General features: G+C 53.1%; 37 protein-coding genes (1 of these 37 running past the window's edge). 5 read left to right on the forward strand and 32 right to left on the reverse strand.

From position 1 onward, the window contains the following. Both KF749_12810 and KF749_12815 read right to left on the reverse strand, forming a co-directional pair. Positions 1-212, reverse strand: a 212-nt coding sequence (locus KF749_12810; GenBank protein ID MBX2992030.1) for a response regulator, incomplete at its 3' end; no start/stop codon positions are given. A 14-nt stretch (positions 213-226) separates the two neighbouring features. After that, complete coding sequence (locus KF749_12815; protein ID MBX2992031.1) at positions 227-712, reverse strand: DinB family protein; 486 nt, start codon at positions 710-712, stop codon at positions 227-229. A 297-nt stretch (positions 713-1,009) separates the two neighbouring features. Between KF749_12815 and KF749_12820 the strand changes: the two genes are divergently transcribed. Next, entirely contained in the window at positions 1,010-2,050 is a 1,041-nt protein-coding gene (locus tag KF749_12820) for a GNAT family N-acetyltransferase (GenBank protein MBX2992032.1), read from the forward strand. A gap of 15 nt (positions 2,051-2,065) precedes the next feature. Here KF749_12820 and KF749_12825 read toward each other — a convergent pair whose 3' ends face one another. Beyond that, positions 2,066-3,082, reverse strand: coding sequence for an SGNH/GDSL hydrolase family protein (locus KF749_12825; GenBank protein MBX2992033.1), 1,017 nt, complete (start codon positions 3,080-3,082; stop codon positions 2,066-2,068). A 189-nt stretch (positions 3,083-3,271) separates the two neighbouring features. Here KF749_12825 and KF749_12830 point away from each other — a divergent pair, with 189 nt between their 5' ends. From KF749_12830 to KF749_12845, 4 genes are all read left to right on the forward strand, one after another. Beyond that, positions 3,272-6,532: a PD40 domain-containing protein gene (locus KF749_12830; GenBank protein MBX2992034.1), complete on the forward strand. Its 3,261-nt coding sequence runs from the start codon at positions 3,272-3,274 to the stop codon at positions 6,530-6,532. Between the two features lie 47 nt (positions 6,533-6,579). Next, positions 6,580-6,984 (forward strand): hypothetical protein, encoded by a 405-nt coding sequence (locus KF749_12835; GenBank protein ID MBX2992035.1) that lies wholly within the window; start codon positions 6,580-6,582, stop codon positions 6,982-6,984. A gap of 174 nt (positions 6,985-7,158) precedes the next feature. Next, positions 7,159-7,353 carry a hypothetical protein gene (locus KF749_12840; GenBank protein ID MBX2992036.1) on the forward strand — a complete coding sequence of 65 codons (195 nt, stop codon included), beginning with the start codon at positions 7,159-7,161 and terminating at the stop codon, positions 7,351-7,353. Between the two features lie 898 nt (positions 7,354-8,251). After that, positions 8,252-8,476, forward strand: a complete 225-nt coding sequence (locus KF749_12845) for a hypothetical protein (protein ID MBX2992037.1) — start codon at positions 8,252-8,254, stop codon at positions 8,474-8,476. Between the two features lie 43 nt (positions 8,477-8,519). Here the strand turns inward: KF749_12845 and KF749_12850 are convergent, their stop codons facing one another. The 29 genes from KF749_12850 to KF749_12990 form a co-directional block, all read right to left on the reverse strand. Next, positions 8,520-9,746 (reverse strand): T9SS type A sorting domain-containing protein, encoded by a 1,227-nt coding sequence (locus KF749_12850; GenBank protein ID MBX2992038.1) that lies wholly within the window; start codon positions 9,744-9,746, stop codon positions 8,520-8,522. A 381-nt stretch (positions 9,747-10,127) separates the two neighbouring features. Further along, complete coding sequence (locus tag KF749_12855) at positions 10,128-11,345, reverse strand: T9SS type A sorting domain-containing protein (protein ID MBX2992039.1); 1,218 nt, start codon at positions 11,343-11,345, stop codon at positions 10,128-10,130. A gap of 163 nt (positions 11,346-11,508) precedes the next feature. After that, a complete protein-coding gene (locus KF749_12860) occupies positions 11,509-11,985 on the reverse strand; it encodes a T9SS type A sorting domain-containing protein (protein ID MBX2992040.1) in 477 nt (158 codons plus the stop codon). A gap of 3,155 nt (positions 11,986-15,140) precedes the next feature. Continuing rightward, positions 15,141-15,821 carry a response regulator transcription factor gene (locus KF749_12865; GenBank protein ID MBX2992041.1) on the reverse strand — a complete coding sequence of 227 codons (681 nt, stop codon included), beginning with the start codon at positions 15,819-15,821 and terminating at the stop codon, positions 15,141-15,143. A 132-nt stretch (positions 15,822-15,953) separates the two neighbouring features. Then, a complete protein-coding gene (locus KF749_12870; protein MBX2992042.1) occupies positions 15,954-18,998 on the reverse strand; it encodes a hypothetical protein in 3,045 nt (1,014 codons plus the stop codon). Between the two features lie 82 nt (positions 18,999-19,080). Further along, complete coding sequence (locus tag KF749_12875; protein MBX2992043.1) at positions 19,081-21,186, reverse strand: T9SS type A sorting domain-containing protein; 2,106 nt, start codon at positions 21,184-21,186, stop codon at positions 19,081-19,083. A 292-nt stretch (positions 21,187-21,478) separates the two neighbouring features. Then, positions 21,479-22,420, reverse strand: coding sequence for a T9SS type A sorting domain-containing protein (locus tag KF749_12880; GenBank protein ID MBX2992044.1), 942 nt, complete (start codon positions 22,418-22,420; stop codon positions 21,479-21,481). A gap of 1,362 nt (positions 22,421-23,782) precedes the next feature. Beyond that, on the reverse strand, positions 23,783-24,454 hold the full coding sequence (locus KF749_12885; protein MBX2992045.1) for a response regulator transcription factor: 672 nt from the start codon (positions 24,452-24,454) through the stop codon (positions 23,783-23,785). 64 nt (positions 24,455-24,518) lie between these two features. Continuing rightward, entirely contained in the window at positions 24,519-27,686 is a 3,168-nt protein-coding gene (locus KF749_12890) for a hypothetical protein (protein ID MBX2992046.1), read from the reverse strand. Between the two features lie 571 nt (positions 27,687-28,257). Next, the gene (locus KF749_12895) at positions 28,258-28,887 is read right to left on the reverse strand and encodes a T9SS type A sorting domain-containing protein (GenBank protein ID MBX2992047.1); all 630 of its coding nucleotides are present in this window, start codon (positions 28,885-28,887) and stop codon (positions 28,258-28,260) included. A 1,528-nt stretch (positions 28,888-30,415) separates the two neighbouring features. Further along, positions 30,416-31,897, reverse strand: coding sequence for a T9SS type A sorting domain-containing protein (locus tag KF749_12900; protein MBX2992048.1), 1,482 nt, complete (start codon positions 31,895-31,897; stop codon positions 30,416-30,418). 240 nt (positions 31,898-32,137) lie between these two features. Next, complete coding sequence (locus KF749_12905; GenBank protein ID MBX2992049.1) at positions 32,138-32,794, reverse strand: response regulator transcription factor; 657 nt, start codon at positions 32,792-32,794, stop codon at positions 32,138-32,140. 43 nt (positions 32,795-32,837) lie between these two features. Beyond that, positions 32,838-35,816: an ATP-binding protein gene (locus KF749_12910; GenBank protein MBX2992050.1), complete on the reverse strand. Its 2,979-nt coding sequence runs from the start codon at positions 35,814-35,816 to the stop codon at positions 32,838-32,840. 177 nt (positions 35,817-35,993) lie between these two features. Continuing rightward, on the reverse strand, positions 35,994-36,353 hold the full coding sequence (locus tag KF749_12915; protein MBX2992051.1) for a T9SS type A sorting domain-containing protein: 360 nt from the start codon (positions 36,351-36,353) through the stop codon (positions 35,994-35,996). A gap of 239 nt (positions 36,354-36,592) precedes the next feature. Then, positions 36,593-38,176 carry a hypothetical protein gene (locus KF749_12920; GenBank protein MBX2992052.1) on the reverse strand — a complete coding sequence of 528 codons (1,584 nt, stop codon included), beginning with the start codon at positions 38,174-38,176 and terminating at the stop codon, positions 36,593-36,595. 76 nt (positions 38,177-38,252) lie between these two features. Further along, positions 38,253-38,939, reverse strand: coding sequence for a T9SS type A sorting domain-containing protein (locus KF749_12925; GenBank protein ID MBX2992053.1), 687 nt, complete (start codon positions 38,937-38,939; stop codon positions 38,253-38,255). Positions 38,940-38,977: 38 nt separating this feature from the next. Then, on the reverse strand, positions 38,978-41,662 hold the full coding sequence (locus tag KF749_12930; protein ID MBX2992054.1) for a hypothetical protein: 2,685 nt from the start codon (positions 41,660-41,662) through the stop codon (positions 38,978-38,980). Between the two features lie 286 nt (positions 41,663-41,948). Next, positions 41,949-43,136: a T9SS type A sorting domain-containing protein gene (locus KF749_12935; protein MBX2992055.1), complete on the reverse strand. Its 1,188-nt coding sequence runs from the start codon at positions 43,134-43,136 to the stop codon at positions 41,949-41,951. Positions 43,137-43,408: 272 nt separating this feature from the next. Then, complete coding sequence (locus KF749_12940) at positions 43,409-43,855, reverse strand: hypothetical protein (GenBank protein MBX2992056.1); 447 nt, start codon at positions 43,853-43,855, stop codon at positions 43,409-43,411. A gap of 52 nt (positions 43,856-43,907) precedes the next feature. Then, positions 43,908-45,317 carry a M20/M25/M40 family metallo-hydrolase gene (locus tag KF749_12945; protein MBX2992057.1) on the reverse strand — a complete coding sequence of 470 codons (1,410 nt, stop codon included), beginning with the start codon at positions 45,315-45,317 and terminating at the stop codon, positions 43,908-43,910. 92 nt (positions 45,318-45,409) lie between these two features. Beyond that, positions 45,410-46,426, reverse strand: coding sequence for an NAD-dependent epimerase/dehydratase family protein (locus tag KF749_12950; protein ID MBX2992058.1), 1,017 nt, complete (start codon positions 46,424-46,426; stop codon positions 45,410-45,412). 115 nt (positions 46,427-46,541) lie between these two features. Continuing rightward, complete coding sequence (locus KF749_12955) at positions 46,542-46,952, reverse strand: response regulator (protein ID MBX2992059.1); 411 nt, start codon at positions 46,950-46,952, stop codon at positions 46,542-46,544. Positions 46,953-47,026: 74 nt separating this feature from the next. Then, positions 47,027-47,302, reverse strand: a complete 276-nt coding sequence (locus KF749_12960) for a hypothetical protein (protein MBX2992060.1) — start codon at positions 47,300-47,302, stop codon at positions 47,027-47,029. Between the two features lie 153 nt (positions 47,303-47,455). Next, entirely contained in the window at positions 47,456-48,022 is a 567-nt protein-coding gene (locus tag KF749_12965; GenBank protein ID MBX2992061.1) for a hypothetical protein, read from the reverse strand. A 226-nt stretch (positions 48,023-48,248) separates the two neighbouring features. Next, positions 48,249-50,822 (reverse strand): DUF3160 domain-containing protein, encoded by a 2,574-nt coding sequence (locus KF749_12970; GenBank protein ID MBX2992062.1) that lies wholly within the window; start codon positions 50,820-50,822, stop codon positions 48,249-48,251. Between the two features lie 237 nt (positions 50,823-51,059). Beyond that, positions 51,060-51,401: a heavy-metal-associated domain-containing protein gene (locus KF749_12975; protein MBX2992063.1), complete on the reverse strand. Its 342-nt coding sequence runs from the start codon at positions 51,399-51,401 to the stop codon at positions 51,060-51,062. Between the two features lie 75 nt (positions 51,402-51,476). After that, on the reverse strand, positions 51,477-54,824 hold the full coding sequence (locus KF749_12980) for an efflux RND transporter permease subunit (protein MBX2992064.1): 3,348 nt from the start codon (positions 54,822-54,824) through the stop codon (positions 51,477-51,479). Positions 54,825-54,827: 3 nt separating this feature from the next. Further along, on the reverse strand, positions 54,828-56,525 hold the full coding sequence (locus KF749_12985) for an efflux RND transporter periplasmic adaptor subunit (GenBank protein MBX2992065.1): 1,698 nt from the start codon (positions 56,523-56,525) through the stop codon (positions 54,828-54,830). Next, positions 56,522-57,671 carry the 3' portion of a TolC family protein gene (locus KF749_12990; protein ID MBX2992066.1) on the reverse strand. 98 nt of this gene lie beyond the right edge of the window, so the window shows 1,150 of its 1,248 coding nt (coding positions 99-1,248); its start codon lies off the right edge, out of view; its stop codon occupies positions 56,522-56,524. Before KF749_12990 ends, KF749_12985 begins: the two co-directional genes overlap by 4 nt.

Genomic DNA, 57,671 nt, shown 5'->3' on the forward strand with positions numbered 1-57,671 from the left:
TTTTCATGAAGGAGTTTGAGAAGATTGATACCGCTGACTTCCGGCAGATTCCAATCCAAAAGCACAACATCCGGCTTCTCTTTTTCAATCAACGCCCAGCCGGCCCGGCCGTCGGTCGCCGTCAGAACCCGATGACCCTCAAGCTTCAGCATCATCGTCGTCAATTCAAGGTATGCAAGATCGTCGTCAATCAGCAGAATTGTCGCTGCCATATTCCCCTCGTTCCTCAACCCGCGTAGAGCGTTTTTGTATTTACATCAACCCCGAGTACTTTCAACGAAAGGTGGAGTTCCATGAAATGGTGAATATGATGTTCCAGTGCAAATGCACAAAAGCGCCAGTAGTACACACGGCCCAATTGCGGCGTATCAAGCATGTCGCTTTGAAACTGTTCCTCGCTCAGAGAATCAACAGCCCCTTTGAATGCCCCGATCGCCTCACGCAGTGTTGATACGGCGGCTTCAACACCGAGAATGTCCTGGCGCCTGTTGTTCACAAGGATCTCCCTCATCGACTTGTAGGGCAACTCGTCCCTCCGAATCACTATCGCCAGAAATGAGAGCGAAAGTGGAATGTGAGCCAATAACTGGCCAACTGAAAACGACTTGGCCGTCAGTTGGAAGTCGAGCTTGTCGGCCGGAACACGAAGGAAAGTCGGTTCGGCTGGACGAACAACTTCGTCGAACCAGGAGAGATATTGAACTTTTGTCATTCAGGAACAATAAAAAATCGCCGCAACTGCTCGTTGATTCACATAGAGAGTAAGAAACTGAAGAGTGAAAAGCAAACAAGGCAGGCGGCACAAATGGCGGTACTATATCGGCAAACCATACATGCTTGAGCGGCAATTCATGATTCCATGCTCGCATGAACGGACATACTCCATTGTTGGTTGTCACTCTTTGGAAAAGAATTTTGCGTATTTTGGTGCACAACCGCGAGCATCTCAACCAATTGCATTTCAAGTTCACTATGCGGAAGGCTGCTGCGAACACCGACTGACGTATTCGTGAAACATCATCTTCATATTCTTGACCCCACCTCCTCCACTGAATGGATGTCGTTTGTGAATCGGCATCCCGATGCCCGTATTTTCCATCATCCGGCATGGATGAGACTCATCCGTGATTCGTACGGCTATCCGATGTTCGCCGTATGTCTGACACTCGGTGGAGAGATTGTGGCCGGAATCCCGTTTGCGGATGTTCACAGCTCGTTCACAGGAAAACGTTGGATTTCTCTCCCGTTTTCAGACCATTGTCCGCCATTGCTTCCCCCGAATGATCCTTGCGCCTTGTCCCGACTCATCGAATTTCTGAAGCAACGATCGGGAAGCAAATCACACAGAATCGAGATCCACTCCAATGTGGCTGCTTCCGGACAGATATTTCGCGTGGGTGAATTCGTCCAACATATCCTCCAGCTGAACAGACCCGCGGACGAGTTGTTCACGAAATTCGAAAAGAGAACAACCCAACGCTCAATCCGGATTGCGGAAAAATCACGTATAGTGGTGAGGGAATGCAAGACCTCCGAAGACTTCGAAGCCTTTTATGCATTGCACTGGAAGACGCGTCGACGACTTGGAGTTCCGGTGCAACCAAAATCGCTATTCATCGGATTATGGCATCACGTCTTGCAGCCGGGACTCGGGTATTGCCTCGTTGCGCACAAGAACGAAAGGCCCGTTGCCGGCGGCGTATTTCTGAAGTTCAACAATACGATTGCATTCAAATACAGCGCATCCGATGATGCGTACAAAGCGTCATGCCCGTCGCACGCATTTCTCTGGGAAGGAATCAAACGGGGCATCGCGGACGGCTGTACGACTCTTGACTTCGGAAGAACAGACAAAGGCAATTGCGGGCTGCGACGGTTCAAGAACAATTGGGGGGCAACCGAGGAAGAGCTCATCTACACGGCCATTACCGACCGTCCACCGACACACCGCTCTCCGATGTTGGACAAGATACTGAGACAAGTTATTCGGCATTCACCTCAAATAGTTTGCCGGGCGGCGGGAGAGGTCCTCTACAAGCATTTTGCATAACGCCTGCTCACCAAATCAATCCTCAAGAGGAAAGGTCTGGATGAGAAAGTCATACACTCGTTCTGCAACAATGTGATGTCCCGCTTCACTGAAGTGTTCGTCGATTCTGAAGAAATGCTCCTCGCGTAGAAAAGCGGTAGCATCAGTCCAGGAGATTCCCGCTTCATCGCATACCTGTTTGATGAAGGCGGTTTTCTCAAGTCTGTTCTCGCTCAACTCGTATTTGTTTGTGAAGATCACCAACGCAAATTTCCCGCCGTGTTCTTCCACCGACCTTCTCATCTCAAGAATCAGCCTGCGAGTTATCTCAAAACTATACTCATCCGACCCCGTAGCGGCGTGCTTTGACTCATCGCCCAGATTCACCGCTGCATATGATTCAATGACATTCTTGATGTAAAAAACCAGATACGACGATTCATACAGCCAACGCTTGAAGGAGAGCAGTTGCTGCTTCATCCATGATGTCTTGTTCTCGGGAAAAATGAGCGTCCCGGCGCTGTCGAGAGAGGCGAAGTCAGGCCGAAGATTATCTTCGAAATCGTTCCCTGTATAGAAGAACAATACAACATAATCAGGCCTCAGCTCCGCGCGGTATTTCCTGAACGCCAGCAGTTCCTGTGCAGTTGAATATCCCTGCGATGAGAGCGCGACAAGATCAACGCGTGAAGCAGTGGCATCGGCAATCCTCTTCCGGACGAGCGGAACGAACATCTTCTCGTATGATACCTCGAGATTCTCCACGAAGGAATCGCCGAGAAACAGAATCCGTTGTGCAACATTGTTGCGCGGACGAACTTCATCATCCCGAAACCCCATCGAGTTGTACTGAAAGGGGACGTAGATACTATCTTCGTTTCGGATATACACGCCGCTGCCCCCCGGCTTTCCGCGCCAGCCAAGTTCTTTGTCATAAACGGCAAGACGCTTCGTTTCCTGTGGCACAAACAATCTGACAATAGTCTCTGCAAAGAGAAGCGAAACCAGAATGGAAGTGAAGAAGAGTATGAAGGATTTCTTGCTGGATGACATGCTTCCCTCGTTTCGAATGAGATATTAAATACGAATGTGCTCAAACAAATCTACGGAAAGATTCCCGAAAAATCGTGACGACCCATAAGGTCGGTATCACGCTCGGAATCCTCACCTCTCCCCTTGCCTCCTCGCTTTTTCATTACTATCATGTTCTACATCCAAACAACAACAATCAAGGAGTTTTCATTGAAACCGACCCTCATACATCCACTCATCGTACTCCTTTTCGTCACGACACTTTGTTTTGCACAGGAGAAAAAAGACACCGCTGCAGTTCCGTCGCAGGACAAGAAACCTGAGAAATGGGACGTCGCCGCATCGCACGGCCCGACGAAAGATATCGAGTTTGAAACCCATGAAGGAACATGGATTTCCGTTGACGTAAGTCCGGACGGGAAGAAAATTGTGTTCGACTTGCTCGGCGACATTTACATCATGCCCACTGAAGGCGGCGAGGCAACGCTGCTGAGCGGTGGAACGCCATACGAAGTACTGCCGAGATTCTCTCCCGACGGGAAGATGATCTCGTTCACCAGCGACCGGGAAGGCTGCGACAACATTTGGGTGATGAATGTAGATGGATCGAACAGGCGTTCCGTCACGAAAGAAAAAGACCGCCAAACCAATGGCGCCGTCTGGACGCCCGACGGACAGTATCTGATTGCCCGCAAGCACTACCGCAATACACGCTCACTTGGAGCGGGCGAGATGTGGATGTATCACGTCAGCGGCGGCGACGGCGTTCAGCTTACGAAGCGACGCAACTGGCAGCAGAATGCCAGCGACCCTGCCATCTCCCCCGACGGACGTTACGTGTACTACGACGAAGATGTCAGTCCGGGCAACGCCTTCGACTACAACCGCGATCCGTACGGCGTCATTTACGTGATCAATCGTCTCGACCGTGAAACCGGAAAGACAATCCGGTTTGTCGGCGGCAACGGTGGTTCCGTGCGACCAGAGCCTTCACGCGATGGAAAATACCTTGCGTTTGTCCGACGGGTTCGCCTGAATTCCGTTCTCTACATCCGCAACATAGAAACGGGAGAAGAATGGCCGGTGTGGGATCAGCTTTCACGTGACCAGCAGGAAGCGTGGGCAATCTTCGGCGTGTACCCGAACTTCTCATGGACGCCGGACAACAAGTTCATTGTCATTTCCGCAAAAGGAAAAATCTGGAAGGTGAATGTCGCGACGAAGCAAGCGGCTCAAATCCCCTTCAAAGCAAAAATCAAACAGACGATCACTGATGCACTTCGCTTTAAGCAACAAGTTGCCCCGGATAAGTTTGATGTGAAGATGTTGCGCTGGGTGCAGACATCGCCCGATGGAAAGTCGGTTGTGTTTCAAGCCCTCGGGTATCTCTACATCAAACAACTTCCGAGCGGTGAGCCGAAACGACTCACGACGGATAATCACTTTGAGTTCTATCCTTCATGGTCGCCGGACGGCAAATGGATCGTGTACACGACCTGGCTCGACAAAGACAAAGGTGCCGTGTACAAGGTGAAATCAAGCAGCGGCGCGGGAATAAGACTGACAACAGTGAAGGGCACTTACACCGAGCCGTCATTTTCGCGGGATGGAAAACGGATCGTGTTTATGAAAAACGGCGGCGATTGGCTACGCGGGCGAACGTTCACGAAAGATCCGGGCGTGTACTGGATTTCGGCTGAAGGCGGAACGCCGACACTCATCACTGAAGAAGGCTCGAGCCCGATGTTCAACAAGAAAGGCGAACGCATCTATCTTACTTCGAATGAAGGCGAAAAGGTTGCCCTCATCAGCATAAACCTGACAGGCGGTGATCGGCGGGTTCATCTTACCTCAGACAATGCACAACAGATTGTCCCATCACCGGATGAGAATTGGGTGGCATTTACCGAACGCTACAACTCATACATTGCTACCCTACCTCTTACAGGACAAGCCATTCAGATCGGGCCAAGCACAAGTGATTTTCCTGTGAAGCGAGTGACGCGGGATGCCGGAATGTATTTGCATTGGTCGCCGGACAGCAAAACCGTTTACTGGTCTCTCGGCCCCGAACTCTCCTCACGCTCTCTTGCCAACACATTCAAATTTGTTGAAGGCGCGCCGGACAGCATTCAGGAAAAGCCCGATACGGTCGGGATGCACATCGGCTTCAAAGCGAATTTTGATAAGCCTGCAGGAAGCGTTGCGTTGACGGGCGCAACCGTCATCACGATGAAGGGCGATGAAGTCCTGCAAAACGCAACGATTCTTGTCGAGCAGAACCGCATCAAAGCTATCAGCTCGACCGGATCTGTAAAGATCCCTGTCGGCGCGAGAACCGTTGACGTCTCCGGCAAGTTCATTATGCCGGGAATGATTGATGTTCACGCACACGGACCGGTTGGCAGCATCGGCATCACGCCGCAGCAGAACTGGGCGTTCTACGCCAGCGCGGCGTTCGGCGTTACGACAGAGCATGATCCTTCCACCGATACAGAAGAGTTTTTCGCGGCCTCGGAGCTAGTCAAAGCGGGAACGATTGTCGGGCCGAGAATGTACTCTACGGGAACGATTCTCTACGGCGCGGAAGGAAGCTACAAGGCGATCGTCAACAATCTTGAAGATGCAAAATCGCATCTACGCAGACTGAAAGCAGTTGGCGCGTTCAGCGTAAAAAGCTACAACCAGCCCCGCCGCGATCAGCGGCAGCAGATTATTCAAGCCGGGCGGGAGTTGGAGATGATGGTCGTTCCCGAAGGGGGCTCGACATTCTTCTGGAACATGACGCAAATTCTTGACGGACATACTGGCATCGAACACTCTCTCCCCATCTCCCCTCTCTACAAAGATGTCATCACTGTGTTCTCGAAGAGTCAAACATACTACACGCCGACCCTCATCGTCACGTACGGCGGAATTATGGGTGAGAATTACTGGTACTCCAACACGAAAGTGTGGGAGAACCAGAGGCTGCTCACGTACGTACCCCGCGCCCTTGTTGACGCACGCTCCCGCCGCCGAATGAAAGTGGAAGAGGAAGATTGGGGACATATCGAGAATGCGAAAGGAGCAAAGGCCTTGCTCGACGCAGGAACAAAAGTCTGCCTCGGCGCGCACGGACAGTTGCAGGGACTCGGCCCGCACTGGGAACTCTGGATGTTCGTGCAAGGCGGCATGACGCCGATGGAGGCGATTCGCTCCGCAACATTGTCCGGAGCAGAATATCTGGGACTCGACGCCGATATCGGTTCGCTCGAAGTAGGCAAGCTCGCCGACCTGATTGTGATGGACAAGAATCCGTTGGAGAACATACGCAACAGCGAATCAATCAAGTACGTGATGCTGAACGGCCGATTGTATGATGCGGCAACGATGAATGAAGTCGGCGGCAAGCAGCGCAAGCGTGAGACGTTTTATTGGGAAGGCGGGATGGATCCGGGGGCGGAGACAGTGGAAATGGAATTGGATTGACTTTCGCCACGTAGATTTCGTGTCTTGTTTTTGCTTATCTTAGATCCATGAAGACTCCAAGGGTATATACTGACACGTCGGTAGTCGGCGGATGCTTCGATCCTGAGTTCTCGCGTTGGTCGAATGGCCTCATTATTGATTTTCGGTTGGGAGTCTTCAGGCTAGTCCTGTCGGAGATTATCGAAGCCGAGATTGAGCCAGCACCTGATGAAGTCGTTCAAAAGTATGCAGAACTGAAATCGTACGACCCTGAATTCGTTCAAATCACCGACGAAGCAATAGCCCTGTCGAAGGCATATCTTCTGCACAAAATCTTGGACGAGCGCTATTCGAGAGACTTGCTGCACATCGCCGTCGCGACAGTCGCTGAAGGTAGATGTGGTAACAAGTTGGAACTTCAAACATATTGTTCACTACGACAAGATACGACTGTTCAATGCAGTGAATATTGAGATGGGGTACAAACCATTACAAATCCTCTCACCTCGGGAGCTAACAACTCATGAATAAAAAGATAAAGGCAATAGAAATGGTTCGTCAAATTAGAGACGAGCATGAAAAACTGCTGACAGGCAAATCTCCGGATGAGGTCAGGAAATTCTATCACGAGAGGGCAACCAAACTCAATGCACGCATCAAGCAATTACACGCTCAGGGAAGCTCACAACATCGTTAGTGTGACAGTTCTTTGCGACATGCGGCGACGGTACAACGTCGAAACGATAGATGAGATTTGTGGACGAGAGCGGAAGCGCGTGCCGTTCTATTGGGAAAGCGGGATGGATCCGGGGGCAAGCACGGTGGAAATGGAGATAGACTAGGAGAACAATTGAAACACCAGACATTCTAGACCTAGCGATCGAGTGCGAATATTGGTACTAAGCGATAATCCTTTAAATCCACCGTATTGGCAGTATTTCATAGCAATTGAAGAAGACTTGGCTCGGACCAGCCGCTATGTCGAATTCTCGGAAGACAATTACAATGTCTACTCAATTGAATTCTCGAGGCTATTGCTTTCAAGTTCGTCCGAGGTCGACGTCGTCGCCAAAGAGTTTTGCAGACAGCTGTCACCCACCTCAAGCTGTGGCAACATAGGAGAATACAAAGCAGTCATAATGCGTCGATACCCAAAATTCGCTGAGGTAGAATTACATATCCCGAGATTCAATTTGAGTCGAAGGCCATGGGATAACTGGAATCATAATAGCAAACTATCCTGGTGGGAGGCTTATAACAATGTCAAGCACGAGCGTTCCGTGCATTACAAACAAGCAACGCTTTCCACGGCGTTAGACTCGGTCGCAGCACTCTTTTCATTGCTTCTCTACTACTATCGAGAATTGGAGGGAGGTGACTCAAGACTATTTTTGAATCCGATTCCAAGACTTTTTTTGTCAAAGAGGCTTCTTAGCCCAGATGTCCACACTCATGTGTGGGCTTACGATTTACCTGATAAGTACTTGCCGATGCCTGATGCCACAACCGAACAGAAAACTAAAATTCCCGACCCAATCCAAAGCCCTCAAAGCCCCAGTGAAGAACACCCAAACCCGAACCGAAAGATGTGAGGAATACAGCCTGAGCCCTCAAACCTCAAAAACAATAGCTATTTTCTGTCTCCTTTGCATTTTCGCCGCAGGCTGTGGCCAGAAAGATGTAGTAATTATCAAAGCAGAGAACAGAACACTGCACATCTCCAACACCTCCAACGAAACAGTGTACTACATCCTCTATCCCGCTCGCGTGATGCAGTACATCACGCTTCACCCAACCTGCACCGAACAGAACGCCATCAAACCCGGCGAAACGAAGTCGATTCCGTACGAGACAATTCTTCAAACAGGAGAAACCGACGAGGCGGTCATTTATTGGTGGCGGTGCGAGGAAGGCAAGACGGAAGCATCCAAGAGCGACGCGCAGGCGATTCGCGTGAGCTTGTAATAACAAAGGCCGGACTCATCATCCGGCCTTCTGCTGAAATCTGTTACTTTGCCAAAAGTATCTTACGAGTCTGAGCGAATCCTCCTGCCCGCAACCTGTAGAGGTATATACCGCTTGCCAACCCTGTTGCATCCCACGTTACCTGATGGCTTCCCGGCGCTTTCACCTCATTCACCAGTGTTGCGACTTCGCGGCCAAGCAGGTCGTACACTCGGAGGGACGCACGGCCGTGCGTCCCTCCAGGAATCGCGTAACGAATCGTTGTCGTCGGATTGAACGGATTGGGATAATTCTGCAACAATGCAAACTCATGCGGCGTTTGCTCTTGCACCGTGGTCGGCGGGCTGTTGTTCTTGAACATCACCTTTGTGACGAGGTTTTGCGCGTTGTCCAAGGCCACAATAGCGATGGGTTCCTTTTCCACGTTGTTCCAAAAATTGTACGTGATGAGGGTATCAATTCCAAGGCCGCGAAAGCCGGCCTGGATTGCAACATCGGTAATGTCCAACCAACCCAGTGGCGGGACTTTGGCATCCAGGCGGTTTTCCCGCTGCCAGGTACGTTTTTCCCGCAGCACGTTGTAGGTGCCGCCCGGTATGCTCACGGTGCCCCAGCCGTCCACCACATCAAGACGAATAATTGTTATCCGATAGCGGAGGGAATCTACCGTAACAGGTAAGGCAGCTATTAATGCAGGCGGAAAGGCAGAGGGCGGCAATGTCTTAATTGTCTCTGACCATATTTGGTTGATGTCGAAAAAATTCAGCGGCGCACGGCGTTCCTCCATCGTGGGAATGTAATTGAACAATGAATTGCCAATGACGTCATAATAAATGCCATAATCAGCTTGTAGTTCGAACCTATTGCTTGTCACGTTGTAATACTCCTCCCAATTGGGTGAGGTGACTGCGAATAATTCGGCTCCGGGCACTTGTACGCTGCCTTGGCTGGCCGGGCGATAAACAATGTTTCGGGTTGCGTCAACCTGCAAACCGCTGAAGTTCCAGGTCTGGTTGCCGCCCGGCGGTGTGTACGGCACTATGCCGGCAGGGAAGTTGTCAATTGCCATTTTCAGTGTATCGCCTGCCACAGGGAAGCTGGCGTTCGTAATGGTGATTTGGGCGAAAGCCGTCGAGCAGAGCGCGAGCGCAAAGACGATGGCTGTTGTGACTCCGGGAAATGCTGCAAAGAGCTTAGGCGCATGGTTCACAATGCTCTTCGTGGTTGTTGCTCGCACAAGCGAGAACTTCTCCCATTGTATCCGTTGCATGGTGTGCCTCCTGTGAGAGGTAAGTAGTTTGGTTGGTTGAATCCGATTCAACGTTCAGAATCTATGAAACCATTCGCCGAAAGCCATCTGTTTCGCCGACCGACAAAGAACGACCGGGTGTTTCGACAAGGTATCCTACGCGAACCTGAGAAGCAATACTCTTGGGACAAGTGGAAAAGAAATATCTGTGCTAAGGATCAGACCCGAGAAACACGCAACAAATATCTTTGCTTGTATCGAGTCCATTTCTCATTCGCAAGCTGGGTGGGCGATCACATCCCGCTGGTGCAGACGTTTGTCCGGGCTAGACAAACAAAAAATCCCGTCTCAACTCTTGCTAAGACGGGATTCATATTTAATCCGGCAGCGACATGCATACTGTTACCGCAGCAGAAGAAGCCGGCGAGTTTCGGTGAATTCGCCCGCTTGCAACCGGTAGAAGTAGACGCCGCCGGCCAACCCGGTGGCATCAAACCGGATCGACTTGGGTCCGGACTCCTGCACCTCATGAACCAGCGTTCGTACTTCCCTTCCAAGATTGTCGAATACTTGAAGAGAAACGGGAAGGGAGGATGGCAAGTTGTATCGTATCGTGGTCGTCGGGTTGAACGGATTCGGATAATTCTGATACAACGCAAACTCCGTCGGGAGAAATGGCGCGTTTCCGGCAATGCCCGTAATAGGCGTGTTGGAGACTGTGGCCAAGCCTCCGCTCGTTGCCACGACGCTTGTAAATACGGTATCAACAATCTGCCGTGCACCGACGAGTGTTGTCTCGAATTCCATTGTCGCATACGCCGACCGGATATCTGCGGTGGTCAGGGTATTGAGGTACGCGTCAGTGAGCCATGTAGTGCCGCCATTTGTGGTATTGCGAACGACGCCGTTGTTCCCCAATGCCACGCCGAAAAGTCCGTCCCGGAAATGGATGTCGTTGAGTTGCTGAGTTGTATTGCTTGTCAACGTAGTCCAGTTTGCGCCATAGTTTGACGAGTAGTAGATGGCCCCGCCTGTTCCCACCGCATACATCACGCCGCCTATGCCCATCCGTTGATCAAACGTAATTCTGTTGATGGTAACCCCGGGAGAGCCTCCCGATGCCGCCCCCCACGTGTCTCCGCCATTGTCAGTCCGCCTGAATGTCCCCCCTGCCCCGGCGGCTATCACGATTGTACCGACGGAGTACACGGCACGAAGGTCGTTGGTTGTGCCGCTTGTCTGCGGCAACCACGTTTGTCCTTTGTTTGTCGTTTTGACGATGACGCCACCGTCTCCCACAGCCCAAGCTTCGTTCTCGTCAAACATATTGAACGAAATACCGTTGAGGTTTGCTGTTGTGGCGCTTGACCCGGCCGACCACGTTATGCCTAGATCTGTTGATCGGAGAATTGTTCCGGCATTGCCGACCACTATAACAAGTTGTGAAGTATCGTTCGAAATGTACCGATAGGGTGCAAACTGTGCATCGTTAAGGCGTTGCGTGACACCGCTGCTGCGTTGCTGCCACGTGAACGGCGGCCGGCCTTCGGCTGTGAGGATTCTACCATTATCGCTCACCGAAACAATATGATGACCTGCTGCCGCGCCTGCTTTTTGCATACTCAATAACCTTCGAGGCCGCCCCGAAACACTGTTCGAATCCTCGCCCGGGTCCGGTGTAATGAAGCACCCAAAGACCATCGAACAGAGAGGAACAAGGAAAATCATGAGCCTTGTAGTGAGCTTGTTCATCGGCTTTCCTTTCAGAGTGTATTGGTCGATATCATCTCAATAAGAGGAGCTTCTTTGTTACTGTGAAACTACCCGAAGTCAACCGGTACAGATAGACACCACTGGCAAGCCCGGACGCATCGAATGCCACTTCGTAATGTCCCGGCTGCTTCACTTCGTTCACCAGCGTTGCCACCTCTCGGCCAAGGAGATCGTACACGCGTAGGGACGTATGGCCATACGTTCCGGCAGGAATCTTGAATTGAATGGTTGTTGTTGGATTAAACGGGTTCGGATAATTCTGCGCGAGATGAAACTCTGTCGGAACCGCACGTCGATCAACCGGTTCATTCACATCGGTGAGAATCGTTGTTCCTGTTTCGAATTCCGTCAATGATGCCGCGGGCCCGTTCTGGTTTGCAGCGGGATCGAGGAACCCCGTAGCAGCAATCACGGCAATTTCCCCCGCCTGTCCCGATAGGTCAATCGGGAATGAGCCGATGAGCTGGTTGTTGTCCGTTCTTCTCATCTCAAAGACATAACTCCCCGGCGCCAGGCCGACGCTCGAGTCGGAGACGTCGCTGTAGCGGAGGTTCTGCACCAGCGTTCCACCTCCCTGAAGAGAGATATTGAGGGCAGGCGCATCGGTGATGGCATGAAGGAAGATGACGCGCGCAAGATGATCGCCGCCCGCCTCGATGGGAAGCGGCAAAGCAAGAATGCGGAATTCGGTCGATCGTGCGTCCGGGTTCGGCGCAAAATCAAATGGATCATCCACGCCGAGGAGAGCAATCAGGCCGGGACTTGCTGCGCTCAGATACAAGCTATCTGTCACCAAGATCGGATTAAACTCCTGCCCTTCACGATACACCTCGGCTCTCATGTACTCCAGAAACGGGAGGCTGTCCACCGCTACGGATTGACCGATGCCGAGACTGTCGAAGAGAACCCGCTCTTCGGTGCCTTGCGGAGAGGTAACAAGAGGGCTGCACCTTGGCAGATGGGCCACCATGCGTACCCCTCTTCCTGCATTACCGCCTCCGGATGACCTGACGCCACTCGATGAGGCGACAACCGTAAGCCGCGGCTGCCATATGTAGCGCCAGCGGGCAATACCGTTCGCCGGAGGGACATTATGCCCCGCCCGTGTGAAGTTGCCTCCAACATACACGTTCTCGGCAGCTTCATAACATGAGGCTAATGAGAGCAGTGCATAGACAGGGCCATCGGTACCATTCAGGTTCACATCCGGGATATCCGGCCTTCCGTTCCAATACTGACGAAGATGTTGTCCCGGGAACTGATCCGTAACGAACAATCCAACGCGATTGATGAGCCGGGTGTTGCCGTTTTCATATCTTCCGAAAGTGAAGTTTCCGCCGACGAAGGCTCCGTTGTAGTGTGTGTGGTAGATTCGTGCAATTGCATGAACCGGTCCGGTGGTGCCCCCCTGAAGGATGTTCCACTGGTTGCTCGGATCATTCCAAAAGGAAAGGTAGGGAGTGTTGACCGTTGAGCCGTCCTCGTTCGTCGAGACGGTGAAATCGCCCCCCACCCAGACCCGCGGGAAGTGCCCCCCGATATGGTACGCGAGCGCCCGCACGGTGCCATTTACTCCTTGCCCGACAGCCGCTCCCCACGAGTTTGCCTGGATATTCCAGCGGGCAATGTTGCGAGTGGGGGTTTGCGCTCCGGATTCAGAGACTACGCCATCGAAGGAACCGCCGAGATACATATCGTACTGCGGGGTGTAGAAATATCCGTGCCTCGCGATTACGCGGACCTCCTTGTTTCCTCCATATACACCTTGGCCAACAAGACGCATATCCCAGTTCCCCACGGAACGGTAGAATTCAACCAGAGAGTTGGCTCGTATCCTTGTCTGACCAAAGGCCGCTGTATCGAATGCACCTCCGACGAAGAGTTGCGGTATTCCTCCCAGGACCGAATACAGTTCAAGAGCATACACCGTCCCAACGACGCCCCCATCAAACGGTTCCCATTCTTCGGTCGTGTGATCCCACTTCGCGATACTCATTGCCGGGACGGTTGTTCCATTGGCGTTGTACGCAACAGTGAAGTTCCCCCCGACAAACACACTCCCCCTGTCGGCTGCGATGGCGTACACCGGCCCGTTGACGCCTCCTCCGAGAGAAGCCCAGTTGACTCCATCGTAGAAGGCAATGTTGTTTGCCGGTATTCCGGCGACAGCATTGAACGTTCCCCCCATATACAAATACTCCCTGCGGTCGGCAAGCGGCCGCTCTGCGGTTGCGGCAAGCGCCAACACCGTTCCTGCCACCCCCGAGAAGTTGAGCAGGGGCGTCCACCCTGTACCGTGTATCCATTGGGCATTATTGATGATGTCATGTGTTGTGTTGGAGGAGGGATCGAAAATCCTGTTATACAATCCGCCGACGTACAAACCTTCAGCGGTTCGTCCTGTTCTTCCCGCCAAAGTTCTCACAATCTCCCCCGAGAACCTCCCGATCTTTTCCCATTGTCCCGGCTGAATCCGGCGCGCAACAACGTTCCCCGGAGGGTTGTTATCGCGGTAATAGGCACAAACGATGTCGCTTCCATCAATCGTCATTTGATAGAAGTCTGTTGTTCCGGGTCCCAAGGGAAGCCCGGCGGATTCATTGAACCATTGAGTGCCATTCCAACGGACAAGCGGCCCGTTGGCGGTTGTATTATCATTGTTGCGGGCGGTCGTAAAGACGCCTCCCACGAGTAACTCATTTGCTGCATTCATTGCAAGGCTCGTGACATACGGGCCGAATATGAACGGGGCATTGGAGACTCCCTGCCCGAGCGGCTGCCACTGAGTGCCGGTCCACAATGCAATGTGGTTGACGGTTACTTGTCCGCCGCCGGTGTCTATTGCGGTGAGAAAATTCCCTCCGACATAAACACCATGAACAGAAGCCGTCATTACGCCGACATAGTTGAAGGCGCCGGAAACTCCTTGCCCGACAGGTTGCCACGTGTTGTTTGTGGTGCTCCAGAACCCGATTCGCGGCAAGGTAACTTGCCCGCCGCCCGGGTTCGTTGCAATCATTGTTCCACCGCCGACATATACATCACCGTTGAACGCGGCAATACAGTTGATTATAGCGGCGATATCGATCCCCCCGCCGAGGGCTTCCCATGCATTCGTTTGTATATTCCAACGTGCAATGCGACTAACGGGGATAGGAGGTCCACCCGGAGTATTGTACACGGTCAGGAAGGTTCCGGCGACATACACATTGCCCAAACCATCAACCTCGATGGCGAACGGATCAACGTTCGACGTTCCGTTCTCGAACCGGTCACCGAGTGTGACCCAGTTTCCACCGTTCCAACGAACAACGCGCATCACACGACGCCCGTCAAAGTTCACTCTTCCCGCGACATAGATTCCGCCGTTCGGGGCGACGGTGGAAACCGTTGCGCCTAAATCAAGGGGTCCGCTCTGTTGAACCCCGATTGCCCTCCAATCCGAGGCCGCCGGCGCGGGCGGGGGCCACTGAGCATACGTGTACGAAGCGAGTAAAAAAGTAAGCGCGAATGTGTACTTCATAAATCCTCCTGCACGATGTGTAGTTGCATGGCGAAAAGATAGGAAGAGAGATGAGCCATCTCAACACAAGAAGATGTGATTCCGCCTTGTGAAGGGATGATTCCCGTTTTTGCTGCAGATTAGATTTTGGCAGGAGGGGAGATTATGCCTTGCGCCAGCCCTTTTGCAACCGCCTCGCCGCGGCTGTGCGCTTGCAGCTTTTCGTAGATCTTGCGTATGCGCGACACGACTCCATCAACCGAAAGGAAAAGTTGTTGCGCAATCGTCGCATAGGATTTCCCTTCGGCGAGGAGGATTAACACCTCGCGCTCTCTGTCGGTGAGTGTATGTTGGGGGGATTGGTGAACCGCGGGCGGTTTCTGAAACGTTGCAATGACTTTGCGGGCAATGTTGGGAGACATCGGCGAACCGCCTGCTGCCGCGTCCTTGATGGCTTTGACGAGTTCCGGCGGGCTGACTTCTTTCAGCAAATACCCTGTGGCGCCATTACACAGAGCATCGAAGATTTTCTGATCGTCTTCATAAACGGTGCAGATGATCACGGCTGCATCGGAGTTCGCTTCCTTCAGCTTCAGAACTCCTTCGATCCCCGATATGCCGGGCAAGCCGATATCCATCAGCACGACTTCGGAATCGGTGAAGGCATCGTGGGCGAACGCTTCTTCGCAGCTTTCAAATGCGCCGATGATTCTGATACCGCTGTCCGCACGAAGCGTTGCAGTCCACCCCTCGCGGACGAAGCGATTGTCTTCGACGATCGACACCCAAATCGGGTTCTGTGTAGTAGTTGGTGATTTCATGGCCCCTTCGATAGTAAAAACATTCCGGCTCGATTACATCACATGAATGTGTGTTTCTTGTGTCGCGTTCCGGGAGAGTTTGAATACGTACTTGTTGAGACCTCATCCCCCGGCCCCTTCTGGGATACCACACTAAACATCAAACGAAATCCTCCAATCCGTTCCTGTTCCGGGTGAAGTCGTGAGATTCATGACTGCCCCGAGAACCTCTCCCCGCGAACGGATGTTCTTCAGCCCGTGCCCATCTTTCGCTGACGAAGCATCGAATCCAACTCCGTTGTCTGAGATCGAAAGAGAAACGCGTCCGCCCTTCACTTCTAACCGGATTCGCGCCTCGCTGCATTGGGAATGCTTCACGGCATTCGTGACGATTTCCTTAAAGAGAAGCCAGAAATGCCTCCTGCGTTGCGGGTCAATCACTACTTCGATCTCGGAAGAGGGCATTTCAATATTGTGAGCGATGCCTTTACTCTCGAACAACTCCGATGCATGCCGTTGCAACTTTGAAATGACGGTGTTCCAACTGTCATTTGCCGGATCAATGGACCAGATGATGTCACTCATCGCTTCACGGGCATGAGCAGAGCTTTCGGAGATGAGTGAAAGGAACTTGCCGGCGTTCTCCTTCTCTTCACCTTGTTCCATCGCTTGCGCGAAGAACGAAATACTGCTCAACGTGCTTCCCACTTCATCGTGAAGGTCGCGGGCAATTTGGACCCGTGTCTTTTGTTTTTCCAACTCGGCACGCAGCTCCGCCTCCCGCATGGCTGCTTCATGCCGCTCACGCGCTTTGATCTTGTTTATCTCATACCTTCTGAATCCGACTCCACTCAACGCCAGCACGATTCCGTAGAGGCAATACGCCCACCACGTTTGCCACGGCGGCGGTGCGATCGTGAATGCAAAAGATGTTCCCTCCTCGTTCCACACACCGTCGTTGTTGGAGCCTTTCACGCGGAACACATAGTCTCCCGGAGAGAGGTTTGCATAGCTGACGTACCGTCGTGTTCCCGACTCCACCCAATCTCTTTCAAGACCTTCAAGCCGGTAGGCATACCGGTTCTTCCCCGGCTCAACGAAGTCGAGCGCGGCGAACTCAAATGCCAGGAAGTCCTCATCGTACGAAAGTGCGAGAGATGGATGAAGGATGTTCCTTTCGTTATCGAGCACCCGCACGCTCGTCAGCACAACCGGCGGGACATGCGTATTGACGGCGATGTGCTCCGGTCTGAAGATGTTCAGTCCGTTCACTCCTCCGACGTAGAACATGCCGCTGCGTCCTTTGTGTACGGCGCCCCGGCGAAATTCCAACGACTGGATTCCATCACCCTCATCATAAGCAATACACGAGCCGCTTTTCGGATTGAAGCGCGCAAGCCCGTATCCCGTTGTCAGCCACAGTTCACCGGTTTTGTCGTCAAGCAGTATTCCGTAGATATGGTTGTTCGGCAGCCCGTTGCTTGTCGAGTAATATGTGATGGAATCGCCGACGGGGTCGTACCGGTTCAGTCCGTCGCCCCACGTCCCGAACCACATTGTGCCATCGGGTTCTTCAGCGATTGCCACCACGATGTTTCCGCTGATTGCCTTGCCCCCGGCGCGCGGACTCGCCCGGTTCAACACCACTGACTCGTTGGTTGCGGGATTGAAACGGATAACGCCGGCACCCCATGTTCCAAGCCAGAAATATCCTCGCCGGTCTTCATGGATCGCCCATATGTAGCTGGCAGGCAATGGCGGGTCCGTTGTCATAGAGTGATGCCGGTAGGTGTTGGCTTTTGCGTCGAACCGGCTGACTCCACCGCCACTCTGACCAATCCAGAGATAGCCATGGGAGTCAACGAAGAGACTTGTGATGAACCTGTTCGTAACGTCCTGCGGGCCCGGCGGAAGACCGAGGTTCTTTACGACGCCTTTCGTATCAAGCCGATGCAGCCCGGATTCAAGATGGCCGAACCAGATGTTTCCTTCTCCATCTTCACACACCGAATACAAAGCGCCTTTGCGCAAGGGGCGCGGAACGTGATCGAGCCGGGAGCCATCGCGATTCACATGGTGCATGCCGCTTTGCGTTGCTATCCAAAGGTTGCCGCGCGAATCTTCATGGATGGCGTTCACGGTTGCGGCGTTCATGGAGAGGTGATGGAACTTCTTGCGATGCGGATCGACCTTGGAAAGTCCTGTCGCAACGGTGCCTAACCAGAGAATGCCCGTTCGATCTCGATGAAGAGATAGAACAGTATGCGATGAAAGAGCATTGGGGTCTTGTGGGTCCGGAACAAACCGCGCTTGCTCACCCGTCCGGGTATTCAGCCGTACGAGGCCGTCGCCGTCCGTCGCAACCCAGAGGTTGCCCGACATATCCCCGGACAGGGCAGATACGGGATTCCTGAGGTGAGGGATCCGGACACGCGTGAAGTCGTCGGTCGTTGAACTGTATTGGCAAATGCCCGCGTCCGTTCCGAACCACACACTCCCATCGTGCATTTCGTAGATGGCGAAAATGTACTCGCCTGACAGCGAGTGCGTGTTCTCCGGTTCCGGTTTATAGACGCGGCTGCTTCCGGATTCTCTGTCGAAACGCGCGAGACCGCGGCGCGTTCCAACCCAGAATCGGCCGTCGGAGTCTTCATAGATCCTGTGGACATTGCTGCTCGGCAGACCATCGGCGGCTGTGTACCGGGTAAACGTTTCCGTTGAGCGGTTGAACTTGTTGAGACCTCCATTCCACGAGGCCGCCCACACGTCATTTCTTCGATCAACATACACCCATACGACTTCATTGCCGAGCAGACTCGTCGAATCACCGGGCATACTCGTGTAGCGTACGAATCTGTCCGCGGCCCGCACATAGCGGTTCAGCCCGCGCCCTGATGTTCCAACCCACACATCGCCGCTCGAATCTTCGCAGACCGACCAGATAAAATCTCCCGAAAGTGATGTCGAGTCGGATGGGTTGTGCGCATACCGTTTGAAGGTGTAGCCGTCGTAGCGAAGAAGGCCGGTTGCCGTGCCCAGCCAGAGAAACCCCTGCTTGTCCTGAAGGATGGAGTAGATTGTTCCGCGGGACAGACCGTCGGCGGTGGAAAGCTGTTGGAATATGATGTTCTCCTGCTGCGCCGCAACAACGCTCGCGCCAAAAAGAGCAACAACTATCAAGGAACGGTTGGGACGCATAACGGTGAAATGTAGAAGAGATTGAGGAGAATCTCAACAGAAAGTCCCGCCCTTTTCGACCCGGGACTTTCCAAGATGATGGTCAGCGAAGCAGGAGCATCCTGCGAGTCTGTGCATGATCTCCGGCCTGGATGCGGTAGAGATACACACCCGACGAGACCATCCTGTTGTTCCAGTCCCTCCCGTCCCACACAACCGAATGTCTCCCCGAGACCTGGACCTCATCCACCAGAGCGCGTATCTCCTGTCCGAGCAGCGTGTAGATCTTCAACGTTACTCTCGCACTGGTTGGCAGGTCGTACTCAATGGTGGTGGCGGGGTTGAACGGATTGGGGTAATTCTGGTTCAGTCGAGGGTGATGCGGGATATGCGGCACACGCCCCTCTTCAACCCAAACCAACCCGCCTGTTGTCGTGCGAAGTATCGTCCTCTGGCCGACTATGATGCCATTGCTTCCACCGGAAAAATGCACGTCTTCCAGATCGTATGTGCTGAGCGGCGGGTGTTGAATCCACGTGTTGCCGAGATTTGTCGTGTACAAAATCACTCCGCTGAGGCCTACTGCCGTCGCGCTTGAATCATCCGAGAAAGCAACCGAGTTGAGCTGACGTGTGGTTCCACTATTCAACGCTTCCCAACTCAGACCGGCGTTGCTTGTACGGAGAATTCTGCCGCCAACCCCCACCGCCAATCCGGCTCCGGTACTGTTGAACGCAAGTCCCACAAGTGCTTGCGTGATGCCGGAAGGGATTGGGTCCAAAGTGTTGCCGCCGTCTGTCGTTCGGTAGATGAGGCCGGAGCCGGTTGCGCCGCCTACTATGACTCCTGTGCTGCTGTTGAAGAAGTGGACATTGAGAAGTTGGGGTGCCTGACCGGTGTGTAACGTGACCCACTCGGCGCCGCCATTTGTCGTGCGCTGCACGGTTCGGTTGTTACCTACGATCCATCCAAGGTTATCATCGAGAAAGAAGACAGCATTGTTGAAGGAAACCGCACCATTTTGAGGGAACCACGTTGTTCCACCGTCGGTGGTCCGTGTGATAACGCTGGGAGAGCCCACTGCTGTACCGATATCAGGGCTGGAGAAGTACACGTCCCAGAGGCCGGCAATAATACCGGTGCCGCTGGTCTGATTCTGCCAGATGGTGCCGCCATCGGTAGACCGAAGAATCACGCCCGGATTCTGAGTCAGTCCACCGACAATTACGCCAGTGCTCACATCGGGAAAATGAACAGCCGCCAGCGTGGTGTTCACTGGCACGCCCTGAGTCTGCGAAACCCAGCTGGCACCTGCATTCGTCGTGCGATAGATGGCTTGATTGGTGGCGAATGAACCTCCAACGATGACGCCGGTCCCGCCGCTGCCAACCCACAAATCATTGAAATCTTCCGACGTAAAGGGAGTTTCAGATGTCCAACTCCCTCCACCATTTGTTGTTTGCAGAATCCTTCCAGTATTTCCCACCATCCATCCATTGTCAGCGTCTATGAAACGGATGGATTCCAGTCTGGAACCAAGACCCCCGGTCACAGTGAACCACTCCGCTCCTGCGTTGGTGGTGCGCCGAATGGTGCCGCTGTTTCCAGCCACAATACCGCTGTCGGCGTTGATGAAGTATGTGCAGAGGAGAGCGTTGGTTGTACCGCTGGTTTGCGGGTTCCAAATCGCGCCACCGTCAGTGGTTCTGAGAATCGTTCCGCCTTCCCCGGTTACCGTTCCGGTGTTTGCATCGACAAAGAAAACAGATGTGAGCACACGGATGGATCCGCTAACCTGGCTGTTCCACGTAACGCCGCCGTCCGTTGTGCGGAGGATGATGCCGGTCTCGATTCCCAGGGTACCCCCGACCGCAGTCCCATTATTTGCGTCGGAAAAGTAAACACCGTTGAGCCGTCCAATGGTGCCTGTTGGCCGGACTATCCAGCTTGCGCCCCCGTTCGTCGAGTGAAGGATCGTTCCGGAGTCTCCGACCGCTACCCTGTTGGCAGCGTCAACGCAGAACACATCCGTGAGATGACGCCACGTTGCGCCATACTGAGGCATCCAAGTGATTCCCCCGTTGTTGGTGTTGAGGATCGTGCCGAACTCTCCAACCGCTGTCCCACTGTAGGCGTCAGCAAACGAGACACCTTTGAGGACGCTTCCTGTCGGAAGCGGATTCTGCCAGAACCAGCCTGATTGGGCCATCCCGGTGCATGTGGAAATGATGAGCAAAGTTGCCGATCGAAGAATCAGAATGCACATTTTCCTATGGAAGAAAGAAGGAGGTTCGGAGTGCTGCATGGCGTTCTTTCGGATGTCTTGGAACAATACCATAATTATCGGGAATCGAAAAGTGTGCTATCGAGTTTCGGACAATATAACGGCCAATGCGGGTCATGTCAAGCAAATACGGATATAACGGAAATCGGTCAGTAACAGTAAAAAAATCCCCTCCCGATGTAACGGAAAGGGGACCGGAGACGCCAAGATGGCTTTCTCAGCGCAGCAGAATGAGCCGCTTTGTCTGCGTGAACTCGCCTTCCTGGAAACGGTAGAAGTACACGCCGCTTGCCAACCCTCCGGCATCCCACGTCACCTCATGGCTCCCGGGTTGCATCACCTCGTTCACCAGCGTCGTGACTTCACGGCCAAGCAGATCGTACACCCGAAGTGACACGACATGTCCCGCCCCTACGGAAGCAGGCACGGAGAATCGAATTCTAGTGGACGGGTTGAAGGGGTTCGGATAGTTTTGCTCAAGCTTGAATTCGTCCGGGAGATCGGATGTGGTCTGCCCCACAGCGGTGATGATCGGGCTTGTTGTCCGGTAGATGCCTGCTCCCCCTGCGCCGTACAGCCTCCCATCCGGGGCAATGGCAAGGCGATCGAGGATCGTATTGAGCAAGCCGTCGCTGTGTGTGGTCCACACTCCTCCTTCATTGGTGGATTTATAGAGTCCGGACGGAGTCCCAAGCAGCAACACTCCGCCCGTTGAAACAAGAATCCTGTATTGAACTCCGACCGGAGTGCCAGCTACCACGGTCCAACTTGCGCCGTCGTCCGTAGATCGGAAGATACCGCCCAAGGTGTGCGAATAAATGGTACCATTCGTGAGCTGCACGAACCTGCCGATAGATACGCTGCCGAAAGGAGAAGAACCGGAGTTGGCCCATGTTCCACCACTCGGCAATCTATTGACACCACTGTTGAAGGTTCCGGCCAGTACGGTCCCGGCCGATGTTACAAAAATTGATGTGATGTTTCCGCCCCCTGAAAGAGAAGTCCAGGTTTGCCCGTTGTTGACTGACCTGACAGCTCCACCCGACCCCCCGGAGACGAAGTCGCCATTCGGAGCAACCGCAATGCCGGTGCTACCCGATGTGGAAGTCTTTGTCCAATTCGCGCCGTTGTCGGAGGAAGTGAAAAGCCCTTCTCCCATTCCCGCGACGATAATTCCGGGAGCCTTGCCGGCAATGGCATTGACAATGGCGATGGTTGCGGAACCGGTGATCGGAAGAGTTGCCCTCGTAAAGGTGGAGCCATTGTCATGAGAATAATCTATCCGGCCTCGACCAAGCCCGTTGAAAATCCCTCCGGTTGGCGTTACGGTCAATGAGTTCGAAAGCGTGTTGTTGATTCCTGTGTTGGCAGGATTCCATGTCGCCCCCGCATCGGTGGACTTCTGGATACCTCCGAATATGCCGCCGACAACGTCTGATCCGGATGTGAGAAACGAACCGTTGGCAGTTACCATGAAGTCGGTGGCAGACCCGAATGGATTTCCGATGGATGTCCAACCCGTGCCGCCGGCGGCGGCGCGAAATGTTCCACCGGTAGTGGACGCAAGAATCTGACCTCCTGATGTTTCGGCTATGTGATTGACTGTTTGGGAAGAGGCCATGGGAATGGAATCGGTTTGCGTCCAGTTCGCCGCGCCGTCATTACTCACGTACACACGATTGCGGATCCCGACATAAATTGCCCCACCGGAGCTGACGAACACCGGCTTGACATTCGTGTTTGCCAGCAGGCCGTTGCTCATTCTCGTCCAGGAATCACCATTGTTCACTGACTTGTACACGCCGACCTCCGTATTCACGTTGCCGGAATTCACCGATGCGTACAGGTTCCCCGATGCATCGGATGAAATGGCCGACACGTTCCGAAAGTAGGTGAACGGGCCGACAACATAGCTTGGCAAACCAGTGCTTCGTTGCAGCCATGTCGCTCCCCCATCGGTCGAACGATGGACGCCGCCATCGGCAGCTTCTGCACCCACGAACAAGAGTCCGCTCGAAGCCAAATGGAAATTTGTTCTGCCGATCGGGCTTCCAGCGACCTGTTCCCAACTCTGCCCGGCGTTGCTGGAACGATACATTGCTCCGCACAATGCTATCGCAGTTCCTCCACCCACAATTACAATGTCTGAAACCGTTGTATTCTGTGGAAGCCCGCTCCATCGAGGAACCCACGAGACCCCTTGATTTGTGGAGACGTAGATACCACCGCCATTCGGCGCTCCCGCGTACCATCTTCCGTTTGCATTGTCTTCCGCAAGGCATTGAACATAGAACGTTCCGTCCGGCCCAGGTATCCGCTCCCAAAACGGTTGGGCGTGTCCTTTGATGGAAGCGAAGGTCAGACCCAAAACAACAATTGTAGCCATTGCTTTCATGACAATCTCCTTACTTGAACTACTTTGTTAGAAGGTGATGGGGACAATGTTTGTGAAAACTACGGCGGAAGAAGAGGCGGTACAATACCCCATGTGGGGGTTTCGCCTGTCAACGAGAGGAGAGGGTCAGACGAGTTTTTTTTCAATTGCAACACGGACCGCCAGTGCGCGGGAGTGAACGTGAAGCTTGCGGTAGATATTTTTGATGTAGGATTTTGCGGTGTGGGGACTGATGAACATCTTTTTGGCAACGGAGGTGTAGGTCTCGCCTTCAACGAGTCCTTGCAGCAACTCAAGCTCGCGGTCTGTAAGAAGTGATTTCACATCATCAGGTGGTTCGGCAGAAGTCGTTCGATCAACATTCCTCCCCCGGATAAACGAAAGTACTGTCCGGGCAATGGACTGCGACATGGGCGCGCCGCCGTTTGCCAGCTCCTTGATTGCCTGTTCTATGTTGTTGAGGGATTCATCCTTGAGCAGATAGCCCGATGCACCGGCTTGAATAGATTGGAAAATTTTCGACTCATCCTCGAATACCGTCACCATCATCACGTCAATGTCGGGGAAGATTTCCTTCAATTCGTTTGTCGTCTCAATTCCGGATTTTCTCGGCAGCTCGATATCCATCAGCACAATGCGGGGAAGTTTGGAGGGAGGAAGCCGTTTGAGCCGGCGCAACACTTCCTCCCCGGAAGCGCATGAGAAAGCCAAACGGATGTCCGGAAAGAGTTTGAACTGCTCTTCAAACCGCTTCCTCAGCGTCGGGTTGTCTTCGACAAGTGCAACAAGGATTGACATGGCAAACTCAAATAACAGAGAACCTCTTCAACTTCAATACCCCATTCGGGGGGATGTTGGCAACTCATGAGCTAACGCGCTGAACGGGTATTGTAACTTCGATGCTGGTTCCCTTTCCCGCTTCGCTTGTGAGAGCAAACTGACCTCCCACCTCTTCAGCCCTGGTCTGCATGTTCATAAGTCCCCGGCCCCTGCCCGCGCCTTCCGAGCACTTCCCATTGCCGTCGTCTCTAACGATAAGTTGTACAGAGGCATCAATCACTGTGAGGTCAACCCATACGTTTTTTGCACGCGCATGCTTCACGCTGTTGGTTACTGCCTCCTGTGCAATCCGCAGCAGGTTCAAGGATTGAATGGGTGTAAGGACAAGTTCCGCCGCTGCGTCGGCTGTAAAGTGCAGCTTCGGCCTCTTCCGGTACTTGACGATATTGCCGACATGCTGCTCAAGCGCGGGTACGAATTTTTGCCACGGCATCTCGTTTGTCGAAAGCGCCCATATCGTTTCCCGCAACTGCCCGATGCCGGCGCGTGCATCATCGTGCAGGGAAGAGAGCAGCTTGCCGGTTTGTGTTGTGCCCGACTTTGCATACTTGCCCGCCAACTCAAGACCCGATACGAGTCCGACCAGACTTGAACCAACGCTATCGTGCAACTCTCGCGAAATCCGATCCCGTTCGCGTTGGATGGCCTTCTGGCGTTCCAGTTCTTCGACCTTCTTCTTGAGTCTTCGGATAGAAAAGAAGCGCACCGCTCCGATTAATGTTACGGCAATCAGGATCCCCGCCAGAAATCTGAACCACGCCGTCATCCAAAACGGCGGCGCGAGTACAATCTGCAGTGCTGTTCCGTGATCATTCCATGTACCGTCGTTGTTCGATGCTTTCACCCGAAAAACATAGTCTCCCGGCTCCAGGTTGCTGAAGCTCGCGTACCTCCGGTTGCCTGTATACACCCAGTCGGCGTGGATTCCCTCCATCATATACGCGTATCGGTTCTTCTCCGGCTCGCGGTAATCAAGAGCGGTGAATTCGAAGGAGAGGAAATTCTCATCATACCGCAGCCGCACCTGCCGCTTGAACGAAATGGACGTGTCCAGCGGGACTTCCTTCTCGAACACCTTGAAGGATGAGATGACGACGGGAGGCGGTTTCGTGTTCATCCGAATGCTGTCCGGATGAAAGTGGATGAACCCGTTCACGCCGCCGAAATACAACCGTCCGTCAGCGCCTTTCGACGCGGCGTTGACGTTGAACTCGGTAATGGCAAGATGAGTGCCGCTGTGGAAGTTGGTAAAAGTTCGCGTCGAGGGATTGAATCGGGAAAGTCCCCCTTGCGTGCTGAGCCATATATCTCCGGCGTTATCCTCGACGATTGCTTGGACCACCTTGTGAAGAAGCCCCGCCTGCTCATCGAAACACTCGAACGCTCCTGTGGCGCGATTGCCGGATGAAAGCAATGCAAGTCCACCCAACGTTCCAATCCAGATGTTGCCGGCCCGGTCTTCGAATGTAGAGGTAATGCGTTCATTGCAGGTCGCAGAGCGGAACTGAACAAATGTGCCCGATGCGGGAATCAGTTTGTTGAGACCTGCGCCGAAGGTCCCTATCCACACTTCTTTTTGATGGCTCCGTTCGCTGATAACGAGGGAGAAGACATCTTCCTGACTCATGCTGTGAGGATCGGATAGGCCGACAGGGTACGTGTGAAATCGCCCAATGTCGAGAGAATCCAAATGGATTCGGGAGAGTCCCCCTGTCATGCCGAGCCAGAGATAGCCATCGCCGTCATCGCGGATCACACGCATGAGGTTGGACGGGAGAGTGAAAGGCCATGCCGAATCTTTGGAAAATCGCGTGAAGGATTCGCGCCTCGCGTCAGCACGAAACAGTCCGCCCGGATGTGCCCACAAACCGACCCACAACGTTCCACGCCGATCTTCATGAAGAGCTTTCACATAAGGATCAGGAAGCTTCCCGGTGTCGTTGCGGCCAACCGGATATTGGTGGAAGTGGAACAGCAATGAGTCTGCCGGTTCTCGCGAGCGATGCAAACCTCCTTTTCTTGTGCCGACCCAAAGAGTGCGGCTGCGGTCTTCTAGGATTGCGGTAACATCGGCATCGCGCAAGCTGCTCCGATCATGCGGATCGTAGCCGACGAAACGAAATGGATAAGAGTTGCGGAGCGTCTTGTCTATGCCGCTCGTGAGAAATCCGAGCCACGTTACTCCGGAACGATCGACAAGAATCGAAGTAATCCAATTGCTTCCCGGGCCGTCGGGGTGTGCTGGATTGTGCGCATGTTGGGTGATGCGGCGGCGGTGGATATCCACCTCAAACAATCCTTTCGTTGTTGTCCCGACCCAAAGTACTCCTGGCTCCACCTCCGTCATTGTCCAGACCGGCTCTTTTTGCAGGGAAGAGTTGGACAAGAATTGCTCTCCTCCTGAAAGAAACGTGTTTCTCTCGTAATCCAGCAGTCGCACTCCTTCCTCAGTCCCCACCCACACAATCCCGGGCATACCCGTGACTTCAGCGAAGGAAAACACGGTTCCTTCAGTTCGCCACGTACCGAGGATTGTTGCCGACTCGCCAGGTCCATGTTGAGCGTGCCTCATTCGAGTGATACTCTTCGCGCCGCCTGCCCACAGGTTTCCTCGGGAATCCTCGAACAGACTCTGCACTCCTCCAGGAACAAGCATGGCGCGGTTGGCTGCATGATCAAGAAGTTGCTGTGCGGAAAGATGCAATGAGTCGGCAGGAAGGCGGAGAAGTTTGCCGTTTTGAAATCCGATCCAGATTCCGCCACTCTGTTCACGAAGTAAAATCGCCGCAGGGGGGACTTGGGCAGATCGAAATTGCGAATCGATACGAAGGTGCTCGAAGGAATCAGTAACAGGATCGTAGACATCCACTTGACCGGGAAGGAGGCTAACCCACAACCGTTGGCGCGTGTCCTCTGCAAGGCCGACAACATAATTATCCGCGAGAGATGTTGAATCTGAAGGATCGTGGCTGTACGGGCTGAAGGAGTGCCCGTCATACCTGTTCAAGCCATATTGCGTTCCGATCCAGAGAAATCCTCTGCGATCTTGGAGGAGGCACAACGCACTGTTCTGTGATAACCCTTGTGCCGTGCCGAAATGATGGAACCTGAGCGGTTGCGCAGAAGCGTCGCTCGTGAAGAGGTAAACGGCACTCAGCGCGAGTACAATTCGGGAAAGGTGATCAGACATGGGAAAGAACAAATCGTATGGAATTTGGATCAAGTTCGTGAGAATGGGATGAAAGTTCAATAGTGGGGGGAGCGCCCTTGCCGGGTCCGCTCGGCGGTTGGTTCGCAATCTCTCCCTCATTTGGGAATTTACTGCCTCCAACTGACCAGATGAAATCTCCGGATTGTGATGCTTAATCGGAAGGAGCCGAGCAGGGCAACAAGGATCAAGGATCGAGTGGTGGGCATGATGATGGAATGTAGAGGAGATGGGTGAGAAAATCCAACAAAAGTCCCGACAAGGGATGGTTCGGATTTTTGGAAGCTCTGTTTTGGGAGCCAGCGAAATCCGTATTTGTCCAGGAGAAAGGAGTAGGTGGTTCCGCGTCACGAACCGTCGACCGGGGACAGCTGCTGGAATATCACGTTCTGCTGCTGCGACACAATGACGCTCGCGCCAAAAAGAGCGACAAGTGTCAAGGAACGGTGGAAACGCATTGTGGTAAATTGTAGGGGAGATTAGGGAGAATCTCAATAGAAAGTCCCCGGACTTTTCGACCCGGGACTTTCCAAGAACGTGTTCCTGATGATGGTTAGCGCAGAAGAAGAAGGCGCTTTGACTGCATGAACTCGCCCGCTTGCAAGCGGTAGAAATACACGCCACTCGCCATCCCCGTCGCATCCCACGTTACCTCGTAGCTACCCGTCCCCTTCAGTTCATTCACCAGCGTTGCGACTTCGCGGCCGAGGATATCGTACACCTGTAGAGAGACACGACCGTGCGTCCCTACAGGAATGGAAAACCTGATGTTTGTGCTCGGGTTGAACGGGTTGGGATAGTTCTGGTGAAGCATGAATTCCGCCGGAAATCTAGTGCCGCCGCCTTCACGGACATCAGTGATCACCTCTCCAACAGGTCGCCGCCACACGCCGTGGCCGACAGTAGCGACATACAGATGTGTCCCAGTCGAACGGACGCCTCGCAGGCGAAGCGTCGGCAATCCCGCATTCGACGCAAGCCATGTCTGCCCATTGTTCGTCGACACGTACATGCCCGAATCTCTCGACGAAGCGAAGAGCGTGGCCGTATCTTGTATCGCGATGAAATCCACTTCCACTCCCGTCATTCCCGTGTTGGATGGCGACCACGCAACGCCGAAGTTCGTTGAGCGATAGACACCATTTGTTGTCCCTGCAAACATGGTGTTGCCAATGAACCGCATGTGACGCGGGGTTACACCGGTACCGAGAACAGTCGAAAACCAATTCGTACCGTTGTTGGTTGTTCGTAAGACGGCCCCTTCAGAAGCTCCGATGAATACTGTTCCGGCACCGCCAATGGCAACACAGGTGGCGGCAAACGTGGTGAACCCGCTCATGATCTGTGTCCAGGATTCCCCGTCGTCGGTGGATCGGTAGACACCGTCAGTTACGGCTTGCGTCATAAAGACGTCCGTTGTTCCACGGGTTGCTATGCCCGTGCAAGGAAAAGGCGGACTTCCGAACGAGCGTGACCAACTTGTGCCGTTGTTCGAGGATTTGTACAAACCATCGTCTTCAGTGCCGGCAAACCATGATGAACCTCTGGTGGCAAACTGAAGCACGCTGGGAATGGAATAGACGCTTTCAAAGCCTGAATTCCGCGCCGACCAGGTGAACCCGCTGTCGCTTGAGACGAAGAACCCTCCGCCATACGTTCCCACCTGCCACTCTGCCCCGCCGGATGTGAACGAGAGGTTTGTCACCCACGATTTTGCAAGTCCGCCGGACGACCTTATCCAGGTGGTACCGGCGTTCGACGAGCGGAAAATGCCGCCGCCCCACGTTCCCACAACAACATCGCTGCCTGCCGTGGCAATTGATTTTGTCCATCTCGGAATGAGGCCGTCGTTGCGCAGGGTCCAGGAGGTTCCATTATTTGTCGAGACGTAGACACCCGCAGTCCACGGCGACGTGCCCACTTGAAACACCGCGGGCACATAGAGCGCGGTTGGGGTTACCAGGAGGTCTTGAATTCCCCTTGGCAGACCGGTGATCTGCGACGAGGTCCAACTCGTACCGTTGTCCGTGGATCGTGCAACCCGTGCCGCGCCTGCCCGTTCATACGCGGCGTACAGTGTTGTGCCGTCACTCTTAAGAATCCTGACGGACGTTGGGAGTGGTTCGGTCCATGCAAGTGACCACGTTGCACCGTTATTTGTAGAGCGGTACACAGCACTGTCATTGAGGCCGGCAAACATCGCCCCACCGTGGGCTATTGCCACTATTGGAGAAAACGGGAGATTCCCGATGATATTCGTCCATGAAGCTCCGCCATCCGTCGTCCAGAATAGTCCGTTTGTTGATGGAGCAAACACCTGTGTGCCGCTTGCGTACACTCTGTTGAATGGTGCACTGAAGGCCTGAGTCCACGTCATTCCGTCATCGCTCGAACGATAAATCCCGGCTGCAGAGCCTCCGCCAAAGGTAGAGGCAAACAACATCCCCTGAGCCGCGGCAAGTTGGATGGGAAACGCCGGGACTGGCCCCCGTCGGTTCCATGTCATCCCGTTGTCGGAAGAAGTTAAGATGTCGCCATCGGCTGCCGCACAAGCGATGTAACTTCCGGCATTGGTGATTGCGACAATGTCGCCCGCCTCGGGGCCTCCCATCGGAGTCCATTGGGCTTTCAGCGAAAAAGGAACAAGCAAGATGAGGATGAGTAAGATGCGTTTCATGGGTTCTCCTGAAATGAGATTATTCAGACCACTCCTATCGGACGAGCATGAGTTTCCTGGTGGCAGAAGAAGCCCCTGTCTGCATTCGGTACAGGTACACTCCGCTCGCAAGATCACGGGCATCGAAGTCAACTGCGTGCGTGCCCGGATTCATTTGTTGAGAGACGAGCGTGCGCACTTCCATTCCGAGCAGATCGTACAGCTTAAGCGACACGAACCCGGCTTGCGGGATGGAGAATTTGATGGTGGTGCTTGGATTGAAAGGATTAGGATAGTTCTGCATTAGCAAAAACCCTTTTGGAACCTCATCAGGATTCTCCCTGACATTCAACGGCGATGCGGACTGACTATCATAGAAGACCTTGCGAGTTGCTCCATCCAAACCAACCCAAATAACTCCGACATCTCCACCGACACTCGGATACTCGATGATTCTGGGGAGATAGTATCTTGATGACCACTGAGGCGGATGGTCGCTGATACGGCGGCGACCGCGCACGGTTGTGGGCGTAGTCTGTTCAAGATAAAGATACATAAGCCGATCGTTTGCCGTGGCGGCGCTATCGGCAACGTAGATGAAATCCACGCCATCAGAATAGTGGGCAGCATCAAACCAATACTCGCCGATACTCGTTCCAGCAAGAGTGAACGCGGGAGCAAAAGTCACACCGAGGTCCGTGCTCACGCGGCACCGGATGTTCGAGTCCTCGCCGATGAGCGGTTCCCGCTGTATGAAGAACCATACAACATTCCCCGACCGGACACATTGATGTTCCCGTCTCCTGTACGTCGTGTCCTCGTCAATAATCCTGTTATCAATGGTTTCAAGGAGACTGTTGTTTTCGCGCAAGCGCCGCAAGGCGATCATTGAGCGGGACGTATCAGTACTAACCGGACTGTAATAACTGACGAAGAGAGTATCCCGACGACCGAAGACAGTGTTGATGTATGCACGCGGATGGGCACCGTCTTGTGAAAATACTTGCGCGCCCCAAATGGCACCGTAGTCGGTACTGCGAAAAGTAAATATCTGGTTGGTCTCCGGATTGTGGACGAAGGCGTAGAAATTGCCGTTGGCCGATGCGACCACATCGAAATCTTGCATGGGGGGAACAACACCCGTAACGTTTCTGATAATCGCGGTCTCCACATTCCAGCAGTACAGGTCTCCACCGCTCAGAAAGAACAGGTAGAGCGAGTCATTGGCTCCCCGTATCATCTTGGTGTTGCTGACAAGGAGAGAAGGAGAAACAGACGATGCTGTTGACCACGTAACACCAAAATTGGTCGTACGGTAGGTGACGATCCCGCGGTTTGGAATAAGCCCTGTATCGGGGACGGCAATGAACGCGGTCCCATTTGCCCTTGCCGCACCAGACGAGCGACCAAGGGGCTCGCGTTGAGTTATTGCGAAATCACCCCCCCATCGCGGGCTTATTGGCGGCAGAAACTCATGCGGCTCTGGAACGACCTTGGGCTCAAGAGAAGATTCTTGTGAATGTGCTGATGCAACCAAGACAGAAATCAGGAGGAAATGGAGACAGTAGGAGAAACGCATCGACGAACCCGTAATGTTGGTTGGGAGATTCTTCCCGAGCTACTTCTATCTCATTTCAAGGAGCGCCGGGATGCCAGAAAAAATACACGACAAACGGCATCCTCACAATTACGCAAATGCGTGTATTGTGCGGCCGGTGAGTTTGCCACAATGACACAAAAAGAAAAAAGAGCTTGAGGTCTTTCGGGTTAGACTGGATTAGAGCAGGTTCTCTTTGAGGGCTTTGGCAACGGCACCGCTGCGGGAATGGACTTGAAGTTTCGTATAGATTCCCCGCATGTGCATGTCGATGGTGTGAAAGCTGAGAAAGAGCTTGTCGGCAATTTGTTTCTTTGAGAGGCCGTCAACGAGACACTGGAGAATCTCGCGCTCGCGTGCCGTCAGGCCATAGTTGCCTTTCGGGGCGGCAAGGCGGGAAAACATGTCTACTACTTTTGCTGCAATCTGCGCGTTCATCGGCGCCCCGCCGTTCAGGACTTCCTGCAGCGAAGTCATGATCCTGTCAGTCGACTCGCTTTTAAGCAGATAGCCGGAAGCGCCTGCGCATATCGCCCGAAAGATCATGTCGTTTTCATCGAAGACCGTGAGCATAACGACACGCGTTTCGGGGGAAATGGCCTTCACCCGCTGCACCCCCTCAATGCCGTTCATTCCCGGCAAACCGATGTCCATCAGTATAATATCGGGGAAGGCGGAACGATGCAATTCCTCAAGCGCCCCCTCGCACGAGGAGAACGCATGTTCAAATTGCAGCGCGGGTGTCTGGCGGACAAGCTCGGAGATGTTCTCCCGGTACGAGTCGTTGTCCTCCACGACCCACACGGTGAGCTGCGTGGTCTCGGGATTCGTCATCATAGCGTCAACATAGGCAACGAAGCCGACTGCGGCAATTACGCATTTACGTTATTCGTGTAGTGAGCGTGATTCTCGTCCCGCCGGCGGGAGTTGCTGCCACCGTGAATTGCGCCTTCAGGATATCCGCCCGCTCCTGCATGTTCCTCAACCCACTGCCATTGGTTGCCGAAGCAGGATTGAAGCCTTTCCCGTCATCCTCGATGGTGATGGCAAGATTGTCGCCTTCAACTGCAACGGCAATCGACACATTGCCGGCACGGGCATGCTTTGCGATGTTTGTCAGCGCCTCTTTGAAGATAAGATAGACATGCTGCCGCCATTCTAAATCCACCTTCCTGCCGACTGATTCATTCGGAAAACTGAGACTGTAGCGGCATCCCTCCAACAATGTCGCCGCCGTATCTTTCATCCGGAGAAACAGATCATCGATGGAATCGTTGCCGGGCTTGATCAGCCAGACGATGTCCTTCATGTCCTTGACGGTATCCAACGCAACAGAGGAAATTTCCGAAAGTTTTCTTTGTTCCTTTTCACCGAGTCCCCGCTGCCTCTTTAACAAGTCGCTTGCCATCGCAATACTGCTGAGGTTACTGCCGATTTCGTCATGCAGATCGCGGGCAATGCGTGAGCGGAGCCGCTCGATTTCGAGCAATCGTCGCACTCGTGCCCGAACAACCGTCGTGACAACCCCTCCTCCTGCCAACACGACGAGTGCAATGAACCACCACGTTGCCCAGAACGCAGGGTGTACGCGGATGTGAACCGCCAACTCATTATTGTTCCAGACACCGGTAATGTGCGATGCCTTCACCCGGAAAACATACTCCCCGGATGGAACGTACGCATAGTTCACGGAACGCCTTCCTCCCGCATGGATCCAATCCTTGTCGATTCCTTCCATCATATACGCATACCGGTTCTTTGACGGGTTGGAGTAATTGAGAGCGGCGAATTCGAACGAAAAGACATTTTCATCATGATTCATTTCGATCGATGTGACATCAGCGATATCCTTGTCAAAAACGGTTTTCTTTCCGAGTTTGTAGAAGTCTGTCATGACTAACGGGGGGATCGTAGGATTGTCACCGACCTGTGCCGGATGAAAGCGTGTTACACCGTTCGGTCCTCCAAAGAGAAACTCTCCGTTGCGCAAACGGCAAAAGGAGCGCCTGTTGAATTCGTCTCCGGCGATTCCGTCTTCGCGGGTAAAATTCCTGAACTTCCTTCCTTCAGGTTGATTGTCATCAAAAAGCACGAGCCCGTCATTGGTGCTGAGCCAGAGCCTCCGCAGATCATCCTCCAGTATGCCGTACACCCACGAATTCGGGAATCCCTCTTGTTCCAGATACCGTTTGCATATGCCGGTGTTGGGGTTGATCCTATTTAACCCGTTGCTGGTACCGACCCACAATGTTCCTGACGTATCACCGGGACTCTCCAGGACAGTCCAGACATTATCATTGCTCAGACTTGAAGGATTGCCGGGTTCGTGCCGGTATCGGAGAACAGTTTCTGTTCGGGGATCAAACCGGACAAGCCCTGATCCGACAGTTCCGAGCCAGACAAGGCCGGTGAGGTCTTCATAAACGGAGGCATACTCCAATTCCGGAATCCGGTAGGAGACAACGTTGGCAGGGTTGTCGCTGCGGAGCTTCAACAACTTGCCGCGGAGCGGAAGCCAGACTGACCCATCCCGGGCCTCACACATGGACTCAACCCCGTTTGCCACTCCATCGTTCATCAGAATGCCGCGAACGGATGTCATGAGCTTGGTTGTCGGATCGTAGATGTTGAGTCCGCCGTGGCTACCAATCCAGACCCTACCATCCCTTGTACACACGAGAGATCGGATATTGTCGTTTCTCAGACTGCGGGGAGTTTGCGGTTCGTACCTCAAGCTCGTGAAGGTACCGGCCTTGGGGCCGTGTGTGTGCAACACGGAGACTCCTGCCGAAAACGTGCCGAACCAAATGTCTCCGGTCCCATCCTCGACAATCGGAATGACAAAGCTGTCACCGAGGTTCCTGGATTTGTCCGGTGAACTGCGATAAACGGAAAACGCGGGGGAGAATCTATCGAAAAGGTCCAAGCCCCTGTATGTCCCCACCCAGAGCGAGCCTGAAGCATCCTCAAAGATTGTCGTAACCACATCATGGCTGAGACTTGTCGGGACCATCGGATCATGCCGAAACAGTTCCACGTTCCCCGTCCCCCGGCGCAATCGCGCCAACCCTTGGTACGTTGCTATCCAAAGGTCGCCCTGAGAGTCCTCCCTGAGCAATCGCACATCGAGATGAGCCGCGGAAGCAAAGACTCCATTCTCAATGCGAAGAAGTCCCGTCAATGTGCCTATCCACACTACTCCCTTCCTGTACCGGCTGGGCTCCACTGCGGTTACAGCTCGTCCCCCAACGTTGTACGATTCGGTAACACTCCGACTAGCAAGATTGATTTTGTAGACTGCAGAATTATCCCGGGCCCAAACATGGCCGTTGCTTTCTTCAGCAAGCACTTGAAGGGGACCCTTCAGCGTTTCTCCCGCGTGACTGACGTGAATTTCACTAACGGCACCGGTAACCGGATCGAGCAAACCGAGCGAGCTCCCCGGAACCCAGAATGTTGTCGGTTCGCCGCTCTTCGATGTGTGCATTCCTCCCGCATGAGAAATCCCCCCCAAGCGCATGAACGATTCCGAAGCCCGATCGAACCGATCCAAACCCTTTTCCGTCTTTATCCACAGGACATGATTGCTATCTTCAAACAACGCGACAATCCAACTGCTGCTGAGAGAACGGGGATTCCCGGGGTTATGGCGGAATACTTTGAACTCGACGCCGTCGAACCGGTTAAGCCCGTCATGTGTTCCAATCCAGATGAAGCCTTTGTGATCCTGTAGAATGGCGTTAATGGATCCTTGTGAGAGCCCGTCTTCCACACGGAAGTGCCGGAAGTTCAATTGCGCCGGTTGTTGCCCGAAAGCAACTCCGCCAAGAAGAACAAGAACCAGACTCAGAAAGAGCATGCGGTCAAAAGGGCTAGCGATAAAGGAAAGACTAAGAGAAGATAGAGAATGATGAGCGAATCGGCAAGTGAACGGCTAAGAATGCGAAACGCAAAGGCCGGCATTTCGCCGGCCCGGGTTACCCAGTGCAAAGTGATGCTACCTCAACAAAGCGACTATTCGTTCCTTGCTGCTTTCTCAGCGAAGGAGCACGAGTTTCCGCGTGTGTACAAATTGTCCCGACTGAAGGCGGTAGAAATACACGCCGCTTGCCAACCCTGAGGCATCAAATCGTACTGACCTGAATCCTGCCTCCGCAAACTCGTTCAAGAGTGTCGCCACTTCCTGGCCGAGGATATTGTAGATTCTGAGGGTAACGTATGCCGGCTTTGGCAGCGAGAACCGGATGGTCGTGCTCGGGTTGAATGGGTTCGGGTAGTTCTGTCCGAGCAAGAAGCTTTGCGGAATGGCTTGTGTTTGCTCAACACCGGTGATATTCGTAGCGCGGTAGATCCCCTCGCCATTACTTCCAATAAGAAATGCAGTAGCAACTGGCAAAGCGCTCCCGGAATTAGTAACGGCCACAGTCTGCTTCTCGCGCGGTGGACCATGATAATCTTCAACAATCTCGCACCTTTCCATAATCCCAAAAATGTCAACCCCAAAAACAGAAGGGACCCCTATCACGAGTAAGACATCCGAGTCAGATATTACTTGTGCTTTTTTCCAATACCCACTGTTGGGACCGCACTGTACCCATTCGTTTCCCCCAACCTTTGCAACCGATTGCGCCGGCACTAGCTTGAATGTTCCACTGCCCCAAGTGCCGCAAAGAACTCGGGTAGCAAGGCTATCCCCCGCATCTGCAAGGCGCTATCGCGAGCGGTTATTGTTGTTACATTCAGATTCGTCAGCCCGGTATTGAACTCCGCCCACATGCTGCCATTGTCCGTCGAGCGGTAGACGCCCCTGCTTGTCCCGAAGCCGGAACCAACGCCTGTTGCAAGGTAGACTGTGTCTCCATCGAACGCGATGTCGGCAATCTTTTGGACAGTAGGGATATTTATTTCAGTCCAAGTGTTGCCGTTGTCTGTCGAGCGGTGGATGTATGAGCCATAATCTGCAAAGAGATGCCCCTGGTCGTTGCATGCGATAACGTTCGTGTACCATACGTCCCCGCTTTGTGTCCACGTCGCGCCCTGATCGGTTGAGCGAAATCTGCCGGAGGCTGTTCCGACAAACACAGTGCCGTTGGGACATACCGAAATAGAGTTGATGAATTGAACAGGTATGAACCCTGTTTCACTCCATGTCAGGCCGGCATCGGTCGATCGGAACACACCGGCGTACAGCGTCGCTGCATAGAGAGCACCGTTGGGCGCTTCCGCAATAGATGTCACATGCGTATTGTTCATACCGTTCACGACCTGAGTCCATGTGTCGCCCGGACTGAGAGTGCCATTGGAGCGATACGTACCCATCCCGGCACTTCCGGCAAGAACCACGTTTCCTGACACAATGATTCTCATGAAGCCAATGTCGGGCACACCGGTTTGCTGTGTCCACGTCGTGCCATTGTCAGTGGACTTGAAAAGACCGCCAGCCCCGGCTGCGTAGATGCCGTTGGAGGTGAAGGTGAGATCCGCATACCCCTCGCCGGGCGGCGGCATCAGGTCCGTCCAGTTGTCTCCATTGTTTGTCGAGCGGTACATGGTAAACCCATCCGATGCAAAGATGTCACCGGAGGGACTCACAGCTACCACCTCCATCTGCATGACCCCGGTGATGCCGTTGTTGATTGCCGTCCAGTTTGCGCCGTTGTCCGTTGAGCGAAACACTCCGCCGCCGTAGGTTGCCGCAAAGAGATAACCGTTGCTCAACTTTACATCAAGAGATCGAACACTCGTGTTTGTGAGCCCGTTGTTGATTGCGCTGAATGTCGTTCCGTTGTTCGTAGACTGATATACACCAAACGCAAAACCGCCCGCGAGGATATTACCGTTGGAAAGTACGAGCAACACATCGACAGTTCTGTTGTTCAAGGAGTTGACGATCTTTTGCCACGTCGCCCCGCCATCCGTTGAGCGGAGAAATCCGGGGCTTGCGCCGACGAAGATATCACCCGCGGAGTTGAGAGCAACCGACCGCGGGTCAATGATAAGCGTGTCATTGTAGATCTGTACCCATGCGTCGCCGTTGTTGGTTGTCTTGAAGATGCCTCCAAGGTACGTCCCGGCATAGATGTTTCCACTTGCATCTTTGGCCAGATCATTGATCCACCCGCCGTAGGGCCCGACGGCAGTCCACTGCTGACCAAAAGCAACGCTCGCTGATGAAAACATGAGCAACACAAAGTAGAACACCCTGTGAATCGCATTCATGGTTGGCTCCTATGAGGTTGTGTACAAAACGTTAGGCTGAAGATCTCGTCGTTTCATGAGCAAGCCCCCCCGAGAATTACTTTACCAACAGCATCTTTTTGACATCAACAAACAGAGCGCCGGCATCGTCAGCCCGAGCCTCCAAACGGTAGAAATACACGCCGCTTGCCAACGCCGAAGCATCAAACCTGACAGACTTGAACCCAGCATCCACGATCTCGTTCAAGAGGATCGCCACTTCCTGACCGAGAATGTTGTACACCTTCAGCGAAACGAAGGATACTCGCGGAATTCCAACACGTATCGTTGTTGAAGCGTTGAACGGATTGGGATAGTTCTGCGCAAGAGTGAACTCCGCCGGCATGCCCGGTTCATTCGGCTCGTGCACATCGACGGTGTTCTGTACGAATATCGAATCGTCGATCGTTCCATTATTTCCGTGGTCAATGTAGATTCTGACGGGCTCAGCCAGATTGTTCCAGTTCGGAACGATGATGTGTGAGGACGTCGCGCTGAGGTTTACTGTCGGTTGAATGAAGAGTCTGCCAACCGCAACCGAGCCGTACTCAATCCGAAGCCCGTACGTTTTTGCCGGGCCGACGTTCACGACCTTGTAATCATCGTCCCCTTCCTTGCCGAATTGCATCGAGTCGTTCTGCGCCAGAGCGCAGTCGGAGATTGTATACGTCTTCTCGGCTGTCGAGTCAATGATGAAGATGGTCCCGACGGTGACGCTCTTCGACTGCGGGTCCAGGTTGCGCATGGAAAGCTTGCCGTCGAAGGCAAAGCCATCGGTTTGACTCAGCGTAGCGCCTGACTCTTCGATACGTGAAGACAGTAGAGTCCGTCACGATGGAGTTGAGAGACGGAATCGGAGAAGTCACTCATCATGATCGTGTAGGACGTCTCCGGCAGGTGGTAAAAGTAGGGAGGTGTCAAGCTTCCTGTCGCAGGAATATAGGGAACTGCTCCCGGCATTGCATCAATCAACACGCTATCCGAGTACCCTATTTGGTTCCCATTGGCATTGGTAATGATGATGGATGCGTTTAGAGGCGGATACAGTTGAAGAAAGACTGTACCTGAAATGCGGGAGAACCTCGAAGGACCAAGGCTCGGAGGATCAAGGTATGTGCTTACCCTATCGGTCAAGAAGAGCTTCTTGTTGCCTCCCCAACCGGGGTAAAGAGAATACGTCCACGCTCCAAGATTCCCGTTAGCCGATGTGTCAACCCTGATTTTTGCAGTGTCTGTATTATGGAAACTGTTGTCATACACATAAATCCAATACACGGCCGGGTTTATGGAATCCTTTGCAATTCCATATGGCACTATGGCGTGACCACCACTTTCAGGACCGTTGTGGTTGAAAAGGAGACCTGCGTGGTCAGCTTCATCGCTCCACAATATCTGCTTCAATTCGTTTACTGTTTGGTTCGGGGTCTTCGTGTGCCATAATGGCATCACTTCCCGCCGATGTACCTCCCCCGTTTGGTGAAGCCACAACTCATTGATGATCTTTCGTGTCGAATCATTCAAGGCCACACTCACCAGACTTTCAAACATTGGCATGGACGGAAACCTGACCCGGAAAGCCACACTGTCTTCGAACGCAAGTAGTGTCGAGATTGCGAACCCAAAACATGAACCTGCCCAAGGTCCTTTCCACGTATTCCACTTGAATTCATCTCTGTATCTTGCTTCAACGGTGCTCCAATAGGTTCGCTTAATCCCGAACGTCTGAACAAAGAGCGGCCAGTCAACAAAATCTTCAGACGCCGCTGTATTGAATGGGTAGATATTTGGGTATTGACGACCGGTATATGGATCACTGCCGTTCCGGTAATCAAACTGCGTATACCACGCGGGCGGCCACATGTTGGCTTCCTCGTTGCCAAAATTCCACCTGTCGCGTTCAAAACGAAATCGCTCGTAGTTGCCATCCGCATTCAGGCGGTGAAGCACGTAGCCCTTTATTGTGAAGTCGTAACTTGTATCAACGATGCTTGCGTTTGAACTTTGTTGAATCCGGATCGCACACTTGCGCGAGAGGATTGTATCGGGCACAGACCAAACATAACGCCCTGAAGCAGCTGGATAGTTAGTAACAATTGATCGAAACAGCGCTCCACCACCGGTGGTGTCTGTCCTAAACTCGATACTCACAAAATCGAGGCCCGGGAATCCATTCCAGATGATTGCGGTATCTGTGCCTGCTACCCACTCAGCACCCGCTCGTGGATTTACGAGTGTCAGAACGTCTCCACCAAGTGTACCGCCTGCCCGGACGCGTTGGGCATAGATGTCGCTCCCGGGAGAATTGCGGAAATCATTCCAAGCCATAATTGCCCCGCTACGACTACTCACAATGAGCGGACCACTTTGAATTTGAGGGGCTGTGGAAATAGCAACCCCTTCTGCCGCCCATTGTGTGTTGCCCATAGCATCTATCCGGTGCGCATAGACATTGTAATTTCCCAGGCCCGCACGAACATCCGACCAACCGATGATACCGCCCCCTGCGCCATCACCTGCTATCGATGGGTTGATTTGTGTAAATGCTGATGGCGAGAGCGGAACTCCGTCAATTGCCCAATGAGTCCCTGCGTCACTAACACGTTGGGCATAGACCTGATATCTCGTTCCGATTCTGAAATCCATCCATGTAATGATAGCACCGCCCGCACCATCGTAGGCGAGTTTCGGAAACGTCTGCAGGTTGGAAGCGGTGCAAACCGCAATTCCATTCGTCGTCCATTGAGTTGATCCGGCCGAATTTACGCGTTGTGCATAGATGTCAGATGTCCCCCCGCGCTCGTCTTGCCACGCTATGATAGCTCCTCCAAGACCATCGCTTACTATGGCAATATTGTATTGCAGTCCGGCGGCCGTACAAATCGCAACACCGTTGGCACTCCACTGACGGACACCAGCTGCGTTCAAACGTTGGATATAGACATCATCAGCACCACTGCGTTGATCCCGCCACGCAACAATTGCGCCGCCTGCGCCGTCGCTCATGATAACCGGATGGGATTGTGTTCCTGCTGCCACCACGACTGTATCGCTATTCACCGGCCACAGAAGTGCGCCGCTTTGATTGACCCGTTGGGCATAGATATCACCATCGGTTCGAGTATCTTGATACACAATAATTGCACCGCCGGCATCATCACTGGCAATTGCAGCCATCGCATGTTCGGCCAAATTCGTCGAGAGAGCCACCCCATTCGTCGTCCATCGGACAACGCCTGCACTGCTTACTGATTGTGCATAGATTTGGCTGTAATCAACTCGTCGGTCTTGCCAGGTCACAATAGCGCCGCCATCACCATCCGTCGTTGCTTGGGAGAACCCCGCGCCGAATCCTGTTCCGATCGCAACCGGTACCCCATTGGTCGTCCATCTCACAAGGCCAGAGACGTCGATTCGTTGACCGTAAACGTCCGTAAGACCCGAGCCTCTTCGGGAGTCATCCCAAACCATGATCGCGCCTCCTGAACCGTCACTGACCATTGAGCGTATGATTTGATCGGCCGGCGCTGTCGATATCGGATTGTTTTGATTCGAGTCGGTGGACCACTGGGCGGGAGAGGTGTTGTAAATAAGGAAAACAGTGCAACATAGGATGGCTCTACGTGTTAGGACTTGCGTACCCTTCTGAATGTCAGGGAACAAGGCAGGCGTGGCGACGGAAAGTCTCATAGAGCCGCTCCGATAAAATTTTTAAAAGAACGCAGTTAGCTCGTTCAGCTAATTGGATTTACCAAGTTTACTTGATCAATACAAGCTTCTTCGTTTGCACAAGACTCCCTGAACGGAGTTGGTAGAGATACACGCCACTTGGAAAGCCGCTTGCATTCCAAGTGACCCCGTAGATGCCCGGTGCTTTCACCTCGTTCACCAGCGTTGCCACCTCCCGACCCAACACATCAAACACCTTGAGCGAGACAAATCCGAAATTGGCCCCGCCTGCCGGACGGGCAGGAATTCGGAATTCGATATGCGTCGCCGGGTTGAACGGGTTGGGATAGTTTTGTTCGAGTTCGAAGACATGAGGACGTTCGGTCTCTCCTACGCTCAATGTGGGGCCGCCACCATTTGTCGTTCTGAGAATAACTCCCGTATCACCAACTGCAAATCCGGAATCGGAATTTGTGAAGTACACTCCCCAAAGCATCGCGTTTAATCCGCTCGGTTGATTCAACCATGTCTCACCACAGTTCGTTGTCTTGAGGATAGTTCCTGCGCCCCCTACTGCCCAGCCTGTACGGGAGTCGGTAAAATGCACAGAGTTAAGACTAATCTGGCCAATATTGCTCGTCTGCCAAGTGGTTCCACCATTTGTCGTTTTCATGATGATACCACTGCCAACAGCAAAGCCTGTGTCTTGATTGGCAAAAAAAACGTCATGCAGCTGAGCCGACGTCAGGTCAACCTGATTTACCCAAGTACCGCCGTTGGTTGTCTTGAGGATCCGCTCAGGCATGCCGAGGTTGCGGTTTACAGCCCATCCCGTATCAGCATTGATGAAGAAAATAGATGACCACCACGGACCAAGCCCGGATGTTTGGTTCGTCCAAGATGAACCGCCGTTGACTGTTTTTCTTATGATGTTCGTTTGACCGGTAATCCATCCTGTAGAGGGACTCACAAAGAACACCGATGTGAAGTTATTGTTGACTCCGCCTACTGATAGGTCTTCCCAACTCACTCCGCTATCACCGGTTCTGAATATTTTACCGTTGACCCCAACAATCCAAGCATGATGACGATCCACAAAGTGAGCGCCAGTAAAGATTGTATTGAACACACTGTCGAACGCCGTCCAATTTTGTCCTGCATCAGTGGTTCTCACGATTGTGCCATAGCCTCCTCCCCTTATAACTCCGACGGCAACTCCCGTATCCGAGTCAGCGAACGACACCGAATAATAGGGCCCCCGCGAGGGTGAGGGCATACGAGACCACTGGGAAAGAGTCACGTCCATGTTCAGGAAAAGCAGGATTGAAGTAGCGCAAATCCATCTCATAACTCCTCCCTCTTATTTAGTAAGGAAAAAGAACGAACTATCCCTGATGGAAAGCCAATACAACTGATCTGCAGATTGAGAAGTATAGTGCGGGGTTTCGGACAATATAACTGCCGGTGCGGGTCATGTCAAGCAAATACAAAAAAAAGCCGGACTTACAATCCGGCCTGTGATCAGAAACAAGATATACGCGCCAGAACTCAATCGCTCACACTCTTTTTAAGAAGCCGCCTGCTGAGTGCGGTGATTTCCTGTACCGCAGCGGAGCCGTACCAGGGATGCAGTTCCATAACAAGTCGTCCCGCTTGAATCGCGGGGTCGGTTTCGGTGAGAGCTTTTGCTTCTTCCACCGTCTCGACGTTGAAGATGTAAATGCCGCGGATCTCGCCGTTGTCAAGAAACGGGCCGGCAAGAATGAGTGTGCCTTCGTTCGCCATCCGTTCGATGTTCTTGAGATGAGCACGCTGGAGATTTGCAGCCGTCACGGAATCCTGACTCCGGTTGGGGCCGCGCTTCAGGAATGCCATCACGTACTTCTTCATCCCGTATTGATCGGCGTTGAGACGGCGGGCAAGCACGGAGTCGTACTGCACTGTCTCCTGCGTTTGCGCCTGACCGGAATGAAGATAAAACAAAGTCGCAAGCATCAAAGTACAACCAAGCAGAGTCTTAATTCTTTCCTCCAAGTATTGATTCATGCTACAACCCTTCTTCCGAAATCAAATAGCTCAGCAACGCCGCAACAATCGCCCCCATCTCAAGCTCTCTCGGATTTATCTTGTCTATCGTATCGTTGTCGGAATGATGATAATCGAAGTAGCGGTGATTTTCCGGCACAAGCCCGAAGCCTGGGACACCGGTATTCACCAGCGGATCGATGTCAACTCCGGCATACCCGATGTTGATCTTTCCGGCATCGAGCATATCGAAGAGAGGTTTCCAACGAAGGATTTTGGCAAGCAACGTTGAGTCCCATTTCACGTTGAACCCCCGCGGCGCATGTCCGCCTGCATCGGATTCAAATGCGGCGATATGTGTCTCGCCTATTCGTTCCGGCGCAACGGGATACGCATTGCCTCCGCGTGTTCCGTTCTCTTCATTCATAAACATCACGGCACGGATGGTTCTCTTCGGCTTCACGCCGATTTTCTTGAGAAGATTCAACGCCTCGATCGCCTGCATGCAACCGGCACCATCATCATGCGCACCGTGTCCCTTGTCCCACGCATCAAGATGCCCGCCAAGGACGATAATCTCATTTGGTTTTTCAGAACCTGTTATCTGCCCGACAACATTTGCAGATTCCGCATCGGGATGTGTTTTTGGTGTGAGTTTGAGATGAACTTTTACGGATTTCTGTTTCGACAGCAGGTCACTCAGGTAATTCGCGTGCAACGTACTAATAGCGGCTGCGGGGATTTTTTTGATTGTATCGGCATAATGCATGACGCCCGTATGAGGAACATCGTCGATGCGTAGCGTCATTGAACGGACAAGCACTGCCACGGCGCCCACCTTCGCAGCTTCCATCGCCCCCCGTCCCCGCTGATCAACCGCCCCACCGTATGCTTCAAATGTGTTGAACTTTGTCGGATCCATCGGACGGTTGAAGAAGACGATCTTGCCTTTTGCCTTGTCGCCGAGGGAACGCAATTGTTCGAAGTTCTTTACTTCAATCACCTCCGCCTGAACCCCCTCTTCCGGCGTGGCAATGCTGCCGCCGAGCGCACACACGGCAAGCGTGTGCAATTTCATCGTCTGCGGTATACTTGATGCAGCGGGAATAATCCAGCATTCCTCTTCTCCCCTCTCCCAATGCGGTACCATCACTTTTTCAAGATGGACATTGTCAAAGCCGAGATCAACCATCATCTTCCGGGTCAGGTCAACGGCTTTTGCAGCACCTTCGGAACCACTGAGACGATGCGGCGCCTTTTCGCAGAGTTCCGTTAGAAACTTGTGCGCATCGCAATCTCGCAGGCCTGTCTGAAGAAGCTGTTTTGCAATATCGCCATACCTCGCTGTGAAGGTTTCGGGAGAAGTGTCGGAAGCAGACGTTTGCATGATCGTACTTGACGGTGATTGGGCGCATGATACGTTGAAGACCATGATTATGCCTGCAAAAAGGAGAATCTCTTTCATAACCTCAAGCTCGATGTTTGGTTTTACAAAGAACAAATAATGCGTCGCTGGCGAAAGTATTATGCGTAGCGTTTTCTGATTACGGGAATCAAATACTCGTTGAATGCACGTGCTTCGTCGAATTCAGGCCGCCAACCCCAGTCGTTCCGTGCGACAGAATCATCGACATCTTCAGGCCATGTGTCCACAATCGCTTGGCGCTTGTCGTCGGGTGAGAAGCGGATTTCGGCATCCGGAAATTCCTTCTTCACAATCTCGAAAATGCGTCCCGCCGAGGGACTGAAACTGCCGATGTTGTAAACGTTAGTCGAGAGTTTGTTTTTCGGGGCGTCATGCAGTTTGAGAAGAGCTGTGATGGCATCAGGCATCGCCATGAAAGGAATGCGGACATCCTCCCGGACGAAACACGAATATGCTTTCCCCTGCGCTGCCGCGTGCAACATTTCGGGGGCATAGTCGCTTGTACCGCCGCTCGGCACGGTAACGGCGCTGATCAATCCCGGAAACCGGATCGAGCGGAAATCCACGCCGCTTCCGGCATTATCCGACGCAAGCTGCCGGTAATGTTTCTCGTAATAGCGGCCGAGATGCTCGCAATACAACTTGTTGACACCGTACATCGTTGCCGGATAATTCCAATCTGATTCCTTCACCTTTCCTGCTTTCCTCTTCACTTCCTTGCTCGGCAATCCATACACCGCAATCGAGCTGGGGAACATGAACTTCACCGGCTGGCCGTGCCAGCGGGCTTGTTCGATGGCAAGCTTCAGCAGATTCAATGTCCCTTCAACATTTACACGGTGAGCCGCCTCCGGCGTAAACTCCGCACGCGTTGAGAGAAGCGCCGCGAGATGATAAATGCTGTGTACTTCGTACTCGCTTTGCATGCGCTCGAGCAGACGGGTTTCGAGAATATCGCCGACGATGACGTCGCTGCATTTGTGTTTCATTGATTCATCAATGGGACGTACATCGAGGGCGATAATGCTGTAGTTGCCGATTTTGGCCAGAGCGTCAATAAGGCCGTGCCCCATTTCGCCGTTGGCACCTGTGACAAGTACCGCAGGCTTGCGAATAGTTTCACTCATAGTGCATTCCGTTGCGAGAATTATAGCAAATGAAGGGTGATGCGAAGTAAAGAACGAGAAGGTGCAGAAGCAGAAAGCGACCCGCTTTCCAGGGCATTGCAATTCAGTTCATGGGCCCGGAGTGGCCCGGCAGAAACCGCGAGCGCTTGCCTTCGGGAGTCGTGAGATATTTGATCCATTTCTTCAGTTCGTCTGCCGGGCCTCCCTTGCTTACGAAGCCGTCATAGCGGGGATCACGGACGCTCTGCATTGTATGAGCATCGTTGTATCCGGACACGAACAGGAACGGCAACTTCTCGTATCGAGGATTAGCCCGCACGCAACGATGCAACTTTGCCCCGTCCATTACCGGCATATACACATCCGATACAATAATATCGGGATGAATTACCGACAGCTTTCGAAGCGCCTCGTCGCCGTTTTCCGCTGTAAGCACATCACAACCATCTTCGATCAGCAATTCGCGTACAAGCATTCTATACGCAGGCTCGTCATCAACAACTAAAACAGTCATTTCGTCTCCCCCAAGACTCATTGAACTCTCATTGAAACCGGATCGGACAACAAGTCCGTTCCTTCACGGCAACCTTATTTCGCTTCCCCTTCTTTCTTCACCTCTGCTTTTGCATCGGCTGATTTCTTCGCCGACTTCCCGGCCTTTGCTTCTGCCGGATCGCAATCCATCGCCGCCTTGTCGGAGCAATCGTTCTCAGCTTTCGCTGCCTTGCCGGTCATGCAGCAGCCCTGTGTTTCCTTCTTGGCTTCGGACTTCTTTGCAGTCTTTTCCCCTTTGTCGGAGGCGATAGCAAAGGAAATTGCAATGGCGAGAACGAAGGCAAAGATGGAGAGCAGTCTGGTTTTCATACGGTTGTTCCTTTTTTTGAATGAGGTGACGGTTTACAGATTGGTTTCAATATAACATAATTGTTTGAAGATTTCGACTGTTTTTTCAGATCAGATTCGGCAGACGTTACACGCGTCACGCTGCACCGGATTTCCGTTGAGATCCGGGCTGTCTCACACAGCCTCGGCGTGCGGAGTTTTGTTGCCGGGCCTGTCCGTTGCGACCGCCAGGACGGCAAAGGCACCGTCGTTCGGGAGAGTTGCAGTTGCGGTGTATTTCCAAAGCTCCGGGTGGGTGGTTGACCTGACTCCAGGGCCGCTCTCAATGGTTTCTCCGTTGCTGTTGAGTATGGCAACTTCGACTTGAGTGACTTCGACATCGTCCGTTGCGTGGATGAGGATGAGATCTCCGGGGTGACGGTGGTAGCCGCCTAAGTCTATATCGCGGATTTCAGGAGGGTTCAGGAAATCCCGAATGGCGACGCTGACGGTGGGCATCCCTTGTGCATCTGCGATATGCTTGTAGAGCGCACGCAGTTCCGGCACCTTGAGGGCTGCTTTGGCATATTGGGTTGCGCCGTGGAACCTGCCGTTTTGCGCCCGCTGCTTGGCGCTCAGCTTGCGCCTGCTCATATCCGGCCGCCTTGCGATGTAGGGCTTGCCTTTGAAGCTCTTCACCACAACGTTGCCAAGTTTGCCGCTCAAAGCATCCAGCAACGGACTGAATTGCTTTGCGAGCACAGCCGATGCTTCCGGCAATACAGCCGTGCAGCGAGTCTGCAAATGAAATTCTAAAGAGAGTGGTATTGGTGACAGGAAGCGGGACTTCAATCCAGCGTCCTTGTGAAAAGGCGGGTTCGGGGATGAAAAAGAACAGGGAAAACAGAATTGAACATGCGCGTGCCACGGTTGCGCTCCTCTCAGAGGAAGATGTTCATCCTTCGATTGTCGGGCGAAAAGAGTCGGGCTACCGAAGCAAAAGTAGTTTCATTGTTTGGATAAAGTTGTTCGTTGATAGTTGATAGAAATATGCGCCGCTTGCCACTTCACTCCCCTTCTCATTCCTGCCGTCCCATCGGGCAACGAAGTTGCCGGCGGGAACGCTTTCATCCACCAGGACTTTCACACGCCTTCCTTGAATGTCAAATATCGCCAACTCAACATGTGCGTTGTCGAACGCAGGGGGAATAGTAAACGAAATGAATGTTGACGGGTTGAATGGATTGGGATAATTTCGATACAGCACAGGCGCAGCCGGATACACCTTGGCGGTTTTCTTTCCGTCATCAATGCCTGTCAGAAGATTGATTCCAGCGCCGCGGGAATTTCCCGTGCTGTCCGCCAAGTACAAGTTCACATACGACGGACGGAATGTCGGCGGAAGATTGTACGCCGTTCTCCATTCTTCATCCGTCAGGCGATGGAAGTTCGTGCTGACATGCTCGTAGTAGCTCAACACGGGACCGACATACGCGTGAGCACCGCCGCCGGGCTTGTTCGCAATCCAGACTCCCATGTTAAGCGGGCCGGTTCCGCCGTGCAGAATCCAACCAACAATCCCACCGTTTTCATCCGCCGGAGCCGTGTGAACATCAGCAACGACAAGGTCAACTTCTTTGATGCCGCCTTCTCCTCCTAAATCAGCATAGAACATCTTGGCGTACCAACCATCGAATGAACTGTCCGGCGTGCAACCGAACTGCACCTTGTGCAACATACGCTGCAAGAAGCTGCGCTCTTCATTCGTCAGAGGGGTGTTTGAAAGTTCCTTCCTGCTGATCTCGCCGAGCGTGTCAACAGTTGAACGCACGCCGTTGAAGTACGCTGCTATCCACTGGTTGTTGAATGGCGGTTGCTGAAACCGCTGCGCGCCGAGCGTCGCGAACGTCTTGATGGCATCATAGAATTGCGGAACCGGTTCGACATAGCTTTCGGGGAACGAACAGATGGGAATGCCGGTGTATGATTGCTTCGCATACAGCAGATTGTCGTGGCGAAGCTGCGCCCAGGTCGCCTGTTGCGTGTTGATTTTTTCCTGCCACCATGCCGCGGTTCTCATGAACATCGGCAATGAGTCTCTCACCGCAGGCGGATTGAGTGTGCGTATTGCATTCAGCCAACTGTTGTAGAGTGTGCCGTTCCAGAATTCGTTTCCATACGAATCAATAAGATAGCGAAGCGCGGCAAGATTCTGGCCGTAATGATACTGGTTGATTCCCTCCTGCAAGAGCTGAGCGGTTGCAGAATTCCCCAGCGCAAACAGAATATCCATCGTCGCCGGCAGCATGCGTTTGACGCGAACGTTTTGATATTTGATCCGATCGTACACCACCGAGCCTGTCACATACGAATCAATCACAAACCGCTGGCCGAGCAGCAAGAATGACGAAGCCGGCGTGATCGAATCCGCCGACATCGGATCGCCACGCAACAACTGCGACATGATGAGTTGGAATGCATACGACTGTCGTCGGAGCGTATCTTGAAGTGCTGCAAACCGCTGAACATCAAGTAGCTGACTTGCGGAATCAATCTGCGTCATCTGCAACAATGATCGAACATTCGGCAACGTCACGTTATCCGACTCTCCGACGAAAAAGCGGATGATGTCGTCCATCTCTTGCAGCAATGGATAAACATTGGCAAGCTGTGCAGCCTCGGCAACGAGTGCTGCATCAATCACCTGCCGTTGAACGTCGGCGTGCGGAACCGGGGGATCGGCCGTGATTGGTGCAATCAAATAGATCTCCATCCTGCCCAACCACATCATCGCTCTGAAGTACCAGGAGAATTCGATAGGCACCGTCGGCCCGATGTAGTGTCCCCGCGGCCTGAACTGACTGAAGTCTATGAGCCGGTTTGCGGACGAAAAGAGCGGGTACTCCACGTAGCCATGTTCGGCATACACAAGCTGAAGCAGAGTGTCCACGACCGGAATATTGTCGGAAAAGTACGGCGCAACGGAGTTGCCCAACAACTTCCTCGGAACTGTGAGGTACACATCAAGGTCTTTCAGTGATGTTCGCATCGCGGGAACGTTTGCATACCGGGACGCAAGCGCCGGCACTTGCGCATGCAACGACGAGAGCAACGCGTTGAGCTTCGCCATCAGAAACGTGTATTCCACTTCCTTCAGGATGCGATCATACGACATGTGAATGGCATGAAGGATGGCATCCGTCGAGACGAACACGGGAAGATCTTTTTTGTAGACATCATCGAAGGCTTTGGCAAACGATTCATACTTCAACCGTTCCGTCACAGCAAAGTTGTGCTGCTGCAACAATTGCTTCTCGTAGTTTGTCAGTTGATAGTGACTGTCAATGGAATCGAAGTACGCAATGCCGCCCAATGCAGTGTTGGTATTGGCAAGAAAATATCCGGCGGGATACATGCCCCGGAGTTCCGCAGCCGAGACGACTTGGTGTTGTTGGAGGAATTGGCGGTACGCTTCGATACTAAAGGGAAGACTCTGTGCAACAGCAAAGCTTGTAGAGACAAGAAAGATGGGGAGAGTAAAACGGAGTCTACGCGTCTTCATGACGACCCCCAAGTATGTGAGACAGGAAAGGAACTGGCGTAATGTACTTATGCCGGAAGCGAAAAGCAATAGTGAGGAATTCAACAGTTACTGCCGCGACGCCTCTTCCGACCTTTCTTGGACTCACCCATCACAACCAATCGCACAGACGAAGGCAAATTGCCCGGTGGGGAGAACATTTGTCCGTTCGCCCCGCCAATATGAAGTCAGGTCATTTTGAGAACGCCACCAGCGTCCCTACTGACAACATTTGGGAAGGGTACGGTACACCTCCTCGTTGCGCTTCGTTTCGTTTGCGTCATAACCAGCCTCGGCGATTGTATGTTCGAGAACTGCAAGTGCAAGCTTCGACGGAAGGTATTGAACGGAGGCGACCTTCTTCTTCAAATCAACATTCGCTTTGGTGACTCCTTCAACCGCTTCCAACGCCTTCGTAATATTGTCAACACACATCTCGCACTTCACCGTTTTCACTTCGATGGAAGTTGTCACAACGCCATCCGACTGCTTGTCGCTTTCCGGTTTCTGACAACCGACAAGGATGAAGATGGTGAGAAACAACAGTGACTTGTTGAACATGGTGAACTCCTTCTCTATTCTGACTATTGATGATTAGTGACTGATTACTGATTGCTGATTGCCAACAGCCAACTGCTATTCCTTCATCCAGTTTGCCATCTTTGAGATTTCCAGCGTTCCTTTTCGCAACGCCCGTACTTTCATGATATAAAACAGAACCGGCGTGACGACAAGAACGTGAACAGTCGATGTCACCAACCCCCCGATCATGGGGGCAACAAGCGGCTGCATAACATCCGCCCCGACTCCCGTACTCCACATGATGGGAATCAGCGCAATCATGCTCGTCCCCACCGTCATGATCTTCGGACGAAGGCGCAACACCGAGCCTTCGATTGTAGCATCGAGAATGTCATGTTGGGTGACTGCTCCCCGCTGGCCAGACTTGTGTGCATGAATCCTTCTGTCAAGCGCTTCATGCAAGTACACGACCATCACCACACCCGTCTCAACGGCAAGGCCGTACAATGCGATGAACCCGACCCACACCGCGACTGAGAAGTTGTACCCGAGAATGTAGACAAGATAGACTCCGCCGATGAGCGCAAAAGGAACCGAGAGCATCACCACCAACGCTTCGGTAAAATCTTTCGTAACAAGATACAACATCACAAAAATGATGAAGAAGACAATCGGCATGAGAACCGTAAGACGTTCCTTTGCTCGAATCTGATTCTCCCACTGTCCGCTCCACTCAACGTTGTATCCTTGCGGTAGCTTCAATTCGTTCGCGAGAACCTCTTTCGCTTCATTCACAAAACTCCCCATGTCTCTCCCTCTCACATTCAGAAAGACAATCGAACGAAGCTGGGCGTTCTCGCTGGAAATCATCGGTGGACCCGGGACCATTTCGATTGATGCAAGCTGGCCGAGCGGCACGTACTTTCCCGTTGAAACTTCACTGCGGAGAAACCGCGTCTCCGTCGTCGGCACAAGTGCGAGCTGCGGCTGTGAAATGCGCACTGCTGTCTTTCCCCACACACCTTCACTCGCGCCTCCCATTCCTTCCGCTTCCGCCATCGGTTGGCCGCCTTTAGAAGGTTCGGTCATTCCTCCGCCGGAGCCGCCCACCGCAACAAGCAGGCTCTTCAATTCATCAACACTGTTCCTCATCTCTCGCGCATAGCGGACACGAATCGGAAAGCGTTGACGTCCCTCGATCACCGTCCCGATATTCTCGCCGCCAACCGCCGTCTCAATAATATCCTGCACCGCGCCGATGTTGATACCGTAGCGCGCAACCGCTTCACGATTGATGTTGATGTCGAGAAAGAGTCCGCCTTGTGTCCGCTCGGCGTACAGGTCTGCCGCGCCGGGCACCTTCCTCAGAATCTGCTCGGACTGAATCGCAAGCCGCTCAAGCGTATCGAGATTCGTTCCGAAAATCTTCACGCCCAAATCCGTCCGCACGCCGGTCGAAAGCATGTTGATGCGGTTGATGATAGGCTGAGTCCAGCCGTTGCGCACGCCGGGGATTTGCAGCTTGGCATCAAGCTCGGCGATGATATCGTCCTTCGTGATGCCGGGACGCCATTCCGATTTTGGTTTGAGAAGAATGATGGACTCGATCATGCTGACGGGCGCCGGATCGGTTGACGTTTCGGCCTTGCCTGCTTTGCCGAGAACAAGCTCGACTTCAGGAACAGACTTGATGATTGCATCCTGTACTTGCATGATGCGATTCACCTCCGTGATGGAAGCCGACGGCAACGTGACCGGCATGAACAACAGGCTGCCTTCATCCAACGGTGGCATGAACTCCGATCCGATACTCATGATCATCGGAATCGTTATGATGAGAGCGAGAACGTTCAGCGCAATGGTTGTCTTTCTATTCTTCAACACCCAACGTATGATCGGAGCGTAGAGTTTGTTGAGGATTTTTGTGATGGGATTCTGATTCTCCGTTCTGAACTTCCCGCGTGTCAACATCGTCATCAGAACAGGAACAAGCGTAATGGCGATAAACGCTGAGCCGAGCAGGACGAATGTTTTCGTAAACGCAAGCGGCCGGAACAGCTTTCCCTCCTGCCCTTCCAAAAAAAAGACAGGGAGAAATGACACAACCATAATCATAACCGAGAAAAAGATCGCCGGCCCGACTTGCCTTGCTGATTGAATGGAGATGTTGATGAAGTCTTGCTTCGTCAACTCCTCTTTCGTTTCCTGCGCCCGCGCCACATTGCGGTACGCATTCTCCACCAGCACAATCGAGGCATCCACAATCACGCCGATGGCAAGCGCAATTCCTCCCAGCGACATGATGTTGGACGTGATGTTGAAGACTTTCATGAAGATAAACGCAATCAGCACGGCAACTGGTATTTCGATGATCACCCGAAGCACGCTTCGGAAGTGGAGAAGGAAAATCATCACCATGATGCTGACGACGAGCGCCTCCTCCAGCAAAGCGCGATTGAGCGTTCCGACGGAGGCAGTAATCAAATCGCTTCTGTCATACGCCATCTTAATTTCGACGCCGGGAGGAAGTCCGGGAGTAATCTCGTGAATCTTCTTCTTCACTCTATCAATCACATCTTTGGCATTCTCGCCGTAGCGCATCACCACGATGCCGCCGACCACCTGTCCTTTGCCGTCCTTCTCCAACGAGCCGCGTCGAATATCGCCGCCCAACTGCACCGTGCCGATGTTGTGAACGTACACCGGCGTTCCGGCAGAACCTCTTCCGACAATGATATTCTCGACATCTTTCACCGACTGAATATATCCCTGTCCACGAACAAAATACTCGGCATCCGAGACTTCAAGAATTTTCCCGCCGACATCGTTGTTGGAACGCATCACGGCGGTTCGAATATCATCGAGCCCGATGCCGTACGCCTTCATCTTGTTCGGGTCAACATCAACTTGATACTGCTTCACGTAGCCGCCGATGGAAGCGACTTCGGCAACGCCCTGCACACCTTGCAGGTTCAGTTTCACATACCAATCCTGAATTGCGCGCAGCGTGCCGAGATCGTACTTGCCCTCGACAGTGTACCAATAGACGTGGCCGACACCCGTTCCATCGGGACCGAGTTGGGTCTTTGCTCCCTGCGGCAACGACGATTGAATCGTCGCGAGCTTTTCAAGCACACGGCTCCTCGCCCAGTACAAATCTGTTGACTCGTTGAAGATGATGTAGACGAACGACATGCCGAACATTGATTGCGCACGGATGGCGTGAACCTCGGGCACTCCCTGCAACGCAGTCACGAGCGGGAACGTGATTTGATCTTCGATCAATTGAGGCGAGCGCCCCATCCATTCGGTGAAGACAATGACTTGGTTCTCCGACAAGTCCGGAATCGCATCAAGCGGCGTGTTGCGCACCGCCCAAATGCCCGTGCCGATCACCAACAAGTACGCAACGATGATGATGAAGCGGTTGCGGGCGGAGAAGTCTATGATTCTTTCTATCATGGCTTACCTCGCCTCAACCAGAATCTTCCCGTGCAGCATCTTCATCCCGCACGTGAAGGGAATCTCGCCTGCTTCCTTCGGCGTGAACTCGATTACAGTCGTCGCAAATGGACGAAGCGTACGATGAATGCCATACGTCTCAATCACAAATTCATCGCTGCACGCGGAACGCTCATCCCGTTGCAGCAGAAGCTTAACGGGAACTCCCGCTTTCACCTTCACGACATCCGGCGTGTAGCCATCCTTCACGCGAATCTTGATTTCTTGAATGTTGGAAGGATGAGACGAATGATCCTTGTCTGCCGGCTTCGGTTCATGACCTGCATGAGGATTGGCGGAAGCGGGCTGCTGCAATGCGCTTTCGGAATCCAGCAGATAGCCGCCTGATTCGACGACATGATCGCCTTCTTCAAGGCCGTTGAGAATCGCCGTTAAACCATTCCGCGATGCGCCTACGACAACATCCCTCGGTTCAAAGCTGTTTTCCATCACCTCAACCCACACAACATTCCGCTTGCCGGTTGAGATGACGGCAGTTGATGGAACAACAATGGCCTCGGCCTTCGGGACGTTGATTGTTGCGGTCGCATACATATTGGGCTTCAGCTTGAATTGAGGATTCGGAAACTCCGTGCGGACACGGATGGTTCTCGTTTCAGGGTTCACCACCGGGTCAATGAAAATGACTTTGCCGTTGAACTTCTCGGTCGGATATGCTTCAGTTGTGATCTGCACTGATTGGCCCGCGGCAACAAACCGGATATCCCTCTCATACACATCAAGATAAATCCACACAGTCGAGAGATCGGCAATGTCGAACATATCCTCGCCCGTCGCAGCATAATGCTGCGGGTCAACGCTCTTCTTCACAACTGTTCCGCTCACTTGAGAGTACACGGTCACAATATGATTGACTTTGCGAGTCTCCTTCAGCCGGGAGACTTGACGCGGCGAGAATCCCCACTGAAGAAGTTTCTGCTCCGCTTGTTCCAGAAGTTGTTCAGCAGACGATGCAAACGATTGCATGCCTTTCGATGCTTGCTCGTACGAATTGAGCGCGAGAAGATATTCTTGTTGCGCGGAAATTGCTTCGGGACTGTACACATCGGCAACAGGATCGCCCTTGCGGACTTGCTGGCCTGTGTATGAGATGTAGAGTTTCTCCAACCGGCCCGGGAAACGCATGCTGATGTGCTTGTAGTTCGGCTCCGCGTAACTGATGATGCCGACTGCCTGGATATCTCTGCTTACCGCTTGCCGCTTCGCCATCACGACCGAGACGTTTGCCATAACACGTTGTGTTGGCGAGAGGCTCACTGCCTGGAGGTTCGCTGTTTCATCAGCAGACAAATCCTGCTGGGCCGTCTTCTTCACGAGTGCCATGTTGCACACGGGACACGCGCCCGGCCTGTCCGAGCGAACGGAGGGATGCATCGGGCAGGTGTAGTATTCTTCGGCTTTCTGAGGCTGGTGTGCATGCGTGTCGGATGAGCTTTTCCCCGGTTCGGGGTTCGAACAAGCCAGAATAGTAAACGCAAGCACAAGCGCTGCCAGTGCCGACCTCACCCCCGCCTGCGGGCCGAACCGCCCTACGGCGGGCAGGCCCGTCCCTACGAAATATTTGTGTAGTAGGGACACGACTCCGTCGTGTCCTTGCCAGGCTTTCTTGAAATTCATCATCATCATGGTTTCACCTTTCAATCTCGTTTCTCAAAAATTCCGGCGTAGCCAACCTCACGCTTCAACTCGGCGACGGCTTGTTCACGCTGCATCCGCAACATCAACTTTTCCATCGTCACGTCAACCAGCATGCGGTAGGAATCGATCAACATCAGGAAATCCGTTTTGCCCGTTTGATACGCCATCATGCTGGCCTGCAACGCCTGTTCCGTTTGCGGCACAATGACCGCTGTGTAGTTTTCTAACTGTCTCGCAAACGATTCAGCCCTGAAGTACAAGTCGCTGATGTTTGCGCGAATCATATTGCGAGAATTGTTCAAGTTCTCCCGCGCCTTGACTATGCCGATGCTCGCTTCTTCCACCTTTGCGCTTGTTCTGCCAAGACTCCACGGCGCAAACGGAAGCGTGATGCCGGCGGAAACAGACCACGCACGATAGCCCGGATTGTCCGGCATTCTCAGATACTCGATGCCGAGTCTGAAGTCAGGCAAATACTCTTTCTTCGCCAACGATTTCATCTTCTCCCCTTCTTCAACGGAAAGAGAATCGTGCAGCAACATGCCGCGATAGCGGTACGCCGTCTGATGCAGCGTATCAAGTGTCGGCAAAGAACGTATGTCCGGCGGTACCGCCGCGACGCCGAGGGTATCCAACGGTGACCGGCCAAGCAACGACATGAGCATGGCTTTCGCACTGAGTTCTTGTTGTCGCAACGTCATGAGTTGGTTTTCGAGTTTTGCCATTTCCACGAAGGCCTTCAGCACATCTTGTTGAGGTGACTGGCCAACACCGTACCGCGTTTGCGCTATCTTCGTGAACTGTTCAAGCAGCCGAGCATTTTCGCGGTTCAGCGCAATGGATTGCTGCACGAACCATAATTCGAAGTACATTGAACGGAGTTTTGCCAGAACCTCGTTTGCCCTCTCCATGTGTTCATGATGCGCGTGTTCTGCGCGAATCTCCGCAATCTCGGTTTCGGTGGAAAGTTTTCCCGGAAACGGGAGCGTCTGCAGCAGCCCGAACTTCTCCATCATTGCCGCATTCCAACGGAAGCGCGGCATTTCCTCGCGCATGTATGTGAATTCGGGATCGGGAAGCGTGCCTTCACTTTCCGTCCGCAGTTCCATCATGTCACGGTTGTACTCGAAGGCTTTGAGTTCAGGATTG

The sequence above is a fragment of the Bacteroidota bacterium genome (genome assembly GCA_019637975.1).
In the GTDB taxonomy this organism is placed as follows: domain Bacteria; phylum Bacteroidota; class Ignavibacteria; order UBA10030; family UBA6906; genus CAADGV01.

Bases quoted from the DNA above. Each gene is read 5' to 3' on its own strand.
- KF749_12815 (MBX2992031.1), bottom strand. From the start codon at position 712: ATGACAAAAGTTCAATATCTCTCCTGGTTCGACGAAGTTGTTCGTCCA.
- KF749_12825 (MBX2992033.1), bottom strand. From the start codon at position 3,082: ATGTCATCCAGCAAGAAATCCTTCATACTCTTCTTCACTTCCATTCTG.
- KF749_12835 (MBX2992035.1), top strand. From the start codon at position 6,580: ATGAAGACTCCAAGGGTATATACTGACACGTCGGTAGTCGGCGGATGC.
- KF749_12840 (MBX2992036.1), top strand. From the start codon at position 7,159: ATGCACGCATCAAGCAATTACACGCTCAGGGAAGCTCACAACATCGTT.
- KF749_12850 (MBX2992038.1), bottom strand. From the start codon at position 9,746: ATGCAACGGATACAATGGGAGAAGTTCTCGCTTGTGCGAGCAACAACC.
- KF749_12855 (MBX2992039.1), bottom strand. From the start codon at position 11,345: ATGCAAAAAGCAGGCGCGGCAGCAGGTCATCATATTGTTTCGGTGAGC.
- KF749_12860 (MBX2992040.1), bottom strand. From the start codon at position 11,985: ATGAGAAGAACGGACAACAACCAGCTCATCGGCTCATTCCCGATTGAC.
- KF749_12865 (MBX2992041.1), bottom strand. From the start codon at position 15,821: ATGAAATCACCAACTACTACACAGAACCCGATTTGGGTGTCGATCGTC.
- KF749_12870 (MBX2992042.1), bottom strand. From the start codon at position 18,998: ATGCGTCCCAACCGTTCCTTGATAGTTGTTGCTCTTTTTGGCGCGAGC.
- KF749_12875 (MBX2992043.1), bottom strand. From the start codon at position 21,186: ATGGCCCAATCAGGCTGGTTCTGGCAGAATCCGCTTCCGACAGGAAGC.
- KF749_12880 (MBX2992044.1), bottom strand. From the start codon at position 22,420: ATGGGAGAAGGGCTTTTCACTTCCTCCGACAACGGCGCGAATTGGACA.
- KF749_12885 (MBX2992045.1), bottom strand. From the start codon at position 24,454: ATGTCAATCCTTGTTGCACTTGTCGAAGACAACCCGACGCTGAGGAAG.
- KF749_12890 (MBX2992046.1), bottom strand. From the start codon at position 27,686: ATGTCTGATCACCTTTCCCGAATTGTACTCGCGCTGAGTGCCGTTTAC.
- KF749_12895 (MBX2992047.1), bottom strand. From the start codon at position 28,887: ATGCGGTTCATTGGCAACACCATGTTTGCAGGGACAACAAATGGTGTC.
- KF749_12905 (MBX2992049.1), bottom strand. From the start codon at position 32,794: ATGATGACGAATCCCGAGACCACGCAGCTCACCGTGTGGGTCGTGGAG.
- KF749_12910 (MBX2992050.1), bottom strand. From the start codon at position 35,816: ATGCTCTTTCTGAGTCTGGTTCTTGTTCTTCTTGGCGGAGTTGCTTTC.
- KF749_12920 (MBX2992052.1), bottom strand. From the start codon at position 38,176: ATGAATGCGATTCACAGGGTGTTCTACTTTGTGTTGCTCATGTTTTCA.
- KF749_12925 (MBX2992053.1), bottom strand. From the start codon at position 38,939: ATGCGCAACCTGGACCCGCAGTCGAAGAGCGTCACCGTCGGGACCATC.
- KF749_12930 (MBX2992054.1), bottom strand. From the start codon at position 41,662: ATGGTTTGGGATGACTCCCGAAGAGGCTCGGGTCTTACGGACGTTTAC.
- KF749_12935 (MBX2992055.1), bottom strand. From the start codon at position 43,136: ATGCCCTCACCCTCGCGGGGGCCCTATTATTCGGTGTCGTTCGCTGAC.
- KF749_12940 (MBX2992056.1), bottom strand. From the start codon at position 43,855: ATGCTTGCGACTTTGTTTTATCTTCATTCCGGTCAGGCGCAAACGCAG.
- KF749_12945 (MBX2992057.1), bottom strand. From the start codon at position 45,317: ATGGTCTTCAACGTATCATGCGCCCAATCACCGTCAAGTACGATCATG.
- KF749_12955 (MBX2992059.1), bottom strand. From the start codon at position 46,952: ATGACTGTTTTAGTTGTTGATGACGAGCCTGCGTATAGAATGCTTGTA.
- KF749_12960 (MBX2992060.1), bottom strand. From the start codon at position 47,302: ATGAAAACCAGACTGCTCTCCATCTTTGCCTTCGTTCTCGCCATTGCA.
- KF749_12970 (MBX2992062.1), bottom strand. From the start codon at position 50,822: ATGAAGACGCGTAGACTCCGTTTTACTCTCCCCATCTTTCTTGTCTCT.
- KF749_12975 (MBX2992063.1), bottom strand. From the start codon at position 51,401: ATGTTCAACAAGTCACTGTTGTTTCTCACCATCTTCATCCTTGTCGGT.
- KF749_12980 (MBX2992064.1), bottom strand. From the start codon at position 54,824: ATGATAGAAAGAATCATAGACTTCTCCGCCCGCAACCGCTTCATCATC.